This window comes from Bacteroides sp. L10-4 (assembly GCF_013373675.1).
Lineage (GTDB): Bacteria > Bacteroidota > Bacteroidia > Bacteroidales > Bacteroidaceae > Bacteroides > Bacteroides muris.
Genome location: NZ_JABXJH010000002.1, coordinates 1 through 57,671, shown reverse-complemented (window position 1 = coordinate 57,671; position 57,671 = coordinate 1). Strand labels below are relative to the sequence as shown.

55 protein-coding genes, 2 tRNA genes and 2 pseudogenes (1 of these 59 running past the window's edge) are annotated in these 57,671 nt (G+C 46.0%); 42 read left to right on the top strand and 17 right to left on the bottom strand.

Going from position 1 to position 57,671, the window contains the following annotated elements:
- The 4 genes from feoB to HU824_RS01130 form a co-directional block, all read left to right on the top strand.
- Positions 1-2,231 carry the 3' portion of a ferrous iron transport protein B gene (feoB, locus tag HU824_RS01140; RefSeq protein ID WP_176467798.1) on the top strand. Its footprint begins 241 nt before the window's first position, so only the last 2,231 of its 2,472 coding nucleotides appear in the window; its start codon lies off the left edge, out of view; the stop codon is at positions 2,229-2,231.
- Complete coding sequence (locus HU824_RS19605; RefSeq protein ID WP_255260430.1) at positions 2,228-2,446, top strand: hypothetical protein; 219 nt, start codon at positions 2,228-2,230, stop codon at positions 2,444-2,446. Before feoB ends, HU824_RS19605 begins: the two co-directional genes overlap by 4 nt.
- Before the next feature lie 67 nt (positions 2,447-2,513).
- Positions 2,514-2,585 (top strand) — tRNA-Cys (locus HU824_RS01135).
- 96 nt (positions 2,586-2,681) lie between these two features.
- A complete protein-coding gene (locus tag HU824_RS01130; protein ID WP_176467797.1) occupies positions 2,682-3,218 on the top strand; it encodes a TlpA disulfide reductase family protein in 537 nt (178 codons plus the stop codon).
- A 77-nt stretch (positions 3,219-3,295) separates the two neighbouring features.
- Here HU824_RS01130 and HU824_RS01125 read toward each other — a convergent pair whose 3' ends face one another.
- The 6 genes and pseudogenes from HU824_RS01125 to HU824_RS01100 form a co-directional block, all read right to left on the bottom strand.
- Positions 3,296-4,033, bottom strand: a complete 738-nt coding sequence (locus tag HU824_RS01125) for a bifunctional 2-polyprenyl-6-hydroxyphenol methylase/3-demethylubiquinol 3-O-methyltransferase UbiG (RefSeq protein WP_176467796.1) — start codon at positions 4,031-4,033, stop codon at positions 3,296-3,298.
- Entirely contained in the window at positions 4,030-4,215 is a 186-nt protein-coding gene (locus HU824_RS01120) for a hypothetical protein (RefSeq protein ID WP_008664928.1), read from the bottom strand. Before HU824_RS01120 ends, HU824_RS01125 begins: the two co-directional genes overlap by 4 nt.
- A 29-nt stretch (positions 4,216-4,244) precedes the next feature.
- Positions 4,245-4,622 (bottom strand): VOC family protein, encoded by a 378-nt coding sequence (locus tag HU824_RS01115; protein WP_117689203.1) that lies wholly within the window; start codon positions 4,620-4,622, stop codon positions 4,245-4,247.
- A gap of 49 nt (positions 4,623-4,671) precedes the next feature.
- Positions 4,672-5,817: a DUF4468 domain-containing protein gene (locus HU824_RS01110; protein WP_176467795.1), complete on the bottom strand. Its 1,146-nt coding sequence runs from the start codon at positions 5,815-5,817 to the stop codon at positions 4,672-4,674.
- Positions 5,818-5,856: 39 nt separating this feature from the next.
- Positions 5,857-6,591 carry an MBL fold metallo-hydrolase gene (locus HU824_RS01105; RefSeq protein WP_136009477.1) on the bottom strand — a complete coding sequence of 245 codons (735 nt, stop codon included), beginning with the start codon at positions 6,589-6,591 and terminating at the stop codon, positions 5,857-5,859.
- Between the two features lie 82 nt (positions 6,592-6,673).
- Positions 6,674-6,856: pseudogene (locus tag HU824_RS01100) on the bottom strand (pirin family protein); the annotation flags it as partial.
- A 152-nt stretch (positions 6,857-7,008) separates the two neighbouring features.
- Between HU824_RS01100 and HU824_RS01095 the strand changes: the two are divergent.
- The gene (locus tag HU824_RS01095; RefSeq protein WP_176467794.1) at positions 7,009-8,466 is read left to right on the top strand and encodes an OmpP1/FadL family transporter; all 1,458 of its coding nucleotides are present in this window, start codon (positions 7,009-7,011) and stop codon (positions 8,464-8,466) included.
- A 76-nt stretch (positions 8,467-8,542) separates the two neighbouring features.
- Here HU824_RS01095 and HU824_RS01090 read toward each other — a convergent pair.
- Positions 8,543-8,728, bottom strand: a pseudogene (locus tag HU824_RS01090) (hypothetical protein); the annotation flags it as partial.
- A 245-nt stretch (positions 8,729-8,973) separates the two neighbouring features.
- Here HU824_RS01090 and HU824_RS01085 point away from each other — a divergent pair.
- The 6 genes from HU824_RS01085 to HU824_RS01060 all read left to right on the top strand — a co-directional run bounded on the left by HU824_RS01085 (position 8,974) and on the right by HU824_RS01060 (position 16,503).
- Positions 8,974-9,654, top strand: a complete 681-nt coding sequence (locus HU824_RS01085) for a queuosine precursor transporter (protein WP_005831504.1) — start codon at positions 8,974-8,976, stop codon at positions 9,652-9,654.
- Between the two features lie 114 nt (positions 9,655-9,768).
- Positions 9,769-10,425 (top strand): 7-cyano-7-deazaguanine synthase QueC, encoded by a 657-nt coding sequence (queC, locus tag HU824_RS01080; RefSeq protein ID WP_005831503.1) that lies wholly within the window; start codon positions 9,769-9,771, stop codon positions 10,423-10,425.
- A gap of 31 nt (positions 10,426-10,456) precedes the next feature.
- On the top strand, positions 10,457-10,912 hold the full coding sequence (gene queF / locus HU824_RS01075; RefSeq protein ID WP_008664917.1) for a preQ(1) synthase: 456 nt from the start codon (positions 10,457-10,459) through the stop codon (positions 10,910-10,912).
- A gap of 649 nt (positions 10,913-11,561) precedes the next feature.
- The gene (locus HU824_RS01070; protein ID WP_246866891.1) at positions 11,562-13,868 is read left to right on the top strand and encodes a TonB-dependent receptor; all 2,307 of its coding nucleotides are present in this window, start codon (positions 11,562-11,564) and stop codon (positions 13,866-13,868) included.
- A gap of 43 nt (positions 13,869-13,911) precedes the next feature.
- A complete protein-coding gene (locus HU824_RS01065) occupies positions 13,912-15,315 on the top strand; it encodes a DUF4374 domain-containing protein (protein WP_176467793.1) in 1,404 nt (467 codons plus the stop codon).
- Positions 15,316-15,321: 6 nt separating this feature from the next.
- On the top strand, positions 15,322-16,503 hold the full coding sequence (locus tag HU824_RS01060; RefSeq protein ID WP_176467792.1) for a PepSY domain-containing protein: 1,182 nt from the start codon (positions 15,322-15,324) through the stop codon (positions 16,501-16,503).
- A 97-nt stretch (positions 16,504-16,600) separates the two neighbouring features.
- Here the strand turns inward: HU824_RS01060 and HU824_RS01055 are convergent, their stop codons facing one another.
- Together HU824_RS01055 and HU824_RS01050 are read right to left on the bottom strand one after the other, a co-directional pair.
- Positions 16,601-17,476 (bottom strand): PfkB family carbohydrate kinase, encoded by an 876-nt coding sequence (locus tag HU824_RS01055; RefSeq protein WP_176467791.1) that lies wholly within the window; start codon positions 17,474-17,476, stop codon positions 16,601-16,603.
- A gap of 212 nt (positions 17,477-17,688) precedes the next feature.
- Entirely contained in the window at positions 17,689-18,414 is a 726-nt protein-coding gene (locus HU824_RS01050; protein ID WP_176467790.1) for an RDD family protein, read from the bottom strand.
- Between the two features lie 100 nt (positions 18,415-18,514).
- On the opposite strand from HU824_RS01050, the gene HU824_RS01045 reads away from it, so the two are divergent.
- From HU824_RS01045 to HU824_RS01020, 6 genes are read left to right on the top strand one after another with little or no spacing between them, the layout of a single operon-like run.
- Positions 18,515-19,477 (top strand): stage II sporulation protein M, encoded by a 963-nt coding sequence (locus HU824_RS01045; protein ID WP_148356414.1) that lies wholly within the window; start codon positions 18,515-18,517, stop codon positions 19,475-19,477.
- Complete coding sequence (locus HU824_RS01040; RefSeq protein WP_176467789.1) at positions 19,458-20,402, top strand: hypothetical protein; 945 nt, start codon at positions 19,458-19,460, stop codon at positions 20,400-20,402. The genes HU824_RS01045 and HU824_RS01040 overlap by 20 nt, the downstream gene beginning before the upstream one ends.
- A 9-nt stretch (positions 20,403-20,411) precedes the next feature.
- On the top strand, positions 20,412-21,026 hold the full coding sequence (locus HU824_RS01035) for a DUF4129 domain-containing protein (RefSeq protein ID WP_176467788.1): 615 nt from the start codon (positions 20,412-20,414) through the stop codon (positions 21,024-21,026).
- Complete coding sequence (locus tag HU824_RS01030; protein WP_176467787.1) at positions 21,023-22,246, top strand: DUF4350 domain-containing protein; 1,224 nt, start codon at positions 21,023-21,025, stop codon at positions 22,244-22,246. The genes HU824_RS01035 and HU824_RS01030 overlap by 4 nt, the downstream gene beginning before the upstream one ends.
- Before the next feature lie 11 nt (positions 22,247-22,257).
- On the top strand, positions 22,258-23,232 hold the full coding sequence (locus HU824_RS01025) for a MoxR family ATPase (protein ID WP_136009489.1): 975 nt from the start codon (positions 22,258-22,260) through the stop codon (positions 23,230-23,232).
- Positions 23,229-24,539: a DUF58 domain-containing protein gene (locus tag HU824_RS01020; RefSeq protein WP_176467786.1), complete on the top strand. Its 1,311-nt coding sequence runs from the start codon at positions 23,229-23,231 to the stop codon at positions 24,537-24,539. Before HU824_RS01025 ends, HU824_RS01020 begins: the two co-directional genes overlap by 4 nt.
- A 357-nt stretch (positions 24,540-24,896) precedes the next feature.
- Here the strand turns inward: HU824_RS01020 and HU824_RS01015 are convergent.
- A tRNA-Asp gene (locus HU824_RS01015) sits at positions 24,897-24,970 on the bottom strand.
- 354 nt (positions 24,971-25,324) lie between these two features.
- On the opposite strand from HU824_RS01015, the gene purU reads away from it, so the two are divergent.
- From purU to HU824_RS00970, 9 genes are all read left to right on the top strand, one after another.
- Entirely contained in the window at positions 25,325-26,182 is an 858-nt protein-coding gene (purU, locus tag HU824_RS01010; protein ID WP_136009491.1) for a formyltetrahydrofolate deformylase, read from the top strand.
- A 67-nt stretch (positions 26,183-26,249) separates the two neighbouring features.
- Positions 26,250-26,840, top strand: a complete 591-nt coding sequence (hisH, locus tag HU824_RS01005) for an imidazole glycerol phosphate synthase subunit HisH (protein WP_136009492.1) — start codon at positions 26,250-26,252, stop codon at positions 26,838-26,840.
- Positions 26,841-26,860: 20 nt separating this feature from the next.
- Positions 26,861-27,583, top strand: coding sequence for a 1-(5-phosphoribosyl)-5-[(5-phosphoribosylamino)methylideneamino]imidazole-4-carboxamide isomerase (hisA, locus tag HU824_RS01000; protein ID WP_136009493.1), 723 nt, complete (start codon positions 26,861-26,863; stop codon positions 27,581-27,583).
- 51 nt (positions 27,584-27,634) lie between these two features.
- Positions 27,635-28,390 carry an imidazole glycerol phosphate synthase subunit HisF gene (gene hisF, locus HU824_RS00995; protein ID WP_176467785.1) on the top strand — a complete coding sequence of 252 codons (756 nt, stop codon included), beginning with the start codon at positions 27,635-27,637 and terminating at the stop codon, positions 28,388-28,390.
- Between the two features lie 16 nt (positions 28,391-28,406).
- A complete protein-coding gene (gene hisIE / locus HU824_RS00990; protein WP_136009495.1) occupies positions 28,407-29,018 on the top strand; it encodes a bifunctional phosphoribosyl-AMP cyclohydrolase/phosphoribosyl-ATP diphosphatase HisIE in 612 nt (203 codons plus the stop codon).
- A gap of 28 nt (positions 29,019-29,046) precedes the next feature.
- Entirely contained in the window at positions 29,047-29,748 is a 702-nt protein-coding gene (locus HU824_RS00985; RefSeq protein WP_176467784.1) for a cell division ATP-binding protein FtsE, read from the top strand.
- 122 nt (positions 29,749-29,870) lie between these two features.
- Complete coding sequence (locus HU824_RS00980; RefSeq protein WP_176467783.1) at positions 29,871-31,196, top strand: aspartate kinase; 1,326 nt, start codon at positions 29,871-29,873, stop codon at positions 31,194-31,196.
- Positions 31,197-31,275: 79 nt separating this feature from the next.
- A complete protein-coding gene (lysA, locus tag HU824_RS00975) occupies positions 31,276-32,436 on the top strand; it encodes a diaminopimelate decarboxylase (RefSeq protein WP_136009498.1) in 1,161 nt (386 codons plus the stop codon).
- A 144-nt stretch (positions 32,437-32,580) separates the two neighbouring features.
- On the top strand, positions 32,581-33,063 hold the full coding sequence (locus HU824_RS00970; protein ID WP_176467782.1) for a ferritin: 483 nt from the start codon (positions 32,581-32,583) through the stop codon (positions 33,061-33,063).
- 97 nt (positions 33,064-33,160) lie between these two features.
- On the opposite strand, the gene kbl is transcribed toward HU824_RS00970, so the two are convergent.
- Positions 33,161-34,348, bottom strand: coding sequence for a glycine C-acetyltransferase (gene kbl, locus HU824_RS00965; protein WP_136009500.1), 1,188 nt, complete (start codon positions 34,346-34,348; stop codon positions 33,161-33,163).
- Between the two features lie 144 nt (positions 34,349-34,492).
- On the opposite strand from kbl, the gene HU824_RS00960 reads away from it, so the two are divergent.
- The 5 genes from HU824_RS00960 (at position 34,493) to HU824_RS00940 (ending at position 39,805) form a co-directional block, all read left to right on the top strand.
- Positions 34,493-35,449, top strand: a complete 957-nt coding sequence (locus HU824_RS00960) for an NAD-dependent epimerase/dehydratase family protein (RefSeq protein WP_136009501.1) — start codon at positions 34,493-34,495, stop codon at positions 35,447-35,449.
- A 20-nt stretch (positions 35,450-35,469) separates the two neighbouring features.
- Positions 35,470-36,318, top strand: a complete 849-nt coding sequence (locus HU824_RS00955) for a DUF4348 domain-containing protein (RefSeq protein ID WP_136009502.1) — start codon at positions 35,470-35,472, stop codon at positions 36,316-36,318.
- Entirely contained in the window at positions 36,299-37,318 is a 1,020-nt protein-coding gene (gene murB, locus HU824_RS00950; protein WP_176467781.1) for a UDP-N-acetylmuramate dehydrogenase, read from the top strand. Before HU824_RS00955 ends, murB begins: the two co-directional genes overlap by 20 nt.
- A 12-nt stretch (positions 37,319-37,330) precedes the next feature.
- Complete coding sequence (locus tag HU824_RS00945) at positions 37,331-38,098, top strand: MBL fold metallo-hydrolase (protein ID WP_136009503.1); 768 nt, start codon at positions 37,331-37,333, stop codon at positions 38,096-38,098.
- A 72-nt stretch (positions 38,099-38,170) separates the two neighbouring features.
- Positions 38,171-39,805: a DUF3352 domain-containing protein gene (locus tag HU824_RS00940; RefSeq protein ID WP_136009317.1), complete on the top strand. Its 1,635-nt coding sequence runs from the start codon at positions 38,171-38,173 to the stop codon at positions 39,803-39,805.
- 156 nt (positions 39,806-39,961) lie between these two features.
- Here HU824_RS00940 and HU824_RS00935 read toward each other — a convergent pair whose 3' ends face one another.
- The gene (locus HU824_RS00935; protein ID WP_136009318.1) at positions 39,962-40,330 is read right to left on the bottom strand and encodes a DUF3127 domain-containing protein; all 369 of its coding nucleotides are present in this window, start codon (positions 40,328-40,330) and stop codon (positions 39,962-39,964) included.
- 165 nt (positions 40,331-40,495) lie between these two features.
- Here HU824_RS00935 and dnaN point away from each other — a divergent pair, with 165 nt between their 5' ends.
- The 7 genes from dnaN to HU824_RS00900 all read left to right on the top strand — a co-directional run bounded on the left by dnaN (position 40,496) and on the right by HU824_RS00900 (position 48,533).
- A complete protein-coding gene (gene dnaN, locus HU824_RS00930; RefSeq protein WP_176467780.1) occupies positions 40,496-41,620 on the top strand; it encodes a DNA polymerase III subunit beta in 1,125 nt (374 codons plus the stop codon).
- A 139-nt stretch (positions 41,621-41,759) separates the two neighbouring features.
- Entirely contained in the window at positions 41,760-42,530 is a 771-nt protein-coding gene (locus HU824_RS00925) for a 3'-5' exonuclease (RefSeq protein WP_176467779.1), read from the top strand.
- Positions 42,531-43,760 (top strand): bifunctional phosphopantothenoylcysteine decarboxylase/phosphopantothenate--cysteine ligase CoaBC, encoded by a 1,230-nt coding sequence (gene coaBC, locus HU824_RS00920; protein WP_136009321.1) that lies wholly within the window; start codon positions 42,531-42,533, stop codon positions 43,758-43,760.
- Between the two features lie 33 nt (positions 43,761-43,793).
- The gene (gene recN, locus HU824_RS00915; protein WP_176467778.1) at positions 43,794-45,464 is read left to right on the top strand and encodes a DNA repair protein RecN; all 1,671 of its coding nucleotides are present in this window, start codon (positions 43,794-43,796) and stop codon (positions 45,462-45,464) included.
- Between the two features lie 26 nt (positions 45,465-45,490).
- A complete protein-coding gene (gene rlmB / locus HU824_RS00910; protein WP_136009323.1) occupies positions 45,491-46,231 on the top strand; it encodes a 23S rRNA (guanosine(2251)-2'-O)-methyltransferase RlmB in 741 nt (246 codons plus the stop codon).
- Between the two features lie 3 nt (positions 46,232-46,234).
- Positions 46,235-47,938, top strand: coding sequence for a trypsin-like peptidase domain-containing protein (locus HU824_RS00905; RefSeq protein ID WP_176467777.1), 1,704 nt, complete (start codon positions 46,235-46,237; stop codon positions 47,936-47,938).
- A 220-nt stretch (positions 47,939-48,158) separates the two neighbouring features.
- Complete coding sequence (locus HU824_RS00900) at positions 48,159-48,533, top strand: RidA family protein (protein WP_005831379.1); 375 nt, start codon at positions 48,159-48,161, stop codon at positions 48,531-48,533.
- Here the strand turns inward: HU824_RS00900 and HU824_RS00895 are convergent.
- Positions 48,501-49,754 (bottom strand): folylpolyglutamate synthase/dihydrofolate synthase family protein, encoded by a 1,254-nt coding sequence (locus tag HU824_RS00895; protein ID WP_176467776.1) that lies wholly within the window; start codon positions 49,752-49,754, stop codon positions 48,501-48,503. The two genes, HU824_RS00900 and HU824_RS00895, sit on opposite strands and share 33 nt — an antisense overlap.
- 168 nt (positions 49,755-49,922) lie before the next feature.
- On the opposite strand from HU824_RS00895, the gene HU824_RS00890 reads away from it, so the two are divergent.
- Both HU824_RS00890 and HU824_RS00885 read left to right on the top strand, forming a co-directional pair.
- Positions 49,923-51,248 (top strand): PhoH family protein, encoded by a 1,326-nt coding sequence (locus HU824_RS00890; protein WP_176467775.1) that lies wholly within the window; start codon positions 49,923-49,925, stop codon positions 51,246-51,248.
- 183 nt (positions 51,249-51,431) lie between these two features.
- Positions 51,432-53,336 carry a nucleoside-diphosphate sugar epimerase/dehydratase gene (locus tag HU824_RS00885; RefSeq protein WP_176467774.1) on the top strand — a complete coding sequence of 635 codons (1,905 nt, stop codon included), beginning with the start codon at positions 51,432-51,434 and terminating at the stop codon, positions 53,334-53,336.
- A gap of 92 nt (positions 53,337-53,428) precedes the next feature.
- On the opposite strand, the gene HU824_RS00880 is transcribed toward HU824_RS00885, so the two are convergent.
- The 4 genes from HU824_RS00880 to HU824_RS00865 form a co-directional block, all read right to left on the bottom strand.
- On the bottom strand, positions 53,429-54,406 hold the full coding sequence (locus tag HU824_RS00880) for a dihydroorotate dehydrogenase-like protein (protein WP_176467773.1): 978 nt from the start codon (positions 54,404-54,406) through the stop codon (positions 53,429-53,431).
- A gap of 18 nt (positions 54,407-54,424) precedes the next feature.
- A complete protein-coding gene (locus tag HU824_RS00875) occupies positions 54,425-55,090 on the bottom strand; it encodes a YggS family pyridoxal phosphate-dependent enzyme (protein ID WP_176467772.1) in 666 nt (221 codons plus the stop codon).
- Positions 55,091-55,153: 63 nt separating this feature from the next.
- The gene (locus tag HU824_RS00870; protein ID WP_136009330.1) at positions 55,154-55,618 is read right to left on the bottom strand and encodes a DUF4494 domain-containing protein; all 465 of its coding nucleotides are present in this window, start codon (positions 55,616-55,618) and stop codon (positions 55,154-55,156) included.
- A gap of 485 nt (positions 55,619-56,103) precedes the next feature.
- Positions 56,104-56,271, bottom strand: coding sequence for a hypothetical protein (locus HU824_RS00865; protein WP_168354272.1), 168 nt, complete (start codon positions 56,269-56,271; stop codon positions 56,104-56,106).
- Between the two features lie 14 nt (positions 56,272-56,285).
- Here HU824_RS00865 and HU824_RS00860 point away from each other — a divergent pair, with 14 nt between their 5' ends.
- Both HU824_RS00860 and HU824_RS00855 read left to right on the top strand, forming a co-directional pair.
- Positions 56,286-56,468, top strand: a complete 183-nt coding sequence (locus HU824_RS00860) for a hypothetical protein (protein WP_148356354.1) — start codon at positions 56,286-56,288, stop codon at positions 56,466-56,468.
- Between the two features lie 537 nt (positions 56,469-57,005).
- A complete protein-coding gene (locus tag HU824_RS00855; RefSeq protein WP_136009331.1) occupies positions 57,006-57,542 on the top strand; it encodes a UpxY family transcription antiterminator in 537 nt (178 codons plus the stop codon).
- Positions 57,543-57,671: the final 129 nt, after the last annotated feature.

Genomic DNA, 57,671 nt, shown 5'->3' with positions numbered 1-57,671 from the left:
CTGTGCAGCCCGATTATCACGAAGGGTTGGGCGAAAACATGCATTTAGGCGAAGATGAGCTGAAGCAACTGGCCCTCGGCAAACGCCGCACCATAAATGTAGCTTTAGTAGGAAATCCCAACTGCGGTAAAACTTCTCTTTTCAACATCGCTTCTGGCTCGCACGAACATGTGGGCAATTACAGTGGCGTTACGGTAGATGCCAAGGAGGGGTATTTTGATTTTCAGGGCTACCATTTCCGTATTGTCGACCTTCCCGGAACCTATTCCCTTTCGGCCTACTCTCCCGAAGAAATCTATGTCCGTCGGCACATCATCAATGAAACGCCGGATATTGTCATCAATGTGGTGGATTCTTCCAATCTGGAACGTAATCTCTATCTCACCACCCAGCTGATTGACATGAATGTGCGCATGGTGATTGCTTTGAACATGTACGATGAGCTGGAAGCCAGTGGAAATTTGCTGGATTATGTAAGGCTCAGCCAGCTGTTCGGAGTTCCGATGTTGCCTACGGTCAGTCGTAGCGGGAAGGGCATTGAACAGCTGTTCCATGTAATTATTAATATTTACGAAGGCTGCGATTTCCTCGATCATAAAGGAAGGATACGTAGCGAGATATTGAATGACCTTCGCAGCTGGCATCAGGAGTATGTTCCCGATCATGACTTCGGTAGCCATAAAGAAGAGGTGGAGCAGCCGCGCGGCTTTTTCCACCATATCCACATCAATCATGGTCCAGAGTTGGAGCGTAGCATTGAAGAGGTGAAGCGTGTCATCAGTGTTAATGAAAACATTCGCCACAAATATTCCACGCGCTTCCTTGCCATCAAGCTGTTGGAGAACGACGAAGACTTGGAAAAGATTGTGGAGGAGCTGCCCAACGGAAATGAAATTCTTGCTGTTCGCGACCGGGAAGAGTCACGAATTGCCGAGGTGGTGAACGAAGAGAGCGAGCAAGCTATCACTGATGCCAAGTATGGTTTCATAGCCGGTGCCTTGCGCGAGACCTATGTGGACAATCATCAGGATACGTCGAGGACTACTCAAATCATAGATTCAATCGTTACACACCGCGTGTGGGGCTATCCTATATTCTTCCTTTTCCTTTATCTGATGTTCGAAGGTACCTTTGTGCTGGGCGACTATCCTATGCAGGGGATTGAATGGCTGGTAGGCGAATTGGGCGATTTGATACGCAACAACATGTCCGAAGGACCGCTGAAGGATCTTCTGGTGGACGGCATTGTAGGTGGTGTGGGAGGTGTTATTGTATTCCTGCCGAATATTCTGCTGCTCTATTTCTTTATTTCCTTGATGGAAGACTCGGGCTATATGGCGCGTGCCGCTTTCATCATGGATAAGATTATGCATAAGATGGGTTTGCATGGAAAGTCCTTCATCCCGTTGATTATGGGCTTTGGTTGTAATGTTCCCGCTATCATGGCTTCGCGTACCATCGAGAATCGCAAGAGCCGTTTGGTGACGATGCTCATTAATCCGCTGATGTCATGCAGCGCCCGTCTGCCCATCTATTTATTGCTGACAGGCGCTTTCTTCCCGAACAATGCGAGCTTTGTGCTGTTAGTAATCTATGCCATTGGCATTCTGTTGGCAGTGGTCATGGCACGTCTTTTCTGTCGTTTCCTAGTGAAAGGGGATGATACGCCGTTTGTCATGGAATTGCCGCCTTATCGTATGCCAACCTCCAAGGTCATCTTCCGCCATACGTGGGAGAAGGGGGTGCAGTATCTCCGCAAGATGGGAGGCATCATTATGGTGGCATCCATTGTTATCTGGGCATTGGGATATTATCCCAACCACGATGAATATGAAAGTGTGACGGAACAGCAGGAGAATTCCTATATCGGCCGGATTGGTAAAGCCATGGAACCGATTATCGAACCGTTGGGATTCGACTGGAAGCTGGGTATCGGCATCCTCTCTGGTGTGGGTGCCAAGGAACTGGTGGTAAGCACGCTCGGGGTGCTTTATGCAGACGATGCCGAGGCGGATGCCGTAAGTCTAGGCGAACGCATTCCGATAACGCCTCTGGTGGCTTTCGGATACATGGTGTTTGTGCTGATTTATTTTCCGTGCATCGCCACATTGGCGGCCATTAAAGGAGAGTCGGGCGGTTGGAAGTGGCCTGTGTTTGCGGGGCTTTATACTACTGCGTTGGCCTGGCTGATGTCTTTCGCAATTTATCAGATAGGAGGTCTGTTTTTATGATGAATAGTTGGCAGGAGTGGGTAGTAGCCCTATTGTTGCTGCTCTGCGCTGTGCGGATTGGCATGAGTATTTATTCTTTTTTTCATCAGGTAAAAGAAAACGGCAATCCGTGTGATGGTTGTGCAAGTGGCTGTGAATTAAAGAATTTGTATGATAAGAAGCGTGCGGAGTGCAGTGGGGTGACGAAAAAAAAGAAAAAAAGTTGCTGTAGATAGTTGGTGGTTTCAAAAAAAGTGCTACCTTTGCATCCGCAAACAAGAAATAAAGAACTCTTGTAAAGTTGGTACCTTGGATGAGTGGCTTAGTCAGCGGTCTGCAAAACCGTGTACGGCAGTTCGAATCTGCCAGGTACCTCGATAATAAAATCCCGAAACTACTTTTTATAAAGTGTTTCGGGTTTTTTTCGTTATAGGGAATTTTTCCCGGTTCTATTATTGAAGATTGAATAAGATGAAAAAAGTAGGATTTTTGATTTTCTGTCTGTTTGCTATGTGCAGTATGGCAGGCAAGGCGCAGGATGTGGTGGCGGACAGTACCGGCTACATCGTTAAGGTAGGGGAGATGGCTCCTGATTTTACAGTGAAGTTGACGGATGGGAAAAGCATTACCCTTTCGGAACTTCGTGGGAAGGTGGTCATGTTGCAGTTTACCGCGAGCTGGTGTGGGGTATGCCGTAAGGAGATGCCTTTCATAGAGAAGGATATTTGGCTGAAGCATAAGTCGAATCCGGATTTTATGCTGATTGGCATCGACCGTGACGAGCCGTTGGAGAAAGTGATTGCTTTTGGTAAGTCAACCGGAGTGACCTATCCTTTGGGTCTGGACCCGGGAGCGGATATATTTGCGAAGTATGCGCTCCGCAAGGCAGGTATCACACGCAATGTCCTGATTGATAAGGAAGGGTGTATTGTGAAGCTGACACGTCTGTATAACCCTGAAGAATTTGCTTCCTTAGTGAAGGAGATTGACGGGATGCTTTCTGAATAGCGGAAACAGGCAGGATATAAAAAAGTGAAGTGCCCCCCTAAAAGTTAGACAAGAATTTTTAGGGGGGCACTTCACTTTTATGCTTGTCGGGATAATTTGGCAAGATAGTCATAATGTGTACCCTCTTTCACTAGTTCTGCTTTGAAGCCGTTTTCAGCAGCGTAGAGACTCAAGGTCTGGAAGTCTATGTAGAGCCAGTCGAAAGAGTTGCCTTTGACATTCTTGTATTGCATCTGGAAGTCTACCTCTCCGTAGTAATCACTGGCAAGGTCGATAACAATACTGCCATCTTCCTCTTCGAATAGATAACTCAGGTTGCTGGAATCCATTAAAACGCAGCCTCCAGGCCGGAGCAGCAGCTTCATCTTCCGGAAAAAAACAGGCAGGTTTTCCAACTTTCCGATAATGCCGGAACCGTTCATCAGCATCAGGATAGTATCGTATTCATCGACAAACAGTTCATTAAACAGATTGGTTTGTGACACGCTACGCACACCCCGCTGCTTCATTACTTCCACGGAAAACGGGGAAATGTCAATGGCATGGACCTCTTTTCCGGCTTCTTGCAGGGCAAGGCTGTGGCAACCGCTGCCGGCACCCACATCCAGAATCCTTCCGGTTGCCATTTCCAGAGCTGTACGCTCCAGCAAGGGCATTTGCTTTTCTGTGCGGAACAGTTCTTCGACGGGAATTTCGTCCTCATCAAATTGTGAAGAGAACACGCGTAGGCGGTCGGCTTTATGCCGTTTGAAGTAATCGGCTATGGCTGCTCCCATCGGATCTTTTTCGGCAGGCAATAAGGCTGTATTTATCATTTCTTATGTCTGTTAGCGCGTTTGCGGCGGATTTCTGCTTTCATTTTGGCTGAGGCGGAACCGTGTTGTCCGGTAATGTAGGTTTTCTTCTTGGCTTTGGTTTTTATCTTGTTTTCTTCTTTAGGTTTGTCCTTTTTGCCTTTGAAGACAATACCACCCATCATCGCTTCTTCTATACTCATATATTTCCTTGTTTTAGTGATGTAAAATATCATTTTTCCGGCAGTACTTCAATCCAATAGTCATCCGGGTCATTGATAAAGTACAGTCCCATTGCTGTGTTTTCGAAGCATACCCATCCGTTTTCCTTATGATATTGGCGTATGGCGTCGTAATTGCCGGATACGCGGAAGCAGAGGTGACTCTCGTTCTCCCCTAATTCGTAGGCTTGTGGATGCTCCTTCAAGCAGGTCAGTTCCAGCAGGAAGCCGGTACTGCTGTCGGTCAGATAGACCAGAGTGAAAGAGCCGTCGGACGACTCTTTCCTATGATGTTCTTTCAGCCCCAGTGCCTTTTCGTAGAATGCGATGCTACGTTCCAGGTTGGTGACATTGATATTAAAATGGTCGAATTTACTTTTTATTTCCATTTGTTTATTTCTGATTTGATTATTTACAATTTACAGTCTGCGTGTGCGGTCATTTGACCATTGCTTTCAGAATTTCGCCTACATACGTGCGTGGCATACCTTCCATCGTTGCCGGTGAAGGCAGCTTCTTACATTCCAGAATGACCGTAGGCTCTGTCTGTCCCGTAGGATAGAAACGGATGGTATAGCTTTCTGCTTTTTCCATTTGTTCATACGGTTGGTCGGGCGACAGTATGCTGAATACAACTGGTTTGTCGTTGACTTTGCCCAAAGAACCTCCGGAGTTTGCTGTCATCATGGTCATGTTGAAAGGCTCTTGGCCGATGACGATAACTAATTTGCCTGCTCCGGTCTGGATGGCATCGGCTGATAATTGTTCGGGGGCTATGGTCTTGTATTCTTGCTGCTGGCTCTTTTGGGCAGGAACCAGTGCGGCAGGTTTCTTGACTTGGGGCACTTCGATGACTTGGGCATCTTTCACGACGCCTTCGGATGCCTTTTCAGCAACCTGGGTGGGTTCCACGGTAACTTGTTTCTTCGGGGTGATTACCGTCGGACCAGAATTGACGACAGCCTTCACCTCTTTCTTTTCTTCCTTCTTTTCTTCTACCGGAGCTTTGGCAGTGGTGGCGCTCAATGCTTCTGCTGCTCCCAGGCAAAGGTCATCAACGAAGTCTACGGTTTTTCTGCGCCACTTGGCAAGTCCGCGTACCAGTTTGGTTCTTGTCTTGTTCAAGGCATATTTGTCTACAATCCATTCCTCGGCGGTATATTTTTCTTTTCCTTCGCGGTAGTTAAACCGTATCTTCTCTACTTCGAGCACGCTCTTTTCGGGTTGGCAGGTCACAGTTAGCTGGTAAAGGATTTTGGTACGGTCTAATGACAGAGCCGTAGAACTGAATACAATCCATTCATCTCCGATACCTACAATCTGTCCTTTCTCTTTGTCTGAGAATACTATGCGGCTGGTATTTTCATTCTTTTTCAGACGGGCATCCATCCAGCCGAGCAGACGTTCGTAGATTTCATCCTGAGACATGCCGGGGATGCTGAATTCTTTGGCGAATACCACTTTGCCGTCCACCTCGGGAATGGCACCGGCCAGATATTTACTGTCGTCTCTATCCTGTGCCTGCAGCATGGCCGGCAGACAAAGGCAAAACAGTGTAAAAAGAAGTTGTGTCAAATTTTTCATAATAGTATGTGTTTTAATTATTAATTTACGAGTTACGGGCTAAAAGTTGGGGAGTTCGAAACTTTCACCACGGTGTGCAATGCTCAGAAAGCGGCATCCCTTGCTCTCGGCAAACTGCTGGAAGGCGTTGCCTCCTTGATAATCTTCGCCGAAGTGCATCGGTACAAATATAGTGATTTTTATTCGTTCCACGAATTGTTTTGCACCACGCATATAATCTTTTCCGATACGGCTGTCCACCGGAAACATGGCTACATCTATGGCAGGTACAGTTTGCAGCAGATTTTTCACTTCGGCCAGAAAGTCACCTTCGGCTTTGCGTATTTCCTGCGGAGTAGATTCCTCGCTCCAGTGCCAGTTGTTCAGGTCACCGGCATGAAACAGCCGCCTTCCCTGCAGATTTATCAGGAAGGAAATGCCCACATCGGTAGAACCGAAGGCTTGGATACGGATATGTTCGTCTTCGTAGGTGTCGCCCTTATTGATGTAGGTGGCATCTTCTGCTGAGGCGCGGCGGTGCTTTAGGATGTCTTTGGAGAATATGTAGCGGATGTCGGGTCGTAGCTTTTTCCATGAAAGAACTTCGCGATTGAAGTGGTCGGGATGGAAATGTGAGCATAGTACGTAGAGTACGCCCGGTTTTTCCAAAAGGTAGTCGTGCACGATACCTTTATTGAAAACCTCTTCCGAGGAATCTTTATAGTAATCGATAATGACCGTCACTCCGTCCGCTTCAATCGCGAAGCCGCTATGGTAGATGTAATCAAGTTTCATTTACGGATTGAATTATAGCGCAATATTACAAAAAACGCTACACAAACTTCCGGTTTAAGCTGTTATTTTATGCAAAAGCACGCTACATCAGTACTTCTATGAAGAGAATGTGAGTGTCTTTCAATCTTTCCAGTTCAAAACTGCTGGTCTCGTATACCCCCATTCCGTCACGACATGAGAGTATTGCGCCGTCCGCTTTGCCTTTATCTTCCATTACGAAAATGTATACACCGGGATGCAATCAGTGCATGTGGTAGTCAATCTTCTATATAAAGACAATTGTTTCCATTTGTTTCATTAGAAACTATTTGATGTTTCAATGAAAGTGTTATATTAGGATAATTTTATGCACAAAATGCTTTTTTATGTGCAATATTGTTGTACCTTTGCGCCCGAAAACAATTAAAAAAGATTTAGATGAGAAAATTTTCGTTGATTAGCATTGCGATGCTAATCGTTTCAACTACAACTTTTGCAGGAGATTATTTGACTAATACAAATCAGAATGCTGCTTTCTTGCGTATGATTGCACGTGGTGCTTCCATTGATGTTGACGGCGTTTACAGTAATCCTGCCGGTTTGGCATTTCTTCCCAAAGATGGCTTTCAGGTGGCCCTTACCATTCAAAGTGCTTATCAGACGCGTGACATTGCTGCAACCAGTCCCTTATGGACTATGGATGGGCAGAATACTACCCGCTATTATGAAGGAAAGGCTTCCGCTCCTGTCATCCCTTCCATACATGCTGTATATAAGAAAGGCGACTGGGCATTCTCTGGTAGCTTTGCTGTGGTAGGCGGCGGTGGAAAAGCCTCTTTCAACCGGGGATTGCCGATGTTTGATGCTGCAGCTATCGGACTCGTGACAAAAGAAACGGAAGCACTGGCTACAAACTTCGGTTATGCTGTGACTCCGGACAAATATACCATTAATTCTGCTATGGAAGGCCGTCAGTTTATCTATGGTTTCCAGTTGGGATTAAGCTATAAGATAAATGAACACTTTGCTGTGTTTGCTGGTGCGCGCATGAATTATTTTACTGGTGGTTACAAGGGTTTCCTCAATGTGGGGCTGAATAATGGTGTGGCCGAGCAGATAGGCGGTGCCATTGTACAGAAATTGATGCAGGCAGGACTTACCCAAGAGCAGGCAATGGCAAAGGCTGCGGAAATATCAGCTCCTATGATGCAAAAGCTGGATGACTCGAAGATTGAGTTGGATTGTGACCAAACCGGTTGGGGACTGACCCCTATTATCGGAGTGGATGCCAAGTTCGGCAAGCTGAATCTGGCTGCGAAATATGAGTTCAAGGCAAACATGAACATTGAGAATGATACGCACGAATTAACCTATCCGTCGGGAGCCGAAGCTTATATGGCTCCTTTTGTGAACGGCGTGAATACACCGAGCGATATTCCCTCTATGTTGTCGATGGCTGCAGGCTATGAGATTCTTCCTTCTCTGCGTGCTTCGGTAGAGTATCATTTCTTTGACGACAAGAATGCCGGTATGGCAGATGGCAAACAGAAGGCATTGACGCACGGTACGCACGAGTATTTGATTGGTGCGGAGTGGGATATTAACAAATTGCTTACAATCAGTGGAGGTTATCAGAAGACTGATTACGGATTGAGTGATGACTTCCAGTCGGATACCAGCTTCTCTTGTGATTCTTATTCAGTAGGTTTCGGTGGTCGCATCAACCTTAGCAAAGCGTTGAGCCTGGATGTGGCGTACTTCTGGACTACTTACAGCGATTATACAAAGAATAATCCTCGTGGTCTTGCAAGTGGCAATACTGCAAATGTGGTAGACAAGGATGTGTATAGCCGTACCAACAAGGTATTTGGTGTCAGTGTAAACTATAAGTTCTGATTTCACAATCCTACCTTTATATATTAAGAAGCCGTCTCAAATGTCGATTTGAGGCGGCTTCTCTTTTTATATTGGACTAGAAAGAATACTGTACAAGCAGGTTCATACGGTTGGCATGGTTGGTGGAATTGTCGAAGTTGGCGCGCCAGCCACGCAGATATTCAGCGCCTATCTGCATGTTCGGGGGCTTATTTCAGAATACATTGGCTACGAAATACTGTCTGTAATGATAGGTACTTGGCAGGTTGTTGGGATAACCGTCTCACACCTTACAACACCATTCTTGCCCTTTTCTAAGAGGGACAATTTCGGCGTGTCCGCTGAATAGTTACGCTGTTTGCCATTACTTGGAATAGAAAAAGGACTTTCGTTTTACTTGAATTTTGGTTAAAATATATGTTGTTTGTTCGTTTGCAAAACTTGTTGTATCTTTGCAGCCGGATTAAATAAGTATGATGCCGTGAATAGCGGTCGTGTATTCTAGAACACCACGTAAAAAACAGGAGTATGAAACAAAAAGTATCTGTACCTTTTATGTTGCTGGGCATTCTGTTCAATGTATGCCTGATTGCAGCCAATCTTCTTGAGACTAAAGTTATCCAGGTTTTTGGTATTACCGTAACAGCCGGATTGCTGGTCTTCCCGATTTCTTATATTATCAACGATTGCATAGCCGAGGTTTGGGGCTTTCGTAAAGCCCGCCTGATTATCTGGAGCGGTTTTGCCATGAACTTTTTTGTGGTAATGCTGGGACTGATAGCCGTGGCGTTGCCTGCCGCCCCTTTCTGGGATGGTGCCGCGCATTTCAATTTCGTTTTTGGAATGGCGCCCCGTATTGTCATAGCCAGTCTGACGGCATTCTTGGTGGGCTCTTTTCTGAATGCCTACGTAATGAGCCGCATGAAACTGGCAAGCAACGGGCGTAATTTCTCCGCACGTGCCATTTGGTCGACGGTGGTTGGTGAGACGGCAGACTCGTTGATTTTCTTTCCGGTTGCGTTCGGAGGAATCATTGCATGGCGGGAGTTGCTGGTGATGATGTGTATCCAGATTCTGCTGAAGTCCATGTACGAGGTATTGATACTGCCTGTGACTATCCGTGTGGTAAAAGCTATTAAGCGGATAGACGGTAGTGATGTCTATGATGAAGGCATCTCCTATAAAGTATGGAAAATAGGCGATATTTAAAGCCCCTTACCCGTAGCGAGGGGAAAATCAGTTATTATGTCAAACAAATAATTAGCAATGCCCTCTCTGTTTCCCTCCCTACGGGGGAGGGCAAGGGGAGAGGCTTTTAACAAGATGAATAGGGACACAGCTTTGGTGGTATTCAGTGGCGGGCAAGACTCGACCACTTGCCTCTTTTGGGCAAAACGTGAATTTAAGAAAGTGTATGCGCTGAGTTTTCTGTATGGACAGAAACATCAGAAGGAAGTGGACTTGGCGAGGGCCATTGCCCGTAAGGCAGGTGTGGAGTTCGAAGTAATGGATGTTTCCTTTATCGGCCGGCTGGGACATAACTCATTGACAGATGCCGGCATGGAGATGGACCAGGAGAAGCCGGCAGACAGCTTTCCGAATACTTTTGTGCCGGGACGCAATCTGTTTTTCCTGAGTATAGCCGCCGTCTACGCCCGCGAGCGGGGGATTAATCATATTGTGACGGGGGTGTCGCAGACCGATTTCAGCGGTTATCCCGATTGCCGGGATGCTTTCATCAAGTCGCTTAACGTGACGCTGAACCTGGCTATGGACGAGCAATTCGTACTGCACACACCACTGATGTGGATTGACAAAGCGGAGACCTGGGCGCTGGCAGACGAGCTTGGAGTGCTTGAACTTATACGTCACGAAACGCTGACTTGCTATAATGGTATCCCGGGAGATGGTTGTGGACACTGCCCGGCATGCACGTTGCGCAGAGAAGGATTGGAAAAGTTTTTGGCTTCTACTAAATGAGGCACACTTGTATCACTAAAAATATATGGCTATGACAGAATTGAAAGACCAACTCTCCCTTTTAGGGAGAAAGACAGAATACCGTCAGGACTATGCCCCTGAAGTATTGGAGGCATTTGATAACAAGCATCCCGGCAATGATTACTGGGTACGTTTCAATTGCCCTGAATTTACCAGCCTCTGTCCCATCACGGGGCAACCGGACTTTGCGGAAATCCGTATTTGCTATATCCCTGATGTCAAGATGGTAGAGAGCAAGAGTTTGAAACTCTACTTGTTCAGCTTCCGCAATCATGGTGCCTTCCACGAGGATTGCGTGAATATCATAATGAAAGACCTCATTCATCTGATGAATCCTAAGTATATCGAGGTGACAGGTATCTTTACCCCGCGTGGCGGCATCTCTATCTACCCGTATGCCAATTACGGACGTCCCGGCACGAAGTTCGAGCAGATGGCGGAGCATCGTTTGATGAACCGTGAATAGGATGCTGTATCTGATGGCTCCTATAAATAGAAGGGGGCTGTTAGGATAGGTAATTTTTGCATCACTATATTCTATATCCTTGTCTACTGACCTTTAGTTTCTTGTTTGCTAATTTTTATTCGTCCGACAGTTGTTGCATTATCGTCCAACAGTTGTCGGACGATAATTAAACAGCCGTCGGACGATAATGTAACGCTTGTCGGACGAATAGTTTTTAGTAAATGAGAAGTTAGTCTGTCTTTATTCATCGGCTAATATAAGGCTTCTCTATCATCAGTTTTGCTACATCTTTATTTTCTCTTTTACGATTATCCGCATAAATGCCGCTGACGAATAAGAAACTGTTTTGATTTTATTATTTAAGAGATTTCCTCAGCACCTTCCGAGCTTGTTTTCGGTTTTTTTTATCTGTTTTATTATTGATAATACCTATCAATGGTGATTGCGCGGTATGATATATACGATGAAAACTCTCCATGCAATTACCTACAATAAGCGATTGCACAGCTGGCTGTTAATAATGACCTTTGCAGCGATTTATTAACAACATATAATCATTGTAAAATTGAAAGCATATACACTTAAATTCTCTCTGTTGTTTCTTCTTCTGTCGGTTTCTCTGTCTGCACGTTCGCAGAGGGGAGGAGGGATGATTTCGGGTAGAATCATTTCTACGGAAAAAGAAACGGTGGATTTTGCGACTGTTTATCTGAAAGGGACAAGTTATGGAGGAATCACGAATCAGGAAGGCCTCTATCATATCAAGGCGCCTGCCGGCGACTATACGCTGGTGGTGTCTGCCGTAGGTTATACAAAGGTGGAAAAGAAGGTGAAGCTGGTCAATGATGAGCGGATGAAGCTGAATATAACCATCGCTCCCGAAACACAACAGCTGGATGAGGTGACTATCGTTTCTACCGGAGTGAGTCGTATGAAGAGGTCGGCATTCAATGCTGTGGCAGTCGATACGAAGGAACTCCAGAATACCACGAAGAACCTGAGCGATGCCTTGACCAAGGCTCCGGGTATGAAACTCCGTGAGTCGGGTGGGGTAGGTTCGGACATGCAGCTTATGCTGGACGGTTTTAGCGGAAAGCACGTCAAGGTATTCATTGACGGTGTGCCGCAGGAAGGCGTGGGAAGCTCCTTCAGTCTGAACAATATTCCGGTGAGCTTTGCCGACCGTATAGAGGTATACAAGGGTGTGGTTCCCGTAGGCTTCGGAACGGATGCCATTGGCGGTGTCATCAACATCGTTACCAACAAGAAACGTCGGAACTGGTTTCTGGATGCTTCTTATTCTTACGGATCGTTCAATACCCACCGCTCATACATAGACTTCGGACAGACTTTCAAGAACGGTTTCAGCTATGAAATCAATGCCTTTCAGAACTACTCGGACAACGATTATCATGTAGATGCACCGGTAAAGAACTTTGAGACGGGCAGTTTCAACGAAAGTGAAAAGGTGCGTGTGAGGCGTTTCAATGATACTTACCATAACGAAGCCATTGTGGCTAAAGCGGGTATTGTAGACAAAAGTTGGGCAGACCGGCTGATGTTTGGTTTCACCTATTCGCACATGTACAAGGACATACAGACCGGCGTACGCCAGAAGACAGTCTTCGGAGAAAAGCACCGCTTCGGCCATTCACTAATGCCTTCGATGGAATACAGCAAACGCAACTTGATAATCAAGGGGCTGGATATGGTGCTGACAGCCAACTACAATCGCAATGCCACTACGAATGTGGATACTGCCCGCTATGAATACAACTGGCTTGGTGAGAAACATCCGCTGAACAGTCCCGGCGAACAGTCCCGCCAGTATTCCCGTGCCGATAATGACAATTGGAACGGTACATTGACCTTGAATTACCGCATTGCCAGAGTCCACATGCTGACTTTCAATCATGTGCTGAACGCTTTCCGGCGTGATAATACTTCACTGTTGGCGGTGGAAGAACAGACGGATGCCATTGCCAAGCAGACCCGCAAGAATATCTCTGGTTTGTCATACCGCCTGATGCCTTCCGAAAAGTGGAACTTCTCGGCATTCGGCAAATACTACCGCCAGTATGTGGCAGGACCTATGGCCGAGGATGATACCGGTAGTAATTATGTACGCACCAGCCGTACGGTAGACTCTTGGGGATATGGTGCTGCCGGGACCTACTTCATTCTGTCCGGCTTGCAGGCAAAGTTCTCTTACGAAAAAGCTTACCGCCTGCCCACTATCGAAGAGATGTTTGGTGACGAAGATCTGGAGAGTGGAGACATCGGCATCCGTCCCGAGAAAAGTGACAACATCAACTTGAACCTGAGTTATTCTCGGAGTTTTGGAAAACATTCCGTCTACGTGGAAGGCGGTGTGGTATACCGCAATACGAAGGATTATATCCAGCGTAATATTCAGGACTTGAGCGGAGGAAAAGAAGGGGCCACTTATACCAACTACGGCAAAGTGCTGACGAAGGGATACAATGTATCGGCGCGTTATGGCTTCGGACGCTGGTTGAGTGTGGGCGGCAACTTCACGCGAATGAATGTGCGTGACAATGAGAAGTGGCAGATTGGAAGTACGGGAAACTCCGTACAGAATCTTGGCTATGAAGCACGTATTCCCAATGTACCCTATCAGTTTGCCGATTTTGACGTGAACTTCTACTGGCGCGACTTTGGAAAAAAAGAGAATGTGCTCTCCATGACCTACGACAACCAGTACATGCATAGCTTTTCCTACTATTCGCAGGCCGTCGGTAGCAAGAACAATGATTTTATGGTGCCCGACCAGTTCTCCCACAATCTGACATTGAGCTATAGTCTGAAGAACGGCCGTTACAATCTCTCGTTTGAGTGCCGTAACTTTACAAACGAGGATTTGTATGACAACTTCAGCCTTCAGAAAGCCGGGCGTGCGTTCTATGGCAAGATACGTGTACATTTTGGTGATTAATAAATATAATGGTTTTAATAGGTGTAATTAATAAGAAGAACAAATGAAGAAGAATTATCTTTTGTCCGGCCTCTTTGCAATGGCAATGACCGGAATGGCTTTAATTTCTTGTACAGACACAGACGAACCGGGTTCCGGCTCCGGTTCCGGTTCAAAGGGTAACTATGTGATAGCTGCTACGGCTACAGTTTCAGGTAGCTCCGTTCCTGTCCTGCTGACAGCCGAGTCGCTGGAAAGCGGTGAGATTACTGCTGCTGGTAATGGCCTTGTGAATGAGGGTGCTACTTACTGGGTGTTCTACGGAAACAAATATCTGTATGCCTTGAACTACAATCAGGGAAATGCAGGCACTACCCAGTCGTTCATTATGAATGCAAACGGTGAACTGGAAAAACGTAGCCAGGAGTATAACGTCAATCGTTTCACTACCTACGGCTATTGTGACCAATTTATAATGACAGCTTCTACCGGTGACGGCCCAACGGAGCTGAATGATGCAAATGGGTATACTCCCCAATCTTTTTTGATTTCCTATCTGGATGTCGAGAAACAGACTTATACAAAGAATTCGGTAACAAAAGATACTCCGTTTCTTGCCGAAAATTTCCTTGAAAATGGTGAATACGTGACACTGGCCGGTATAGAACAAGTGGGCAGCAAGGTTTATGCGGCAGCCATTCCCATGGGGCTTAGCCAGTATGGTTGCATGCAGAAGAACGAAGACGGTAGCTACAAGTGGGTGCTTCCCGGTAATGAGGATTTAATAAAGGCAGAATCTGGCGGACAGGGTAGCAGTGCCTATGAAAAGGACGAGTTGCAATGGACTCAGTATCCTAATGAATGCCATATTGCTATCTTTGCTGATTGGACACTGAAGTCTCATAAAGTCATCACTACCGACAAGATAAGCTATGCTGCCGGACGCAACCGTTCACAGTACTACCAGATGAACTGGCTTGCTGACGACGGCTATGTATATGTGTTTTCTCCGAGCTATGCCAAGACCATGGCCGATGCCCGCCAGCGGACTACGTTGCCTGCCGGAGTGGTGCGTATCAATACAAAAACAGAAGAATTTGATGCCGGCTACTACTACAACCTTGAAGAAAAGGCGAATGGACACTCCTTCATGCGCAGTTGGTACATCTCCGGCAGTTATTTCTTGCTGCTGATGTATGATAGAGACATTACGGAGGCGGGTAAGGTCGCCAATCAACTTGCCATTTTCAACGCCTCCACCGGAGCTTTGACTTATGTGAACGGCCTTCCAAGTGATGTTTCCGGATTTGGTAGTACCCCATACATGGAAAATGGCAAAGCATATATGGCAGTCACTACCTCTTCCGGCTATCCTAGCATCTATAAGGTAGACCCAGCCAATGCAACAGCTGCCAGAGGTCTGGTTGTTAATGTAACTCAATTGAACGGTGTAGGTAAACTGGAATAAGCTCCTATGAAGAAAGTTTTTCGTAAGATACATTTATGGCTTTCAGTCCCCTTCGGGCTACTGATTACCCTTATCTGTTTTTCCGGAGCGATGTTGGTATTCGAGACGGAGGTGATGGAGCTTTGTCATCGCGACCTCTACTATGTGGAGAAAGTCGGGACGGCACCGCTTCCCATGGACAAGGTGGCCGAAAAAGTAGCTGCTACTCTGCCGGATAGTGTTTCTGTGACGGGTGTCACTGCTTCATCTGCTCCGGAGCGTGCCTGGCAAGTGAATCTTTCCAAACCCCGTCGTGCCTCTGTCTATGTAGACCAATATACGGGTAAGATAAAGGGAAAGTATGAGCGTGCACCGTTTTTCATGACCATGTTCCGCCTGCATCGCTGGTTGTTGGACAGCATGAAGCCCAATGGAGGCATCTTCTGGGGGAAAATGATTGTGGGCACTGCCACGCTGATGTTTGTCTTTGTCCTGATATCGGGCATTGTCATTTGGTGGCCTCGTACAAAAAAGGCTTTGAAGAACAGTTTGAAGATTGTTGCCGGTAAGGGGTGGCGTCGGTTCTGGTACGACTTGCATGTGGCAGGTGGTATGTACACGCTGGCTTTTCTGTTGGTAATGGCGCTTACGGGACTAACATGGTCTTTCTCCTGGTATCGCATCGGTTTCTACAAAGTTTTCGGAGTGGAAACCACACAAGGAGATGGAGGACATGGTGCTCTGGCACAAACTGCAGCCCAGGGAGGAGAACGGGCTCAAGGTCGGTCTGGTGGCAGACGGGGAGGTGAGAATCGTGAAAGAAATTCTTTTTCTCCTTTTGCAAGCTGGCAGAAGGTTTATAAAGAACTGAAGGAGCTCAATCCTGATTATAAACAGATAACCGTATCCAAAGGCTCTGCTATGGTTTCTTTCAATCGGTTGGGCAACCAGCGTGCTGTCGACCGTTATACGTTCAATCCCCGTAGCGGTGAAATCACCGGGACTACCTTGTACAAAGATACCGACACTTCAGGAAAAATCCGGGGCTGGATATTCTCTATTCATGTAGGTAGTTGGGGAGGGCTGGGCACTCGCATATTGAGCTTCCTTGCTGCTTTGGTGGGTGCAAGTTTGCCGCTGACGGGCTATTATCTTTGGATTCGCAGATTGATTCGGAAGGGCGGTAGGAAAGCGAGTATGCGCCCATAACCAGATACTGCACAGGCAGATAAGCCGGTAGATGCCGTGAAGAGATTCGGATTATAAATGAGATGGTAGGGTGATAGCAAGATATCACCCTATCATTTTATCCTCTTATCACGTTATTTATAGCTTCTTCCGTTCCGCAGAATGGTCCGTGTGATTGTAGTTTTATGGTACACATGGCGGCAGCAAAGCATCCGGCTTCCCAATGTGATGCACCTTTGTTGCGCATATACAGATATCCTACCATATAGGTGTCTCCGCATCCTGTTGCATCTGTAATCTGAAGGGCCGGATAGGCAGGTATTTCGTGGAATTCTCCTTGGGCATATATCAGCGAACCTTTATCTCCCAGGGTCAGCAGCACTTCCTTGACACCCCAGTCTGCAATCAGTAATGCAGCTTCGTGTGGTTCACAGCATCCGGTCAGCACTTCCATTTCAGCTTCGTTGGCTTTCAGAATATGGATATACTTCAATGCTTCTTTCTTTTCCGGCCAGTCTACGGCCAGCACTTTTTCATTGTCCACTTTACGGAGAAATCCTTGTACATCTACCGAGAGTAATCCCTTTCTGGACAGAAACTTGATAACCTCCAAAGAAAAGTCATCGGCAAGCAGACTGCCCAAGTGGATAATCCGTGCATTGATATCTTTCAAACCTTCCACAGTGAAAGGGTCTGCTTTTGCCGTGACGCGTTGTGTACGTTCGTTCTGGTTTTCTCCATAAATATTCTCGAAACATACGGAATGTGTGCTGTACAAGGCTTTGACGGAAATTCCTTCTTTCCGAATATCTTCCACAACGCCCATATCGGTATCAGCCAAAGCTGTTATCAATAGAAAATCGCTGGCATTCAAATGTTTGATGGCGTGTGCGAAGTAGAAAGAGGTGCCTCCCGGCATGTATATGGTATTTTTAGGGGTTACGACTTTATCTTGGGTAATATAACCGATGCAACATAGACTGTGTGTATTCATTTCTTTGTTGGCTTTTTATTTCTTTATTGTATTGATTCCGTAAATTGGGCGCGAAGATAGTGATTTAATAACAATTCGACTATATTTGCAGCTGTAAATGTAGCCTTATTGAATACGAATTCATTAAGAACGAAAAGAGCATGTATGATACATTGCAGGCCTTTAATGTATGTTCACCGTCCATTATAACGAAGTTTGGCTGGAAGTCTGTATTAAATTTCTTCCAAGGCATAATATTGATAGTCCCGGAGAACGGTTTGAAGAAAGTTTTCCGGACTACTGTCATGAGGGGTGATGGAGAGAAGTTCTTGCACTTTTCTAGCAAGGGAAGCAATGCGGCGTGTACGGTCTTTTTTACCCGATTGCAGGGTCCGGGTAATGACGTTGATTTGCTCCAATGATAAGTCGGAAACTTGTGGATAGGTAGGCCGGTAGTCTTTGGTCAGGTAGTCGAACTCATCGAGGCTGACGTGTATCTTGCGGTAATTCTTTTCTTTGATTACCATGGTGCCAGCGGCAAGGTCTCCCATTCGCTGGCTGTTTTTTGTCAAAAGGGCGACCAGAAGTCCCAAGCCACCGGTCATCGGTCCGTCGATAGGGAAGAGAAACCATCGGAGCAGGTATGAGCCTATGCTGGGCGTGGAGCCATCCGCTTTTACGACACGGATGTTCATTATCCGCTTACCGAAACTTTGTCCCTGATTGAACATTTCGCAAAGAAATGCGTAGAACAAGACCGGCAGGTAGACGATAGCGAGGAAGAAAAGCATCGCGAAATCAGAAGGCAGGTGAATTCGTGAGAACAAGTCAAAAGTAGAAAATACATAGATTCCAAGCAGAATATAGTCTATAACCAGTGCAATGAGTCGCTCACCGATACTGGCAGGCGTTTGACTGATGCGGACAAACTGTCCGGTGATAATTGTAGATTCTGCCATTCCTAATAAAACATTTTCAGTATTTCATTGCAAATATATCATTATTCTCTTATTTTTGTTACCAATTTCAGACAAAACTTCTCTGAGATAGTCATGGAGTATGAAAGAAGTGACGTTTATCCGGTGGAACATCGAAAAATGGAAACAAGCAGAAAAAATAGTGGAGCAGGCAGACAGTCTGTCTCCCGATGAGCTTGCCGACGCATATATGGAGCTTACGGCAGACTTGGCTTTTGCCCAAACGCATTTCCCCGCTTCCCGCATTACTATCTATCTGAACAATCTCGCTTCAGCGTTGCACAACCGCATTTATAGAAATAAGCGCGAGAAATGGTCAAGAATTGTCACCTACTGGACTCGTGAAGTACCTTTGGCTATGCGCGATGCACGCCGTGAGCTGTTGGTTTCCTTCATTATATTTGCGGTTAGCGCATTGATAGGAGTGGTATCCGCTACCGGAGATCCCGATTTTGTGCGTTTGGTTTTAGGAAATTCTTATGTGGATATGACTTTGAACAACATCGCCAATGGCGAACCCATGGCTGTATATAACGGCTCCTCCGAGCTCCCTATGTTTCTGGGTATCACGCTGAACAATATCATGGTCTCCTTCAACTGCTTTGCCATGGGGCTGCTGACCAGTTTTGGTACCGGATACATGCTCCTTAACAATGGCATCATGTTAGGGGCTTTCCAAACCTTTTTTTATCAGCATGGCTTGCTTTGGGAGTCCTCTCTTGCCATTTGGCTGCACGGGACACTTGAAATTTGGGCAATTATTGTAGCCGGTGCCGCCGGTCTTGCCCTGGGCAACGGATGGCTTTTTCCCGGAACCTATTCAAGGCTGGAATCTTTCAAGCGAGGAGCCAAGAAAGGATTGAAAATAGTGGTGGGTACGATCCCCGTATTCGTCATGGCAGGATTTATAGAAGGCTTTATCACCCGCCATACCGGACTTCCGGATATCCTGAGGCTCGGTTTTATCCTGCTCTCTTTGTCGTTTATTCTTTTTTACTATATTTATTTACCAGACAGAAAGAAACATGGAAGCGCAGAAACCTAAAATCGCACTGTATGCACAACGCTCTTTTGGAGAGAAATTGACCGCTGCCTTTGATTTTATCAAAGAGAACAGTAAGCTGTTAATGAAGTTTACCACCTATCTGATTTTGCCGCTTTGTCTGCTTCAAGGGCTGAGCCTGAACGGACTGATGAGCGGTGCAATGGCTTGGGGTGATATGACCGGAGGCTCGTTCGACTCTTCTGTTGCCGGGTCGTCCGTCATGATGTTGGTGACTTATTATAGTCTGTATGCCGTTCTCTATCTGTTGGGGACTGTAATGCTGACCTCTCTGGTCTACGCTTTGGTCCGTACTTACAATGAACGGGAAGAACGCTTGGAGGGAGTGACGTTAGGGATGCTGAAGCCCTTGTTGTTCCGTAACGTCAGAAGGTTGTTCCTGATAGCGATTGTGGGTGTGCTTTTAGTGTTGCTTGTGGGGGGTGTTGCCGGTTTTCTGGTTACCATCATCCCGGTTATGATACTTGTGTCCCTGTTTGTTTTGCTTGTTATTGTGGTGTCTGTGCCGCTTGCTATTTGGGCTCCTGTTTATCTGTTTGAAGATATTCATATCATGGATGCTTTGAAGAAAGCCTATCGTCTGGGATTTGCTACTTGGGGAGGTATTGTGTTGATTTCCATTGTTATGGGATTCATTGCCCTCATCTTGCAGGGAGTGACTATGATTCCGTGGTATATCGGGACTATTGTGAAATATATTTTTGTGATGACCGATACGGGTGGTGGCGCCACTGTCTCGGTAGGTTATAACTTTATGCTTTATCTGTTGGCGGTAGTCCAGGCATTCGGAGTCTATCTGTCCATGATTTTCTCATTGCTGGGGCTGGCCTATCAATACGGTCATGCTTCGGAAAAGATAGATTATGTGATGGTGGAGAATGATATTGACAATTTTGACAAACTCTGATAGCGGACTATGAATATGGCTCCGGCTGATACACTGGTTTATGATACTGCACAGATTGCCGTTTGGCAGTCCGACCCGGCGTTTGCTTACAGCCGTGAGTTGATGGCTCCTGAAATCAATGTGCTTGAGTGGATTGGAAAGTGGTTCGGCAGGCTGCTGGACAAGATATTTGGCAATACGTTCGTAGAAGAATATTCGGAGGTTGTGTTGATATGCATTGCGGTCCTTATCTTGATGCTGGTCATCTGGTTTGTATATAAGAAGCGTCCGGAACTGTTCATGCGTTCGCGCAAGAATGGCGCGCCCTATACGGTGGGGGAGGATACCATTTATGGAGTGGATTTTGCGAAAGAAATCACTGGAGTGCTTGCCCGGAAGGATTATCGGGAGGCTGTGCGTCTGCTTTATCTGCAGACATTGAAACGGCTTAGTGATGGGAAACGTGTAGACTGGCAGTTGTATAAAACGCCTACGCAATACATCTATGAAGTCCGCCTGCCTGCTTTCCGCCAAATGACCCATCACTTCTTGCAGGTGCGTTACGGAAATTTTGAGGCGACCGAAGCATTGTTCCGTATCATGCAGAATTTACAGAAAGAGGTAGAGAAAGGAGAGACGGCATGAAAGGAAACCATTGGTTTATAGCCGGTATCATTGCTTTTCTGGTACTGATGTTTGCGATAGAGTGCCGTCTGCCGAAGAAGTTTGTTTGGAACCCTACATTCAGCCATTATGATAAACAGCCGTTCGGTTGCGCCGTGTTCGACAGCCTGCTGTCTTCATCATTGCCGAAGGGATATTCATTGTCGAGAAAGACCTTTTATGAGTTGGAACAGGAAGATACGGCACTCCGTCGTGGAATACTGGTTATCACCGACAACCTGCATCTGACGAATGTGGATGTGGAGGCAATGCTGAAGATGGCGGAACGGGGAGACCGGATTACGCTGGTAGGAAGTTCTTTCAGCCGTATCTTGAAAGATACGTTGGGATTTGAGTGTGGATATTCCTCTTTTAATCCATTAGCGTTGAAGAAGGATGCCATTGCATTACGTTCAAAAGACAGTTTGTATTGGGTGGGGGACTCAGCAATCTATCCTCGTCAGGTATTTTGTTTCTACCCCCAGCTTTGCCAGTCCCATTTCTTTGCAGATTCCATTTCTTGTGAAATATGGGCGAAAAAAACTATTGTTGGGGGAGTGTCCCATCCGGTTGCCATGTCGGTTTCTTGGGGAAAGGGGGAGGTTATGCTGGTTTCCACTCCCCTGCTTTTTACGAACTATGGGGTACTGGATGGGAAAAATGTGGCTTATCTTTTTCGTATATTATCCCCAATGGGTGGATTTCCCATTGTCCGAACCGAAAGCTACATGAAAGAAACAGCCCAGGTACAGATGTCTCCTTTTCGCTATTTTCTTTCGCAGCCGCCGCTTCGCTGGGCATTGTACCTGAGTATGGCTTCCATCTTGCTCTTTATGATATTTACAGCCCGCAGAAAGCAGCGTGCCATTCCCGTTATCCGCGAACCGGAGAATAAATCTTTGGAGTTTGTAGAGTTGATAGGCACCCTTTATTATCAGAAGAAAGACCATGCAGACTTGGTCCGCAAGAAGTTTTTCTATTTTACGGAGGAACTGAGGAGAGAAATACAGGTGGATGTGAGGGAAGTGGCAGAGGATGAGCGCTCTTTCGGCAGGATTGCCCGGAAGGCGGGTATGGAGGCGGGGGAAATTGCCGCATTCATCTGTGAGGTAAGGCCGGTGGTGTACGGAGGGCGCAGCATTTCCGAGAAGGAGATGAAACGGCTTGTCGATAAAATGAATGAAATAATCAATCATATATAAAGAAGATATTTATGGAGGTGAACACAGAAAAACGAGTGGACTTGACTCTCTTTTCCGAGAAGATACAAGTGTTGAAGGATTGGATTGCTATGGTCATAGTGGGGCAGGAACAGACGGTGGATCTGGTGCTGACGGCTGTCCTGGCAAACGGTCATGTGTTGCTGGAAGGAGTGCCGGGAGTGGCAAAGACACTGCTTGCCCGTCTGGTGGCACGCTTGATTGAGGCGGACTTCAGCCGTATTCAGTTCACTCCGGACTTGATGCCGAGTGACGTGCTGGGTACTACGGTCTTCAACATGAAAACCAATGACTTTGACTTCCATCAAGGACCGGTGTTTGCCGACATCGTGCTGGTGGATGAGATAAACCGTGCTCCAGCCAAGACGCAGGCAGCCTTGTTTGAGGTCATGGAAGAACGGCAGGTCAGCATTGACGGTACCACGCATCAGATGGGAGAACTCTATACGATTCTGGCAACCCAGAATCCGGTGGAGCAGGAGGGGACTTATAAGTTGCCCGAAGCGCAATTGGATCGTTTTCTGATGAAGATAACTATGGGATACCCTTCATTGGAGGAGGAGGTGGATATTCTGGAGCGCCACCACACGAATGCTTCGCTGGTGAAGCTGGACAGTCTGGCGCCCGTTCTTACAAAGGAAGAACTGCTGTCATTGCGCAGACTGATGGAGCGTGTGTTTGTAGACCGTACACTGCTTCAGTACATCGCGTTGATTGTGCAGCAGACGCGTACCAGCAAGGCTGTGTATTTAGGAGCCTCTCCGCGTGCGTCCGTGGCAATGATGCAGGCTTCGAAGGCGTATGCACTATTGCAAGGACGCGATTTCGTGACACCGGAGGATATCAAGTTTATTGCTCCATATGTGCTTCAGCACCGCCTGATATTGACGGCAGAAGCCGAGATGGAAGGTTATTCGTCGGTAAAGGTGACGCAACGTCTGATTGATAAAGTGGAAGTTCCGAAATGAGACTGGGCCGCCGCTTCTATATGGTTCTTGTGCTGATTATCCTGCTGATGGGTATCGGGTATGTCTTTGCTCCGTTCTTTGCAATCGGGCAGTGGGCATTGTTTGTTTTGGCCTTGTTGATGCTGGTGGATGGGGCTATGCTCTATCACGTTCATGGCATTCGGGCATTCCGCCAATGTGCTATCCGTTTCTCAAACGGAGATGAGAACGGTGTGAATATACGTGTGGAGAGCAGTTATCCGTATCCGGTGACTGTGGAAGTGGTGGATGAGATTCCTTTTGTATTTCAATTGCGAAATGTTGATTTCCGGATGAGGCTTCAGGCGAGTGAGGGCAGGACGATTATGTATCATCTGCGTCCCACGCAGCGGGGGATTTACTCTTTCGGACGGATTCAGGTGTTTGTGGAAAGCAGGATGGGACTGCTTTCCCGCAGATATACTTGCGGTGTTCCTCAGGATGTTAAGGTATATCCGTCCTATCTGATGCTCCATCGGTATGAGCTGCTGGCCATCAGTGACAATCTGACCGAGCTGGGTATAAAGCGCATCCGTAGGGTGGGGCATCATACGGAGTTCGAACAGATAAAGGAGTATGTGAAAGGGGATGATTACCGCACGATAAACTGGAAAGCGAGTGCCCGGCGGCACGAACTTATGGTCAATGTCTATCAAGACGAACGTTCCCAGCAAATCTATAATGTGATAGATAAGGGGCGGGTTATGCAGCAGGCATTTCGCGGAATGACTTTGCTTGACTATGCAATCAATGCTTCCCTTATCCTATCGTACGTTGTCATGCGGAAGGAGGATAAAGTCGGACTGGTGACGTTCAACGAGCATTTTGATACGTTTGCTCCCGCTTCCCGGCAGCCTGGTCAAATGCAGATGTTGCTTGAGAATCTTTACAGTCAGCAGACGACTTTTGGAGAAACCGACTTTTCTTCATTGTGTGTACACTTGAACAAGCGTGTTTGCAAACGGAGCCTTTTGGTGTTGTACACCAATTTCTCTGGTATCAGAAGCCTGAACCGCCAACTGGCTTATCTGCAGCAGTTGAACCGACAGCACCGTTTGCTTGTTGTCTTCTTTGAAGATGCTGATTTGAAAGAGTACATTGCCATGCCTGCAAAAGATACAGAAGGTTATTACCGTCATGTCATTGCCGAGAAATTTGTATTTGAGAAGCGGCTGATTGTTTCCACTTTGAAGCAGCATGGCATTTATTCTTTGCTGACTACACCGGAGAATCTTTCTGTGGATGTGATAAACAAGTATCTGGAAATGAAGTCACGCAGCCAGATATAAAGACAGTAACTAAGGTTATATAATCCGTAATAAAGATAGTGAAGATATCCGGGTTTCCGGTAATTCTTGAGAACTTCTGTTAGTGACTTATACAAAGGACTTTGGGAGAATTACCCAATTTTGAGGTAATGATTTGGTAACCGTGCCATATGCTGTGTGCTGCCTTGATTTGCTATTAGAGAAATTACGTGGCATGTGCGTGTGAAACGCGGTCAAAACATGGAGCCAAGTGTAGGTATCATGGATAGTCAAAGAGTCAAATGGGGGGGAATAAAAGGCCGGGGGAGTAAAAGGGGGAGTAGTAGAAAAAAGAAAACCTCCGAGATTCAATATCTCGGAGGTTTTCTTTTTTCTTCGCGGTGCGTACGGGACTCGAACCCGTGACCCCATGCGTGACAGGCATGTATTCTAACCAACTGAACTAACGCACCATTATTTCATTTCTTAGTTGCTATCTCTCTCGATTGCGGTTGCAAAGGTAGGCATTTTTTTTATATCTGCAATAGCTGTGATGATTTTTTTTAAAAGATTTATATTGTGAATTGTTTTAAGTGTTAATAATTAGGGAGTTATGTAAATAAGAAAAACTGAGTTTAACATCTGTTTAGAAATGTGCTTGTACCCCGTTTTATCTTTGATAAGAAAACCATTCTTGGAGAAAACGAAACTTTTTGAGGCTTCTTTTAAACTTCTTGCTCGAAAAGTTCGTTGTTTTGCAATAAATAGTTATTTTTGCGGACTCAAAATGAGAATGTTGTAATTTGAAAAGTGAAAAACATTTTAGGATGATGAAAATAGCCAAACTGTTGCTGCACTGTCCTGACAAACCAGGTATATTGGCAGAAGTAACAGACTTTATAACGGTGAACAAAGGTAATATTATCTATTTGGATCAGTATGTAGACCATGTAGAGAATATCTTTTTCATGCGTATCGAATGGGAATTGATGGATTTTCTGGTGCCTCAGGAAAAGATTGAGGATTATTTCGCCACTTTGTATGCACAGAAGTATGAGATGAATTTCCGACTCTATTTCTCCGATACAAAACCGCGTATGGCTATCTTTGTTTCGAAAATGTCCCATTGTTTATTCGACTTGCTGGCACGCTATACCGCTGGTGAATGGAATGTGGATATACCTCTTATAATAAGCAATCATCCCGATTTGCAGCATGTTGCTGAACGTTTCGGTATTCCTTTCCATCTTTTTCCTATTACCAAAGAGACAAAGGAGGAGCAAGAGAAGAAGGAAATGGAGTTGCTGGCAAAGTATAAAATCACTTTTATAGTGCTGGCACGCTACATGCAGGTCATTTCAGAACGAATGATAAATGCTTATCCCAACCGGATAATCAACATTCATCACTCTTTCCTTCCGGCATTTGTGGGAGCGAAACCTTATCATGCTGCATTTGAACGTGGAGTGAAGATTATTGGAGCCACCAGCCACTATGTTACCACGGAGTTGGATGCCGGCCCTATCATAGAGCAGGATGTGGTGCGCATTACGCATAAGGACACTGTACAGGATTTGGTGAACAAAGGCAAGGATTTGGAAAAGATAGTGCTTTCCCGTGCCGTTCAGAAGCATATTGAACGCAAGGTGTTGGCATATAAGAATAAAACAGTAATATTTAATTGATGAATAATTGATAAAAGAAAATTCTTTGTTACTTTATCAGTTCTTTATTATCAATTCAATTGCAGGAATGAAGGTTGCAGTTATCAAATATAATGCGGGTAATATCCGTTCGGTGGATTATGCTTTGAAACGCTTGGGAGTAGAGGCAGTGATTACAGCGGATGAGGCTGTGCTACGTACGGCCGATAAGGTTATATTCCCCGGTGTGGGAGAGGCGGAAACTACTATGGTTTTTTTGCGCGCTGGTGGTATGGATAAACTGATAAAGGAGTTGCGTCAGCCGGTGTTAGGTATTTGTCTGGGTATGCAGCTGATGTGCCGCCACTCTGAAGAGGGAGATGTGGACTGCTTGGGTGTCTTTGATGCTGACGTAAAGCGTTTCATTTCGCAGAGGCACGAGGATAAAGTGCCTCATATGGGATGGAATACCATTGCTCAGACCAATAGCGGACTTTTTAAAGGGTTTACTAAAGAAGAGTTTGTTTATTTCGTACATAGTTTCTATGTGCCTGTTAATGATTGTACGGCAGCCGTGACGGATTACATTCATCCGTTCAGTGCTGCTTTGCATAAGGACAATTATTACGCCACACAGTTCCATCCCGAAAAGAGTGGAAGTGTGGGAGAGCGTATCTTGAGAAATTTTTTGGAACTGTAAATCGTCAAATTGTAAATAAAATGATAGAACTGATTCCCGCTATTGATATTATTGACGGAAAGTGTGTGCGTCTTTCCCAAGGTGATTATGACAGTAAAAAGGTGTACAACGAAAATCCTGTAGAAGTAGCTCTGGAATTGGAGGCTCATGGCATCCGCAGACTTCATGTAGTCGATTTGGACGGTGCGGCTTCCCATCACGTGGTAAACTACCGTATGTTGGAGCAGATTGCTGTGCGCACATCTCTTATTATAGATTTTGGAGGTGGGGTGAAGAGTGACGAAGATTTGGTAATAGCTTTTGAAAGCGGTGCACAGATGGTGACCGGTGGCAGCATTGCTGTGAAGAACCCCGAATTGTTCTGCAAGTGGCTGCGGATGTATGGTTCTGAAAAGATTATTCTTGGTGCTGATGTGAAAGAGTCTAAGATTGCTGTCAACGGTTGGAAAGACGAGAGTGGCTGCGAACTGTTTCCGTTCCTAAAATACTATGTGGAGGAAGGTGTCCGCAAAGTTATCTGTACCGATATTAGTTGCGATGGAATGTTGCAAGGACCATCGTTGGCGCTGTATAAGGATATATTGGAACAATATCCCGAACTCTACTTGATAGCTAGCGGAGGGGTGAGCTGTGCCGATGACATCCGTCAGTTGGAAGCCGTGGGTATACCTGCTGTTGTTTTCGGTAAGGCTCTGTACGAAGGTCGCATTACTTTCAAGGAACTGGAAAGCTTTGTTGATTGATACTGGATAATTGATAATTGGCAATAATAATAACTCATAACTTGAACTGCCGTGTTAGCAAAAAGAATCATTTCTTGCCTCGACATTAAGGATGGGCAGACTGTGAAAGGTACTAATTTTGTGAATCTCCGTCAAGCGGGCGATCCGGTAGAACTGGCGCGTGCTTATAGTGAGCAGGGTGCCGACGAATTGGTGTTTCTTGATATCACTGCCAGCTTTGAAGGTCGCAAGACTTTCACCGAATTGGTGAAGCGCATTGCCGCGAATATCAGTATTCCTTTTACTGTAGGCGGAGGCATCCATGAATTGGGCGACGTAGATAGGCTGCTGAATGCAGGTGCCGATAAAATCTCTATCAACTCCTCTGCAATCCGTCGTCCCGGATTGATAGACGAGATTGCAAAGAATTTCGGTTCGCAGGTGTGTGTGTTGGCTGTCGATGCTAAACAGACAGATAAAGGATGGCGGTGCTACTTGAACGGTGGTCGTGTGGAAACGGATAAGGAATTGTTCGCATGGACAAAAGAGGCTCAGGAACGTGGTGTAGGCGAGATTTTGTTCACTAGCATGAATCATGACGGTGTCAAGACCGGTTATGCCAATGAAGCGCTTTCCGACCTTGCCGACGGATTGTCTATCCCTATCATAGCATCGGGAGGAGCAGGTGCTAAAGAGCATTTCCGTGATGTTTTTTTGAATGGGAAAGCGGATGCTGCCTTGGCAGCTAGTGTTTTTCACTTCGGAGAAATTAAAATTCCCGAATTAAAATCGTATCTTTGTGCCCAAGGAATTGCGATGAGAAGATAATAACTCATAACTTAAAATAATGTTGAATTTTGATAAGATGAACGGACTTGTTCCGGCAATTATACAAGATGCAGATACCGCTAAGGTACTGATGCTTGGCTTCATGAACAAGGAAGCCTATGAGAAGACGGTAGAAACCGGGAAGGTGACTTTTTTCAGCCGTACCAAGAACCGCCTTTGGACAAAAGGCGAGGAGAGTGGAAATTTTTTGAATGTGGTTTCCATGAAGGAAGACTGTGACCGGGATACTTTGCTGATTCAGGTACATCCCATGGGGCCGGTTTGCCATATTGGTACGGATACCTGCTGGGGTGAGAAGAACGAACAGCCCGTAATGTTCTTGAAGTTGCTTCAAGATTTCATTAGCAAGCGTTATGACGAGATGCCTGAAGGTTCCTATACTACCAGCCTTTTTCAGTCCGGTGTAAACAAAATGGCACAGAAGGTGGGTGAGGAAGCTGTGGAAACAGTCATTGAGGCTTGCAACGGTACAGGTGAACGTCTGATTTATGAAGGAGCCGATTTGTTGTATCACCTCATCGTATTGCTTACGTTCAAAGGATATCGTATTGAAGATCTTGTGCGTGAATTGGAGGAACGACACAGTGCGACGTGGAAGAAGCACTGATAATTAATAATTAAAAATTAAACAGGGGGTGAGTGAAGCGCTGATAAAATATAAGGACGTAGAGATCCACCAGCAGGAGTTGTGCGTACTGAACGATGTGAATTTGGAACTTCACAAAGGGGAGTTTGTGTACTTGGTTGGTAAAGTGGGCTCCGGTAAGACGAGCCTGCTCAAGACTTTCTATGGCGAACTGGATATTGCATCGGGCGAGGCTGGAGTTTTAGGGTATGACATGCTCCATATTAAGCGTAAGCACATCCCGCAGTTGCGCCGTAAGCTGGGAATCATATTTCAGGATTTTCAGTTGCTGACAGATCGTACAGTGTACGATAACCTTGAATTTGTTCTTCGTGCCACCGGTTGGAAGAGTAAAGGAGAGATTAGGGATAAAATTGAAGAGGTATTGAACTTGGTGGGGATGAGCAACAAGGGATATAAGTTGCCCAATGAACTTTCGGGCGGTGAGCAGCAGCGCATTGTGATTGCGCGCGCAGTGCTCAACTCTCCGAAGATAATCCTTGCGGATGAACCTACCGGAAACCTTGATTCGGAAACCGGACATTCCATTGCAGAACTTCTGCACGGCATCAGTGAGGCCGGTGCATTGGTGGTGATGACCACGCACAATCTGCAATTGTTGCGTGAGTTTCCCGGCAGGGTGTACCGATGCGCAGACCATCTGATGACTGATGTTACAGCAGAATACGTCCCTGCAATAACTAATGATTAGTAGTTAAGTAGTTTTTCTGACTACTGGTTTTTATAAAGAACATAAATTAATGATAAAGCTCCGCAGCTATTGACTTGTAGCTCGTTGCTTGTAACTATAAACTAATTAATACAGGAACGAAAATGAAAGTTTTAAAGTTTGGAGGTACTTCAGTAGGTTCGGCTCAGCGAATGAAGGAAGTGGCTAAATTGATTACCGATGGTGAACGTAAGATTGTGGTTCTCTCTGCCATGTCGGGTACCACAAACACATTGGTTGAGATTTCGGATTATCTGTACAAGAAGAATCCGGAAGGTGCCAATGAGATTATCAACAAACTGGAGAGTAAATATTGCCAGCACATTGATGAACTCTTTGCTACTCCGGAGTATAAACAGAAAGGCTTGGAACTCATCAAATCTCATTTTGACTATATCCGTTCTTATACCAAAGACCTTTTTACTCTGTTTGAGGAGAAAGTGGTGTTGGCTGAGGGCGAGTTGATTTCCACCGCCATGATGAACTACTATCTGCAGGAATGTGGTGTGAAGTCTGTGTTGCTTCCGGCTTTAGAATATATGCGTACGGATAAGAATGCCGAACCCGATCCGGTCTATATCAAGGACAAACTCCAGATTCAGCTGGAACTGTACTCGGATGCTGAGATTTACATCACTCAGGGTTATATCTGTCGCAACGCCTACGGCGAGATAGATAATCTGCAGCGTGGTGGAAGCGACTATACGGCTTCACTGATTGGTGCTGCCATTGACGCTTCCGAAATCGAGATTTGGACGGATATAGACGGCATGCATAACAACGACCCACGTATTGTGGACAAGACTGCACCAGTACGTCATTTGCACTTCGAAGAGGCCGCAGAGTTGGCGTACTTTGGTGCTAAGATTTTGCACCCTACTTGCATTCAGCCTGCCAAGTATGCTAATATTCCTGTCCGCCTGCTCAATACAATGGACCCTACTGCTCCGGGTACGCTGATTTCCAACGATACAGAGAAGGGTAAGATTAAGGCGGTGGCTGCCAAGGATAATATTACAGCCATCAAGATAAAATCCAGCCGGATGTTGCTTGCTCACGGATTTCTGCGTAAGGTTTTTGAGATATTCGAAAGCTACCAGACTTCCATTGATATGATTTGTACCTCAGAAGTGGGTGTGTCTGTATCTATTGACAATGTGAAGCATCTCAATGAAATTCTGGATGACTTGAAGAAGTATGGCACAGTGACAGTGGACAAGGATATGTGCATCGTCTGTGTAGTAGGTGACCTCGAATGGGAGAATGTCGGTTTCGAAGCTAAAGCGTTGGATGCCATGCGCGACATACCAGTACGTATGATTTCTTTTGGTGGCAGTAACTATAATATTTCTTTCCTTATCCGAGAGTGCGACAAGAAAGTAGCGTTGCAGTCACTCAGCAATGCGTTGTTCAACGGAGAAGAACAATAATAAGAGAACCGCATAAACCAAAGCGCTTTTACTTTGTTGATAAATGCGCTTTTTTAACTGAACAAGGATTATAAAAGTTATGAAAGGAACATTCCCCATCAATAAATTCCGCGAATTGCGTACTCCCTTCTATTACTACGATACAAAGGTTTTGCGTGATACGCTTTCTCATATTCGTACGGAAGTGGCGAAGTATGGTAATTATTCAGTGCATTATGCAGTGAAGGCTAATGCCAATCCCAAGGTGCTTGCTATTATCCGCGAGAACTGTTTGGGTGCCGACTGCGTAAGCGGCGGTGAAATCCGTGCGGCCATTAAGGCTGGTTTTCCTACCGATAAGATTGTTTTTGCCGGGGTCGGTAAGGCTGATTGGGAAATTAATCTGGGATTGGATTATGACATTTTTTGCTTTAATGTGGAATCTGTTCCCGAATTGGAGATTATTAATGAGCTGGCTGCTGCCAAAGGCAAGATAGCTAACGTAGCTTTTCGTATCAATCCCAATGTAGGTGCCCATACTCATGCTAATATTACCACTGGGTTAGCCGAGAATAAGTTCGGTATCAGCATGCAGGATATGAATCACGTGATAGATATGGCGCATGATATGAAAAACTTGAGATTCATTGGGTTACACTTTCATATTGGTTCCCAAATATTGGATATGGGGGATTTCGTAGCTTTGTGTAACCGCATCAATGAGTTGCAGGATAAGCTGGAAGCTCGTCATATCCGTATTGAGCATGTGAATGTAGGGGGAGGATTGGGCATTGATTACGGTCACCCTAACCGTCAGTCGATACCTGATTTTAAAAGTTATTTCGAGACTTATAACAGTCATCTAAAACTTCGTCCTCACCAGACGCTCCATTTCGAACTGGGACGTGCGGTAGTGGGACAGTGCGGTTCATTGATTTCGCAGGTGCTTTATGTAAAGCAGGGTACCAATAAGCAGTTTGCTATCTTGGATGCAGGCATGACGGATTTGATTCGTCCGGCACTTTACCAAGCGTTTCATAAGATAGAGAATATTACTTCAGATGCACCAGTCCAGACTTATGATGTGGTAGGTCCTATCTGCGAGTCTTCCGATGTATTCGGCAAGGCCATTGATTTGAATGGTGTGAAACGTGGTGACTTTATTGCCCTCCGTTCGGCAGGTGCTTATGGTGAGATTATGGCTTCAGGTTATAATTGCCGCGAGCTACCTCAAGGGTATACTTCGGACGAATTGGTATAGATAGGTTAAAGGCGTGTGTCATAGTTGATGAGATATTTATCCTATACTATGTGTACTGTTTTTATATAAAAAATGTTATTGCGTGAACAACTTTTAAGGTTTCTTGTTATTTTTGTAATGATTTCAATTTAAATAAATACGATTATGATTACAGAAAAATTACAGAATGCAATTAATGAGCAGATTACAGCCGAAATGTGGTCTTCCAACCTTTATTTGGCAATGTCTTTCTATATGGAAAAAGAAGGTTACAATGGTATGGCTTGCTGGTTGAAGAAACAAGCTTCTGAAGAAAAAGCTCATGCTTGCGAAATGGCTTCTTATATTATCAAGCGTGGCGGTAAGGCTAAATTGGATAAGATTGATGTTGTTCCCAATGATTTTGGTACTCCGTTGGAAGTGTTCGAGCAGGTTTATGAACACGAATGCCGTGTTTCAAAGATGATTGATACATTGGTGGATGTCGCTGCTGCAGAAAAAGATAAGGCTACACAAGACTTCCTTTGGGGATTCGTACGTGAGCAGGTAGAAGAAGAAGCTACTGCTGCTGGCATTGTGGATATGATGAAGAAAGCTGGTATTAACGGAATCTTCTTTGTTGATGTGAAGTTGGGAGAACGCAAATAAGAAATGACAAAAAAATCCCGCGACTGATTAGTCGCGGGATTTTTTGTTTAGTTATGAGTTATTTGCTTGCAACATACAAAAAACATCAATAAATAACTCATTTCAGTATTCCGAGCTCTTTCCCTACCTTAATAAATGCAGCAATACATTTGTCCAGATGTTCCTTTTCATGTCCGGCAGAGATTTGTACGCGGATGCGTGCCTGGTCTTTGGGAACTACGGGATAGTAGAAGCCGGTGACGTAGATGCCTTCTTCCTGCATGCGGGCAGCATAAATTTGGGAAAGTTTGGCATCATATAGCATGACGGCACAGATGGCACTTTGTGTCGGTTTGATGTCAAAACCGGCAGCAGTCATCTTGTCGCGGAAATAATTCACGTTTTCTACTAGTTTATTATGAAGTGTATTGTTCTCTTTCAGCATTTTGAATACTTCGAGGCTGGCACCGATAATACCCGGAGCCAATGAGTTGGAGAAGAGATACGGACGGCTACGTTGGCGCAATAAATCGATAATTTCCTTGCGTCCGGTAGTGAATCCGCCCAAAGCACCGCCAAAAGCTTTGCCCAAAGTACCAGTATAAATGTCTACACGTCCATAGGTGCCGTATTGCTCACTCACACCATGTCCTGTGGGGCCTACCACACCGGCAGAGTGTGATTCATCCACCATGACTAGTGCGTCATATTTCTCGGCAAGGTCACAAATCTGGTCCATCGGAGCAACGTTGCCGTCCATGGAGAATACTCCGTCTGTAACAACGATGCGGAAACGCTGTGCCTGGGCTTCTTGCAGGCATCTTTCCAGGTCGGCCATATCGGCATTGGCATAGCGATAGCGTTTGGCTTTGCAGAGACGCACGCCGTCAATGATGGAAGCATGGTTCAGGGAGTCCGAGATGATGGCGTCTTCTTCGGTGAAGAGGGGCTCGAACACACCACCATTGGCGTCGAAACAAGCGGCATAAAGAATGGTGTCTTCAGTTTTGAAGTAGTCGGAGATGGCTGCTTCCAGTTCCTTATGGATGTCCTGCGTTCCGCAGATGAAGCGTACGGATGACATGCCGTATCCACGGCGTTCCATAATTTTCTGAGCGGCGGCAATCAGCCGCGGGTGGTTGGACAGTCCCAAGTAATTGTTGGCACAGAAGTTTAATACTTCTTTGCCTTTTACGGTGATAGCAGCTTGTTGTGCATTCTCAATCAGTCGTTCCTCCTTGTAGAGTCCGGCTTCTTTTATTTCAGCAAGAGTTTTGCTGAGATGGTCTTTCATTTTACCGTACATAGCATTTTATTTTTTAGGTAATACATTTTTTCTACAAAGAACATCATTTTCTTGGAATAAACAATAACAATATGGCAGAAATATGAAAAAAAAGTTTGTATATTTGCAGCATTTATAATAACAAAACCTTATAAATAACTCGTTATGAAGAATATTTTGGTAATTGGAGCTACTGGGCAAATTGGATCGGAACTCACGCTGGAGTTGCGTAAACGTTATGGAGACGATCATGTTGTAGCCGGATACATTCCGAGTGCTATGCCCAAGGGAGAATTGAAAGCATCTGGTCCTTCGGCCATTGCCGACGTGACAGACCGTCAGTCAATCGAGGTGGTGGTGCGTCAGTTTAAGATTGATACAATCTACAATTTGGCAGCTTTGCTATCGGTAGTTGCCGAAAGCCGTCCGGCTATGGCTTGGAAAATCGGTATCGACGGATTGTGGAATGTGCTGGAAGTGGCGCGCGAGTACAATTGTGCAGTGTTTACCCCGAGTTCCATCGGTTCATTTGGTGAAGCTACACCTCACGTGAAGACACCGCAAGACACTATTCAGCGTCCGCGTACTATGTATGGCGTGACAAAAGTGACGACTGAATTGTTGAGTGACTATTACTATACAAAATATGGTGTAGATACACGCTCGGTACGTTTTCCGGGAATCATTTCGAACGTGACTCCTCCGGGTGGCGGCACTACGGATTATGCAGTAGATATTTTCTACTCTGCTGTGAAGGGAGATAAATTCGTATGTCCGGTGAAGGCTGGTACCTATATGGATATGATGTATATGCCCGATGCGCTGAATGCAGCCATCTCGCTGATGGAAGCTGCACCAGCAAGGCTGAAGCACCGTAACGCCTTCAACATCGCTTCCATGAGTTTTGACCCGGAGCAGATTTATCAGGAAATTAAGAAGCATGTGCCCGGTTTTGAAATGGTATACGAGATTGATCCGTTGAAGCAGGCTATTGCTGACAGTTGGCCCGATTCTTTGGATGATTCTTGTGCACGCGAGGAATGGGACTGGATGCCGCAGTATGATTTGGAATCTATGACTGTAGATATGCTTGAGAAGTTGAAGGCTAAATTAAACAAGTGATCGTAAGTGGTCTGCAACGAATGAAAAAACTTTTATTGGGATTCTTGTTATTCGCCTTTTTGGTTTCGTGCGGAAACAAAAAGGCGAAAATGAATCCCTTTATTACCATTACGGAAATGGTAGATTCGGTCGGTCAAAAGGCCGATACGCTGCAGGAAGCAGAAGTGGAGGAAGAACTGAAGCCAATGGAAGCAGACGAGCTGTTTGATGACTTTGTCTTCAATTATGCTTCGGATGATGTTCTTCAAAAGCAGAGGACAGTATTTCCTTTACCCTATTATAATCGTGATACTCCGTCGAAAATAGAGGAAAACTTTTGGAAGCACGATTATCTTTTTGCTAAGCAGAACTATTACACCTTGCTTTTTGATAAGGAAGAGGATATGGACATGGTGGGCGATACTACTCTGACATCGGTACAAGTGGAGTGGATTTTCTTGAAAACGCGTGTGATGAAGCGTTATTATTTTGAGAAGAAGCGGGGAATGTGGATGCTCGAGGCCATCAATTTGCGCGAGATGGAGAAAGATGAAAATGAAGACTTCGTGGAATTCTATACCCATTTTGTGACGGACAGTGTATATCAGAGCAAGCATATCAGCCATCCGCTACAATTCATCACCATAGATCCTGATGATGAGTTCTCTATCTTAGAAACTACCTTGGATGTAGAACAGTGGTACGCTTTCCGTCCGATAATGCCTACCGACAGATTGTCTAATATCAATTATGGACAGAAGAATGAGGATTTGTCAGATACCAAAATATTGAAGGTGAATGGTATAGGAAACGGATACTCCAATATCTTTTATTTTCGCAAACGGACTAAGGGATGGGAGCTGTACAAGTATGAAGACACAAGCATTTAAAATAAGGAGAGAGGGCTTGAAGAAGATACCCAATACATTTGGAATTGATGTTACTGCTGCAAGATTGTTGGAATACAGTTCGGAGGATGAACTGCGGGAATTGATTGCGGCAGGACATGTTATTGCGCCTTGGCTACATATTGGTGGAGGGAGCAATCTGCTTTTTATTAAGGATTATGAAGGTACAGTGCTGCATTCATGCATTGGTGGTTTGGAAGTGACTTCGGAGGATGAGGAATGCGTGTCGGTGCGTGTGGGTGCCGGTGTGATATGGGACGATTTTGTGGCTTACTGTGTGGAGCGACATTGGTATGGTGTTGAGAACCTTTCGCTGATACCAGGTGAGGTAGGGGCAAGCGCAGTACAGAATATTGGTGCCTATGGCGTGGAAGTAAAAGACTTGATAACTTCCGTGGAAACCATAAACATAGCAGGGGAGAAGCGTATCTACGGGGTGGACGAATGCAGCTACTCCTACAGAAAGAGCTTGTTTAAGCAACCGGAGATGAAGACTGTGTTTGTGACTTATGTGAACTTCTGTCTAAGTAAACGTGAACATTATACATTGGATTATGGTACTATCCGGGAGGAACTGGAGAAATATCCGGTGCTGAATTTGGAAACTTTGCGCCGTGTGATTATAGACATCCGTCAAATCAAGTTGCCTGATCCGAAGGTGCTGGGCAATGCGGGTAGTTTTTTTATGAATCCTATTGTGCCGCGTCAGCAGTTCGAGTCTTTGCAGCAGGAATATCCGGATATGCCTCACTATGATGTGGATGCCGGCTGGGTAAAGGTACCGGCTGCCTGGATGATAGACCGGTGTAATTGGAAAGGCAAAGCGCTTGGGCCTGCTGCAGTGCACGACCGGCAGGCATTGGTACTGGTGAATTTGGGTGGTGCTACGGGAGCGGATATTGTTGCTCTTTCGGATGCCGTGCGGGCTTCTGTCCGCGAGAAATTCGGCATTGACATTTACCCGGAAGTTTGTTTGATTTAATGATAGTTGATAATGGGGAGACTCAGAATCTTAGGAAGTGGAACTTCGACAGGTGTGCCTGAGATAGGTTGTACTTGTCCAGTCTGCACTTCTACTGACCCGCGGGACAACCGCTTGCGTGCATCATCCTTGCTGCATACAGATGATGCGGTAATATTGATAGACTGTGGCCCTGACTTCAGGGAACAGATGTTGAGTGCTTCTTCTTTTGAGAAGATAGACGGTGTACTTGTGACACACGAACATTATGATCATGTGGGCGGTCTGGATGATTTGCGCCCGTTCGGCCGTTTTGCTGATATCCCTATTTATTCCAATGCCTACACTATTGCCCATCTACGGGCAAGGATGCCTTACTGTTTTGTAGATAAAGTATATCCGGGAATTCCGCGTATCTATTTGCAGGAAGTGGAAGCGGGGCAAGCGTTCCACATCAATCGGACGGAGGTGTTGCCCCTACGGGTGATGCACGGCAGGCTTCCCATTCTGGGTTACCGTATTGGTGGTCGTGTGGGATATATCACGGATATGCACACGATGCCTGAGGAATCTTATGAACAATTGAAGGACTTGGACGTTTTGGTAATTAATGCTTTACGACCAGAACCGCATCCTACACACCAGAATATTTCGGAGGCGTTGAAGGCAGCTGGACGTATTGGCGCTAAAGAAACCTATTTTATCCATATGAGCCATCATGCAGGGCTTCATGCCGACATCGAAAAGCAGCTACCACCTCATGTACACTTTGCCTACGATGGACTTGAAATAGATTTCTAAACTTTTTGAAACATTTGTTTTGCTTTATTAGTGGAAAATGTTATTTTTGCCAAAAGTTGACGAATAAATGCCATGAAACTCCGACTCCTCATACAGATAGCTGTCGTTGTGTCCATAGTACTGCTATGTGCCGGTTTTGGCGTGTATTCTTTCCTGCGGTTGAATTCAGTGGAGAAACAGCAGGATTTCAATCTTTATACTTTGGTGCCGCAAGATGCCATAGCCATACTCGAAACCGACCGTATGGCAGATTTCGTGAAAGATATCAATGAACTGAATTGCAGCAAAGACAATCATTTTCTATATGTATCGGAGCTTTTCGTTTACTTGAAGAAGTATTTGTATACTTTGGTGGAGGATACTCCGCATGGACTGAGTAAACAGATGAACAAGATGCTGATTAGCTTTCACGAGCCGGATACACCAATGAACCAAGTGTTGTATTGCAGTTTGGGTTCAGGTGATTATGAGTTGGTAGAGTCTTTTGTGGGGAAATACTGCTCCAGTTCGTTTCCTTCCAAGTATTTCGATTATAAGGGAGAGGAGATACGTATCTATCCTATGGCAGACGGTCGTTTCCTGGCTGCCTACTTCACTCCCGATTTCCTGGTTGTAAGTTTTCAGAAGCGTTTGATAGAGCATGTGATTGATGTGCGGCGGAGCAAAAAGTCCCTGATGCACCTCTCCTCTTTCCGTGTTATGCATGCGGGGAAGCACAACAATGTGGCTGCCACAGTCTATGTACGTATGAAAGGAGTGGATATGGGGAAACCTACGGACGGTATCCGTTCGCAGACGCGATTGGGCAGTTGGGCAGAGTTTGACATGAAGTTCAACGAAGATGCCATCTATTGCTCTGGTATCAGCCATGGGGCGGATTCCACACAGACGTTTATCAATGCCTTGCGGGTGCAACAGCCGGTGGAGGACGGATTTTCCGGGGCTCTGCTTCCTTCTTCCACTTTCTTTTACAATCGATGGGCAATGTCTGACAGAAATACCTGGTTTGGTTTCACTGCTAGTCAGGAGTATGCTAAGGCCACCTATTCAAATTATATCAAGCAGCACGACGAAGAGTGGATTGCTTACTTGAATGAGCATGCGGGCGAAAGTGTGATGTCTTGCTTGTTTCAGCCGAAAGACATGTTGTGTAAGCTGCCTTGCGCCGTGATGTGTATTCCTCTCAAGGATGAGTTGGCGGCAGAACGTGGCTTGCAGTCTCTGCTTTACAGTACTCCCAAGGAAGAGGATGCTCCGTTTATGCCGAAGGTGGTTTCAAATAATTCGTTGTATCCCAAAGCAAGGAGATTCCTTAAATATGTGCTGCCCCGTAATACGCTGCTCACCCAGTTGACGGGTATCACAGAGTCTGCCCTTTATACCTTTGCCTGCTTCTATCGGGGTAACCTGTTGCTGGCTCCCGATGCACTGAGCCTTTCGGCCTATATTGAGGCGGTGGAGAGTGGAGATGTGCTAGACGGAACGCCGATGTACGAAGAGGGTATCGGCAGCCTTTCACCCATATATAATTTTGTGATGATGGCGGATATGGAGATGATGCTGAGTCAGCCGGAAACGTATGTACGTCTGATACCGAACTTTTTCTTCCGCCAATCCAACTTCTTTCGTAACTTCATGCTTGCAATACAGTTCACTTGTACAGAAGGAGTGGTTTATCCGAATATAGTATTGCTTTATAAAGGGTGATTAGTCAGATATACTATAGAGTGTTGAGAGATAATAAGCACAAGGGAAGTCAAAATACGCATTCACCACAGAATTCACAGATTAGCACATTTCTTTATTAATTCTAAAGCAATCTGCGTTAATTTGTGCAATCTGTGGTGAATTATGACATTATTCTTAGAATGGCAGGTCATCCTTTGCATCTCCTGCGAGGAATTCCGGTGCAGCAGTGGGAGCCGGCGGCGGAACGGGAGCGCCCGGTGTGGGTGCGGCAGTGCTTACACGTTCTACTTTCCATGCACGAATACTATTGAACCAACGGTCTTGCCATTGGCGTGCGTCTACATCAAAAGATACTGTCAACTCTTCGCCCATCTGAATATTAAACTGTTCGATTTTGTCCGCTCCAAAAACGTCAAAACACATTTTACGCGGATATTGGCCATGATCTTCAATCACATATTCTTGTGATTTCCATTCGTTACCTGACCTAGAAACTCCGCCTCTGGGCTGGAGTATAGCGATGATTTTTCCTGTAAATTCCATTGTTCTCTTTTTAAATGATGCGGCGAAGTTACGATTTTTTAGGAATATGAGACGAATATTCGGCTGTTTTTTCTTTGTATTTCTTTGTTGTAGGGAATTCTTTTTTTAACTTTGTCCGTCTGTTTGAGACACTAGCAAAATAAAAAACTTAAATATACAGAAGATATGAAATTTATCGTTTCGAGTACTGCGCTTTCCAGTCATTTACAGGCTATCAGCCGCGTGATTAATTCGAAGAATGCGCTGCCTATTTTGGATTGTTTCCTCTTTGAACTGCAAGACGGAACTTTGTCTGTTACTGTTTCTGATAGTGAAACGACGATGGTCACTACTGTGGAAGTGAATGAAAGTGATATGGACGGTCGTTTTGCCGTCACAGCCAAAACCCTTTTGGACGCTTTGAAGGAAATTCCCGAACAACCGTTGACTTTTGAAATCAATACGGATTCCCTTGAAATCACGGTACAGTATCAGAACGGTAAATACAGTCTGATGGGTCAGAATGCAGACGAGTTTCCGCAGTCTGCCATGTTGGGTGACAATGCCGTACGTGTGGAAATGGATGCACAAGTATTGCTGGGTGGTATCAACCGTGCTGTGTTTGCCACGGCTGATGACGAACTTCGTCCCGTGATGAACGGTATCTATTTCGATATCACAACGGAGGATATCACGATGGTGGCATCAGACGGTCATAAACTGGTGCGTTGCAAGACACTGGCTGCCAAGGGCAACGAGCGTGCCGCCTTTATCCTGCCCAAGAAGCCGGCTTCGCTGATGAAGAACCTGCTACCGAAGGAACAAGGCATGGTGACTATTGAGTTCGACGAACGTAACGCTGTGTTCACACTCGAAAGCTACCGCATGGTGTGCCGCCTTATTGAAGGGAGATATCCAAACTACAATTCTGTGATTCCGCAGAACAATCCTTATAAAGTGACGGTAGATCGCCTGCAACTGCTCGGTGCTTTGCGTCGTGTGTCCATCTTCTCTTCGCAGGCAAGCAGCCTTATCAAGTTGCGCATGAAGGAGAATCAGATTGTCATCTCTGCACAGGACATCGACTTCTCTACATCGGCTGAAGAAACGCTGGTTTGCCAGTATGCGGGCAATCTGATGAGCATCGGTTTCAAGTCCACTTTCCTGATTGACATTCTGAATAATATTTCTGCCGATGAAATTGCTATCGAACTGGCAGATCCTTCACGTGCAGGTGTCATCATCCCGGTAGAACAGGAAGAGAACGAAGACTTGCTGATGTTGCTGATGCCGATGATGCTGAATGACTGATGAATATTACAATCGGATTATGAGTTACGAGCTACAAGTGGCTGCGCAATTATGCCGCACGGTACTTGTAGCTCGTGGCTTGTAATTCAAACTTATAATTTATAGCTCACATAGCCAGAGCTTATAAAACGAAAAAACAATGAAATTGAATCTGAAAAATCCGATAGTCTTTTTTGATTTGGAGACTACGGGTACCAATATCAATTCAGACCGAATTGTCGAAATCTGTTACCTAAAGGTATATCCCAACGGGAATGAGGAGTCCAAAACCATGCGTATCAATCCCGAAATGCCCATTCCTGCCGAAGCATCTGCCGTTCATGGCATCTACGATGCCGATATAGCTGACTGCCCCACATTCAAGGAAGTGGCGCGCAATATAGCCAATGACATTGAAGGATGCGACTTGGCTGGCTTCAACTCCAACCGTTTTGATATCCCTGTCCTGGCGGAAGAGTTCCTTCGTGCCGGTGTGGACATTGACATGAGCCGCCGCAAGTTTGTGGACGTGCAGGTCATTTTCCACAAGATGGAGCAACGCACGTTGTCTGCCGCCTATAAATTCTATTGTGGCAAGAATCTGGAAGATGCTCATACGGCAGAGGCCGACACACGTGCCACTTACGAGGTGCTGATGTCGCAGTTGGACCGTTATCCGGAGTTGCAGAATGACGTGGCTTTCCTTGCCGACTATTCCAGCTTCAACAAGAATGTGGACTTTGCGGGCCGTATGGTCTACGATGAAAAAGGGGTGGAAGTATTCAATTTCGGCAAGTATAAGGGTATGTCGGTATCCGATGTTCTGAAACGTGATCCCGGCTATTACAGCTGGATTTTGAACAGTGATTTTACTTTGAATACCAAAGCTACGCTGACTAGAATACGTCTGCATGAAATAACTCAGAAATAAATGGCAAATATACTGAAAGGGAAGAAAATAGTATTAGGCATTACGGGCAGCATTGCCGCCTATAAAGCATGCTATATTATTCGCGGACTGATTAAGCGTGGTGCAGAGGTGCAGGTGGTCATTACATCTGCCGGTAAGGAATTCATTACCCCCATCACGCTCTCTGCCCTCACCGGTAAACCGGTCATCAGTGAGTTCTTTGCACAGCGCGATGGCACCTGGAACAGCCATGTGGACTTGGGGTTGTGGGCAGATGCCATGCTGATTGCTCCGGCAACGGCTTCTACCATTGGTAAGATGGCAAATGGTGTGGCAGACAATATGCTGATTACTACTTATCTCTCTGCCAAAGCTCCGGTATTTGTGGCACCTGCCATGGACTTAGATATGTACGCCCATCCTTCCACCCAAAAGAATCTGGATATACTCCGCTCTTATGGAAACCATATTATAGAACCCGCTACGGGAGAACTCGCCAGCCATCTGGTGGGGAAAGGCCGTATGGAGGAGCCGGAGAATATCATCTGCCATCTGGAGATGTACTTTGCTGCCAAAGAGGGAGACCTGATGGGTAAGACAGTGATGATAACCGCAGGGCCTACTTATGAGAAGATAGACCCGGTGCGCTTCATCGGCAACTATTCTTCCGGTAAGATGGGATTTGCCTTGGCAGACGAATGCGCTGCAAGGGGAGCCAAGGTGATACTGATTACCGGTCCGGTACAGCAGACCACTTACTTTCCGATGTACCAATACCATGTGGTAGAGTCGGCGCGGGAGATGTTCGATGCTGCATCCGCAGCCTTCGTCCATGCCGATGTCGCCATCTTGACAGCTGCTGTGGCAGACTATACTCCCGAACAAGTTGCTGATGAAAAAATCAAACGCGAAAAGACCGGGGAGATGAGTTTGAACTTGAAGCCTACCCGTGACATAGCCGCTTTCTTAGGTAATCTGAAGAACGATACGGCGTCCCGTCGACGTCTTCTCGTAGGCTTTGCCCTTGAGACTCATAACGAGCAGATGAATGCGGAAGACAAGCTCAACCGCAAGAATCTGGACTTCATCGTGCTGAACTCCTTGAACGACAAGGGGGCTGGTTTTCGTTGCGATACCAATAAAATCAGTATTATAGATTGCCATGGAAAGACGGACTACCCATTGAAGTCCAAGGCTGAAGTGGCTGCCGACATCGTGGACCGTCTGGTGAAGGAATTGACTTTGAAATAGTAAATAGTAAATTTTCCAATCGTAAATATCCTTATGTTGCGTTCGCTTTACATACAGAATTATGCACTTATTGAAAAGCTCGATATCAGCTTCAGTAGCGGTTTCTCGGTGATAACGGGTGAGACCGGTGCTGGAAAATCCATTATTCTAGGTGCCATCGGTCTGCTACTGGGGCAGCGTGCCGACGTGAAGGCCATTCGTGTGGGAGCATCTAAGTGCATCATCGAGGCCCGTTTTGATATTTCCGCTTACAGTATGCAGCTCTTTTTTGAGGAGAATGAGCTGGAGTACGAGGAAGAATGCATCTTGCGTCGCGAGGTGTCCGCTTCGGGCAAGAGCAGGGCATTCATCAATGATACACCTGCTTCATTGGCTCAGATGAAGGAATTGGGAGAGTTACTGATTGACGTGCATTCCCAGCATCAGAACCTTTTGCTGAACAAGGAGGGATTTCAGTTGAATGTACTAGACATCCTGTCGCATAATGAAGAGGCCTTGTCTGCTTATCAGAATATCTTCGGAGAGTGGAAGGAGGCACAGCAGGATTTGGAAGCCCTTGTTGCTCGTGCCAACCAAGACAAGTCAGACGAAGACTATATTCGTTTCCAACTGGAACAGTTGGAAGAGGCACACTTGTCTGTCGGTGAGCAAGAGGAGCTGGAGCAAGAGGCAGATACGCTGAGCCATGCGGAAGAGATAAAGGCCGGACTCTATCGGGTAGGGCAGACGCTCTACTCGGATGAAGGCGGCTTGTTGTCCGGGTTGAAGGAATGCTTGAATACAATGCTTGGCTTGCAGAGGGTTTATCCGGTTGCCGGAGAACTTGCCGAACGCATGGAAAGCACTTATATCGAGCTGAAGGATATTTCGCAGGAAGTGTCGGATAAGGAGGATGAAATAGAATTCAACCCCGAACGTCTGGAGGAAGTAAACGAACGTCTGAATCTGATTTATACGCTTCAACAGAAGCATCGCGTTGCTACTGTCGGCGAACTTCTGACGCTGACGGATGAGTATACCGCGAAACTCTCCGCCATTACTTCGTCCGACGAGCGCATTGAGGAGCTGAAAGCGCGTTGTGACGCTTTATATAATAAGGTGAAAAAGCAGGCTGTCGTCCTCACCAAGGCGCGTATTGCCGCTGCTTGCGAAGTGGAGAAGCAGATGGCTGCGCGGCTGATACCGTTGGGCATGCCCAATGTCCGTTTTCAAGTAGAGATAGGTGTCCGCAAGGAGCCGGGCATACATGGGGCGGATACTGTGAACTTCTTGTTCTCTGCGAATAAGAACGGGGCATTGCAAAGCATCTCCTCTGTAGCTTCGGGTGGTGAAATAGCCCGCGTCATGCTCTCCATTAAAGCAATGATAGCTGGTGCTGTCAAGCTCCCCACCATTGTATTCGACGAAATAGATACCGGAGTTTCCGGCGAGATAGCCGACCGCATGGCAGATATCATGCAGGAGATGGGTGAGCAGGACCGCCAGGTAATCAGCATCACCCATCTGCCTCAGATTGCTGCCCGCGGACGCGCCCATTACAAGGTGTACAAGCAGGACAACGAGACGGAAACAAACAGCCATATCCGTCGTTTGACCGACGACGAACGGGTGGAAGAAATAGCCCACATGTTGAGTGGCGCTAAGTTGACCGAAGCAGCATTGAATAATGCTAGGGCGTTGATGGAAGTAGCAAATAGTAAATAGTAAATTGTTAAATAGTAAATAACTACATGGTTGATAACAGTGAAATGATTTTCGGCATCCGTGCCGTGATTGAAGCCATTCAGGCAGGAAAAGAGATAGACAAGATATTGGTAAAGAAGGACATTCAGAGTGATTTGTCAAAAGAGTTGTTTGCTGTCTTGAAAGGGACTTTGATACCGGTACAGCGCGTTCCGTTGGAACGCATCAACCGCGTGACGCGTAAGAATCACCAGGGAGTAATTGCTTTCATCTCTTCAGTTACTTACCAGAAGACGGAAGATCTGGTACCCTTCCTTTTCGAGCAAGGCAAGAATCCTCTGTTTGTGATGCTTGATGGCATCACGGATGTCCGTAATTTCGGTGCCATTGCCCGTACTTGCGAGTGCGCGGCGGTAGATGCCGTGATTATCCCTGCACGGAACAGTGTGTCTGTCAACGCAGATGCCATGAAAACCTCGGCAGGAGCTTTGCACACCCTGCCCGTTTGCCGCGAACACAGCCTGAAAGAGACCTTGCAATTCCTCAAGAACAGTGGCTTTCATATTGTGGCGGCCACAGAGAAGGGCGATTATGACTATACCAAAGCCGACTATACCGGTCCGATGTGCATCATTATGGGTGCCGAAGACAAAGGGGTGTCCTATGACAACCTGGCGTTGTGTGACGAGTGGGTGAAGATTCCTATGTTGGGAACTATCGAGTCCCTCAATGTTTCCGTTGCGGCCGGTATTTTGATTTATGAAGCGGTGAAACAAAGAACCAACTAAGATATGAAAAAGAAACTGCTGTTAATGCTCACTCTCTGTTTATTGGCTCAGTGGAGTGTGGCGCAAGCCCCGAAGTGGGTAGACAAAGCCAAACGTGCCGTTTTCTCGGTGGTGACCTACGACCGGAACGATAAAATACTGAATACCGGAAACGGTTTTTTTGTCACTGAAGATGGTGTTGCACTTTCTGACTATACCTTGTTCAAAGGCGCCCAACGTGCCGTTGTGGTGGGCTCGGACGGGGCTCAGATGCCGGTGGAGGCCATTATGGGAGCCGATGACATGTACGATGTTGTCAAGTTCCGTGTCGGTATTTCTGGAAAGAAAGTCACGGCACTCACTTTGGCTGCTGTGGCTCCGGCTGTCGGTGCGGATGTATATCTGCTACCTTATTCCACCCAGAAGGACCGTTCCTTCACTGCCGGGAAAGTAAAGGAAGCTGATAAGATTTCCGGTAATTATTCCTATTATACGCTTGATATGCGTCTGAAGGACAAGATGGTGAGTTGTCCGCTGATGACTATGGACGGGCAAGTTTTCGGTCTGGCGCAGAAGTCCTCTGGACAAGATACGGCTACCATCTGCTATGCCATCGATGCCAATTTTGCCATGTCGCAGAATATATCCGCATTGTCTTATGGAGATATGTCATTGAAGGGTATCGGTATCAAGAAGGCGTTGCCCGATACCGAAGAACAGGCTTTGGTGTTCCTTTACATGGCTTCTTCCCAATTGTCTCCGGAGAAGTATATGGAGATTCTGAACGATTTCATTGCACAATATCCTGCCAGTGCCGACGGTTATCTGCGCCGTGCTTCCCAGCAGCTGTTCATGTCCCGTGAAGATGATTCCATGGATAAGGTTGCCACAGACGTAGACAAGGCTTTGGAAGTTGCCGCAAAGAAGGATGATGTATATTACAACCGGGCTAAGATAATCTATAATTATGTATTGGGTAAGCCCGAAAAGACCTATAAGGACTGGTCGCTCGACAAGGCTCTGGACGAAGTACGGAAAGCAATAGCCATTGACGAACTTCCGGTTTATGTCCAGTTGGAGGGTGACATCCAGTTTGCTAAGCAGGACTATCCGTCGGCGTTTGCCAGCTATGATAAAGTGAACAAGACTGTTCTGGTATCTCCGGCTACCTTTTTCAGCGCTGCCAAGACCAAAGAACTGATGCAGGCGCCTGCCGAAGAGGTACTGGCTCTGATGGACAGCTGTGTGACCCGTTTTACTCAGCCCTATACGGAGGAAGCCGCCCCTTACTTACTGGAGCGTGCACAAGCCCGTATGAATGCAGGCCAGGCGCGCAATGCCATGCTGGATTATGACGCCTATTACAATGCCGTGAACGGTAAGGTGAACGACATGTTCTACTATTACCGTGAGCAGGCTGCCTTGAAGGCCAAGCAATATCAGCGTGCGCTTGATGATATGGCGAAGGCTATCGAGTTGAATCCGGAGGATTTGACTTACCGTGCCGAACTGGCAGTGGTGAATCTTCGCGTGGGACGCTACGAAGAGGCGTTGAATGTGTTGAAGGTTGCCTTGGAGAAAGACCCCCAATATGCTGAGGGCTATCGTCTGATGGGCATTGCCCAGCTGCAGATGAAGAAGGACAAGGAAGCTTGTGCCAGCTTTGCCAAGGCAAAGGAATTGGGTGACCCCAATGTGGATGCCTTGATTGAGAAGCATTGCAAGTAAAGGGAGGAGATAGAATAAAGGCTCTGCTAAAGCAGAGCCTCTGTTTTGGGGAACTCCCCAAGTTAAATGAGTTAAGTCTAGGTATAATAGGTTATGAGTGAAATTGCGTTATTCTATCTATAAAATGCGTGGATTTCCGGAATACTGCATATGCTTCGGTTTTTTTGTTTCAAAAAAGGAAAGTAGATTCGATTATTAATAAATATAAACTTTGACAATTATGAAGAAAGTGATTTGCAGCCAAAAGGCACCGGGTGCCATAGGCCCTTATAGTCAGGCTATTGAGGCCGGTGGAATGGTATTTGTATCAGGTCAGTTGCCCATTGACGCAGCTACCGGAGTGATGGCTGAAGGTGCGGAGGCGCAGGCCCGCCAATCTTTGGAGAATATAAAGCATATCCTGGAAGAGGCAGGGTTAGGTATGGCGAATATTGTGAAGACTACCGTTTTCCTGGCAGACATGTCCTTGTTTGCTGATATGAATAAGGTATATGCCACCTATTTTGACGGTGCTTTTCCGGCACGTTCGGCTGTTGCTGTGAAGGCATTGCCCAAAGACGCCTTAGTAGAGATTGAGTGCATTGCGGTTCGCTAACAAGTCGGCCACAATAAAACTGCTGCCTCCCACGAAGATGAAGTCTTCCGGGAGGCTTTTTTCTTGTGCGGCCCGCACGGCGGTGGGTACGTCAGGATAGCAATGCCCTTCCAGACCTGCTGCTTCGGCAAGCTCCTGCAGTTTGTTTTCGGGCAGTGCCCGCTTCACGCTGGCTTTGGTGAAGTAGTAGGTCGCTTCTCGGGGCAGCAAGGCCAGTACCCCCCGTATATCCTTGTCATTCACCATGCCTATGACGATGTGTAGCTGGCGGTAAGCCTGCTGTTTCAGTTGTTCTGTAATGTAGGTGATGCCTCCTACATTGTGCCCGGTGTCACAAATCAGGGTGGGCGATTCGTGCAGTTTTTGCCAGCGTCCCATCAAGCCCGTCAGTTCCGTTACATGGGCAAAGCCGCTACGCACCGCTTGTCCGTCCAGCCGGTAGCCGGCTTCTTTCAGCAGCGGGAGGGAGGTAAGTACAGTCCGGGCATTTTTCTGTTGGTAGAGCCCTTTCAGTTCGTATTCTATTCCGGGATAGTCCTCACGGTCATTTTCCTCGGCAAAGTAGATGGGAGCGCCCGTTGTCTGTGCTTTTTCCAGAAACACCGGTTTCGTTTCGGGAGTGGTCTCGCCGATTACAACGGGGATATTGCTTTTAATGATTCCTGCCTTCTCTCCTGCGATTTTTGCCAGGGTACTCCCCAGGAATTGAGTATGGTCAAAACTGATGTTGGTGATGATGCATACATCCGGACGGATGATATTGGTACAGTCCAGGCGTCCGCCTAGTCCCACCTCGATTACGGCTACATCAACCTTCTCATCGGCAAAGTAGCGGAAGGCCATGGCAGTGGTCAGTTCAAAGAAGGAGGGATGGAGGGGCTCGAAGAAGCCACGTTCCTGCTCTACAAAACGGATGACGTACTCCTCGGGTATAGGCTGTCCGTTAATCCGGATGCGTTCCCGGAAATCCACCAGATGGGGTGAGGTATATAGTCCGACCCTATATCCCGCCTCTTGCAGTATGGCAGCAAGTGTATGCGAGCAAGACCCCTTTCCATTGGTTCCGGCCACATGAATGCTCCTGAAGCTGCGGTGGGGATGTCCGAAGTGTGCGTCCAGAGTCAGTGTGTTTTCCAACCCTTCCTTGTATGCTGAGCCGCCCACTTGCTGAAACATGGGTGTACTGTTATATAAGTAAGTTAAAGTGTCCTGATAATCCATCTTTTATAATATTTAACGGAGAAGCAATCCTTTCTCCCTATTAATTTGTTATCTTTAAAAGCAACAAAGATAATGCAAACCGAAAGCAATCAAGCTTGCTTGAAATCGCTTGCAGGGTAGCTTATCTTAAATCTGTGCAAAGGTATTAACAATTTAAATCTAACGTGTATGGGAGCTAAAAAAAATTTTGTGATTGATACGAATGTGATTCTTCACGATTATAACTGTCTGAAAAATTTTCAAGAGAACGACATTTATCTTCCCATCGTAGTCCTTGAAGAATTGGACAAATTCAAGAAAGGCAATGAACAGATTAATTTCAATGCCCGTGAGTTTGTCCGTGAGCTTGATTTGATTACCGATGACAATCTGTTCACCAAAGGAGCGCCATTGGGAGAGGGTTTGGGCCGCCTGTTTGTGGTGGCAGGCATGGTGGACTCTCCTCGGGTACGTGATTCCTTTCCCGAACGTATTCCCGACCATCAGATTCTGTCGGTGGCGGACTGGCTTTCCACTCAAAAGCCCCAAATGAAAACCATCCTTGTTACGAAAGACGTGAATCTGCGCATGAAAGCGCGTTCCATTGGTCTGCTGTGTGAGGACTACATTAATGATAAGGTAATCAATGTGGATATATTCGAAAAGTCGAATGAAGTGTTCGAGGGCATTGAACCTGCGCTGATAGACCGCATTTATTCCTCCAAAGAGGGACTGGACATTAACGAGTTCGATTTTGAGGACATCATTCGTCCCAATGAATGCTTTGTGTTGAAGAGTGACCGCAGCAGTGTGCTTGCACGTTATAATCCCTTTACCCATTCGATTTGCCGGGTCAACAAGACAAAGAACTATGGGATTGAACCGCGCAATGCCGAGCAGAGTTTTGCTTTTGAGGTGCTGAACGACCCCAACATCAAGCTGGTTGCCTTGACCGGTAAGGCGGGAACCGGCAAGACCCTGCTGGCACTGGCCGCTGCATTGGGTAAACTTACCGACTACAAGCAGATTCTTCTGGCACGTCCCATCGTGGCCCTATCCAATAAAGACCTTGGATTCCTTCCCGGTGATGCCAATGAGAAAGTGGCTCCTTACATGCAGCCTTTGTTCGATAATTTGAATGTAATCAAGCATCAGTTCGCTACCAATTCCTCCGAAGTGAAACGCTTGGAGGATATGCAAAAAAGTGAACAATTGGTTATCGAGGCATTAGCCTTTATCCGCGGGCGCAGCTTGAGCGAGACGTACTGTATTATTGATGAAGCCCAGAATCTGACCCCACATGAGATTAAGACTATCATCACTCGTGCTGGCGAAGGCACAAAAATGGTGTTTACCGGTGATATTCAGCAGATAGACCAACCCTATCTGGACAGTCAGTCCAACGGGCTTGTCTATATGATAGACCGTATGAGAGAACAGAATTTGTTTGCTCATGTTAATCTGGTGAAAGGAGAACGTAGCCAGTTGAGCGAATTGGCAAGTAACTTAATGTAACGAATCCGTATTTTTCGAGATAAAACTATTTTTATCCCGCTTTCCGACTGCTAAAACGGGGGGAGGCGGGATGATTTCTTTATGGACGATAAATATTGTTATAACATTTTTTTATCGATTTATTGTCTGTTTTGATTAAAATAGTGTATCTTTGCTGAATCTAAAACAAAACTGTCAAATGAAATGAAGCAAACATTTTTTCATCGGTATCTTTCCGCAAAAGTGCTTCCGATATGGACTATTCTATTAATTGATGTGTTTATTATCGTCATATCCTGCATATTGGCCTATGCTCTCCGATATGATTTCCGAAGTATCTTTTTGGAACCTTCTACCATTGACAAGACTGTTCTGTGGACGGTAGTTGTCAATCTTATTTTCTTTCGCGTTTTCCGCACGTATTCTAATGTATTGCGCTTTTCTTCCTTTGTGGATATTTTGCGCATTTTTGTGGCATTGACGGTTTCTTATGCGCTGTTGATGATAATGAGTGTCTTGACGGCAAGCTATTTGGAATTCCGCTTGGCTCCAATCAGTGTGCTGTTCATGTCCTATATCATCAATTTTGCCATGATGGCATGTTCTCGTGTAGTTGTCAAAACTGTTTTCGAGGCGCTGAACTTCGACGGTACTCACAGTGCCAACGTGTTTATTTACGGTGCCAAGGAAGCCGGGGTCAACATTGCCAAGGCATTGCGCGTCAATCTGCGCAACCATTATCGCCTGCGCGGATTCATTGCGGACGAACCTGAGCTTATCAATAAGGTGATGATGGGTGTCAAGGTGTTCCCCAACGATGATACGCTGATTGATGTGCTGAACGACCGTGATGTGCAGACCATCATCATTTCTCCTGCCAAGATGGAGGAACTGAAGAAGTCCGACATGGCTGACCGCCTGCTGGTGCACAACATCAAACTGATGACCGCACCCCCTTTGAGCGAGTGGAACGGCCAGGCGCTGAGCCCCACGCAGCTGAAGGAAATCCAGATTGAGGACTTGCTTCAGCGCAATCCCATTGAGATAGATATCCATAAGGTTGCCTCTCATCTGGAGGGCAAGCGTGTGATGATTACGGGCGCCGCCGGTTCCATCGGCAGCGAAATCATGCGTCAGGTGGCTTCGTTCAATCCCTATAAGCTTATTTTAGTAGACCAGGCCGAGACTCCTCTGCACGACATCCGTCTGGAACTTCAGGATCGTTGGCGCGACATCGATACCGAGACCATCATAGCCGACATCTCCAATGCTACGCGTATGGAGGACATCTTCAGGGAGTTCAAGCCCCAGTATATTTTCCATGCGGCCGCCTACAAGCATGTTCCGATGATGGAGGACAACGTTTCCGAGTCCATCCAGGTGAACGTATTCGGTACGCGCACCATGGCCGATCTTGCTGTGAAATACGGTGCCGAGAAGTTTGTGATGATTTCTACGGACAAGGCTGTCAACCCTACCAACGTGATGGGTTGTTCCAAGCGTATCTGCGAGATTTATGTGCAGTCTCTTGCGAAGAAGTTGCAGAAGGAGGGAGGCCGTGCCACTCAGTTCATCACTACGCGTTTCGGTAATGTTCTGGGTTCCAACGGTTCTGTCATTCCCCGTTTCCGCGACCAGATTCAGCGTGGTGGTCCGGTGACGGTGACCCATCCTGAGATAATCCGTTACTTCATGACCATTCCCGAGGCTTGCCGTCTTGTTCTTGAGGCCGGCAGTATGGGCAACGGCGGTGAAATCTATATCTTTGACATGGGTAAGCCGGTGAAGATTGTAGACCTTGCCAAGCGTATGATTAGCCTTTCCGGTCGCACAGATGTGAAGATTGAGTTTACTGGTCTCCGCCACGGTGAAAAGCTTTATGAGGAACTCCTCAATGTGAAGGAGCTCACAAAACCCACCCATCATGAAAAGATAATGATTGCCACGGTACGTGAGTATGACTATGACGAGGTGAAGGAGCGTATCCAGAAGTTGATTGATGTAAGTTATACTTATGACCAGATGAAAATTGTTGCTGCTATGAAGGATATTGTTCCGGAGTTCGTGAGCAAGAATTCCTGCTTTGAGGTACTGGATAAGAAGGAATAGAAGATAAGGTATAGTATAAAATGAAAGGGTGATAACATCGTTGTAGTGTTATCACCCTTTCATTTTTATTGTCTTCTTGTCACCCTTTTGCCTCATTCATGCGAAGAGAAGTACTTTAGGAACTGCGTACGTTCGAAGGTATTGACTCCCTTCGGGTCGTTTACGTTCAGAATACCTTTGAATTGGCCGATGGTTTCCATGCCTTTGCAGTCCATCCACGCATTGAGAAAACGGATATACTCCTCGATGAGGGTTGCCGAATTCTGATAAAGCACACTGCATATCTCTACAGCCGAAGCACCTGCCAATATTGCTTTGACCACACCTTCGGGTGAGTGGATGCCACCGGAAGCTGCATAATCGAGCTTGTTTACGGCTGCCGAAGCGATGCCTATCCAGCGCAGGGCTTTGGACAAATCAGATTCATTGCTGAATACATTGCCTGATACTTGTATCATTTTCTCAATATTGATGTCCGGCTGATAGAAACGGTTGAACAGCACTACTGCAGCGGCGCCGTTGGCGTACAGCTGGTCTATCAGGGCTATTGGGTTGGTCAGGTTGTCGCCCAGTTTCATGATGACAGGTATCTTGACCGTCTTCTTGATGTGGCTCAGGATGTCGATGTGGCGCTGCTCGAAGGTTCCGTACGTATACTGTACATCCGTCTGCAGGGCAAGGATATTGATTTCCAGTGCATCTGCACCGGCCTCCTCTATTTTTGCGGCAAATTCCACCCAGTCAGCATTCTGATAGCAGTTGATGCTGGCTATGATGGGGATATTGCAAACCTTTTTGCTTTCCTTGATCAGGTTCAGATATTCACCCAGCTTATGTTCGCGGATATATCCTACAAGATAGTCACTGCCTTCGGGGTACATGTTCGGGTCTCCCATCCAGTCAGCCTCCATCATGATTTGCTCTTCAAAGAGTGATTTTAGCACAATGGCACCTGCGCCGGCTTCAGATAGTTTTTGGTTCTTGGCGGCACTGTCTGTTAGTCCGGAGCTGCTGACAATAATGGGGTTTTTGAGTTTCAACCCTGCAAAAGTAGTTTCTAATGTTGCCATGATAATGATCTTTTATGGTTAATAGTTTCTTTCTCCAAAAATTTTGCTTCCTACGCGTATCAAGGTGCTTCCGGCTGCAATGGCTTCGTGGTAGTCGTGAGACATTCCCATGGACAGTTCCCGGAATGACTCTGCATCGGCAAGCCATTTGGCTTTCACTTCATTGAAGAAGCTGCTTAAAGAACAAAACTCTGTTCTGATTTGTTCGTCATTGTCCGTATTCGTGGCCATGCCCATCAATCCGCATATCCGGATATGCTTGAGCTTCCTCCACTCACCAGCCGCCAGCATTTCCCGACATTCGTCAAAGCTGAATCCAAACTTGGTTTCTTCCCGGGCAATGTGCAACTGCAGCAGGCAGTTGACGGTTTTTCCGGCTTTGGCAGCCTGCTTGTCCACTTCGGCCAACAGCTTGTAGGAGTCTATGCCGTGAATCAGCGCTACGTAAGGAACAATATATTTTATCTTGTTTGTTTGCAGATGCCCGATGAAATGCCATTCTATGTCTTTGGGCAGACTTTCGTATTTGGCGGTCATTTCCTGCACCTTGCTTTCTCCGAACACACGCTGGCCGGCACGATACGCTTCTTCTATCGCCTCATTGGGGTGAAATTTGGAAACAGCCACCAACCGTACCTTTTCAGGCAGTTCGCTCAGTATTTGTTTTAAATTCTCTGCAATCATCGTCTTGGGGGGTTAATGAGGCAATGTGCCAATGTGTATATTAGCACATTGGCACATTGCGAGTTACACTTCCGGTTTGTCGTCGGGCTCTGCACTATACGGATATACATCCATCAAGGCAGTTTCCGCTACAGATGCTATCTGGTAGTCAGCCATTGTGCCCTTCATGCCCTCATCCAGTTTCTTCACTGCATCACGCAGGTCGGCTGCCTGCACCAATACCTGGGTAGAGGTTTTCTTTTCCGCACCGCTTTTCTCGTCCAGTGTGATGAATACCAGTTTGCATTTAAACCAGCGGTCGGCAGCTTCTTCCTCGCTGGGGAACAATTCGCTATAGTTGGCGCGTTTGATGTCCGATACGGTAAATTCTCCCGAAATGAACGGTGTCATCTCTTCGATGATACGTGCTTCCGCTTCCGTAAAGCTGAGGGCATCCACCAGATATGGTTCCGTTACCTTCTTATTCATTCCATTTTCCATTGTTTTCTCGTAACGGATCTTACATTCAAACCATGTATGCATTGCCATAATTTTCTGTTTTTAATTATTGATTTATTGTTAGTTAAGTTGCTTTATGCGTGCTTGCACCCGCAAAAAGCAACGCAAAGATATAAAAAGTCAAGCGCAGAAACAAGCATTAGCTTGATTATGCTGAGACATAGTTTTTTTCGCTGGGAGAGTCGGGGATGATACGTATGGGTATAAAATCTGTGTTTGTAACACTTGTTATATTTTAAGTCTTTGTGTTGCACCTTTTTTAAGATTTGTGACTGTTGCCGAAGTATAAATTGGCATCTGTGGAAAGGAGAGTCGGATTTGAGAAGTAAATATCGTGTTTGCAGGAAGTTAATATCCTGCCGACACGATATTTGTTTTTTGTATCACACGTTGTTAATATCCTGCATGACATGATATTAATTTATGTTTCGTAAGTACAGATTCTCAGAGGTAGAGGCATAAAATTACTCAGAGCCGATGCCGGTACACAAAATTATTCCTTTTTCTCTCGGATATCAAAGACTTGTCTCTGTGCGGCTGTCACCGATGGTGTCTCTCAGATTCTTCTTGACTTCGCCATCGTCGGAGAGATGGTAAAGCGGGCTGTACACCGGGGTATAAAGTTCAGCTATGTATTGGCAGACAGTTGGTTTACGAATAAGGAGATTGTCCGGTTTATCCATAGCCGCCACGTCAGATGTCGTTGGCTCGGCATGATAAGGTAGGCAAGAACGGCAAGACAAAACACGATGCCGAACACGGCGACCTTACGTCCCATGTGCTTATAAAATTCGGCAAGAAGCTCAGGTTGCAGAAGTATAGCAGAAAGCTCAAATGCAACTGCATCATGTTTGACCCACGTTCGAAGGTGTACCGGTAAGAATTTTTCGTGTGCGAAGGACTCAGCATGGCAAATGGAACAGATTGCTTATAACTGACACCAAAATGGATTTCTTCAAGGCGTGGAAAATATATTCCAGACGATGGGCTGAAATCAGCAAATTGAACTTGTGAAGCTTGAGTAAGATTATATATTGGGAATGGCGAGGTGTTTTTTAAACGTTCGTTTAATGAACGCAAAGATAAGCTGTATTTTTTGAACTAACAAAATGTTTAATAAAAATATTTTCAAAACAGCTTTTATCTTATTTCAATATATTGAATTACAATAGCATACACCTAATATTTTAAATATTAAAGTTCTGTTCCTTTTCAATTTTTAAGTCTTTGCTTCTTTTCTTGAAAACAGGCGTTCATTAAACGAACGTTTATTGGACACTTCTATGAGTCTAATATCTTCTTTAATAGCCTATTATCATTGCAAAAGTGTACAATACGGTTTGGGTGGGAAAATGTCTCGTTCAAACCGCGAAGCGCACCCGCAACTGAGCTAATTCATTCGAAAGAAAAATCCTAAGTGGCTGAACAACAGAAGTATTGGTTTGCGGCTCGCACCCGTGATAAGCAAGAATTCACAGTCCGGAAATCTTTAGACCGACTTAAATCGGAAGAGCATTTGGACCTTGACTATTACCTTCCTACGCGCTTTGTGGTTTCTCAATTGAAGTATCGTCGTAAACGTAGTGAAGTTCCGGTAATTCGTAATCTGGTATTTGTTCATTCCACCAAACAGACGGCCTGCGATATTTCCAACATTTATAATGTCCCTCTTTTTTATATGAAGGACCTTTCCACGCATTCCATGCTGGTGGTGCCGGATAAGCAGATGGAGGACTTTATGTTCGTGATGGATTTGAATCCTGACGGTGTCAGCCTTGATAGCGAAATGCTTACTGTCGGGCATAAAGTAAAGGTTATCAAAGGAGAACTTAGCGGCATTGAAGGTGAGGTTGCCGTCGAAGCCAATAAAACATACGTTGTAATCCGCATCAAAGACCTTTTGACGGCAAGTGTCAAGGTTCCCAAATCCTATCTGAAAATCATAAAAGATTAATAATTTAAGTTTCGCAAGTCAGCATGAAAGTTTATAAGAGGGTATAAAAGAAGGCATAGAGTTTTCTGTATATCGCAGAAAATGAGTATCTTTAAAGTGGTCAAACAAAATAATACTCAACTCTATGCC

What these genes read in the sequence shown, in the direction of transcription:
- purU (WP_136009491.1), top strand. Translation starts at nt 25,325, where the DNA reads ATGATGAAAATAGCCAAACTGTTGCTGCACTGTCCTGACAAACCAGGT.
- HU824_RS01045 (WP_148356414.1), top strand. Translation starts at nt 18,515, where the DNA reads ATGAAAGAAGTGACGTTTATCCGGTGGAACATCGAAAAATGGAAACAA.
- murB (WP_176467781.1), top strand. Translation starts at nt 36,299, where the DNA reads ATGAAGACACAAGCATTTAAAATAAGGAGAGAGGGCTTGAAGAAGATA.
- HU824_RS01050 (WP_176467790.1), bottom strand. Translation starts at nt 18,414, where the DNA reads ATGGCAGAATCTACAATTATCACCGGACAGTTTGTCCGCATCAGTCAA.
- HU824_RS19605 (WP_255260430.1), top strand. Translation starts at nt 2,228, where the DNA reads ATGATGAATAGTTGGCAGGAGTGGGTAGTAGCCCTATTGTTGCTGCTC.
- HU824_RS00945 (WP_136009503.1), top strand. Translation starts at nt 37,331, where the DNA reads ATGGGGAGACTCAGAATCTTAGGAAGTGGAACTTCGACAGGTGTGCCT.
- HU824_RS01065 (WP_176467793.1), top strand. Translation starts at nt 13,912, where the DNA reads ATGAAGAAGAATTATCTTTTGTCCGGCCTCTTTGCAATGGCAATGACC.
- dnaN (WP_176467780.1), top strand. Translation starts at nt 40,496, where the DNA reads ATGAAATTTATCGTTTCGAGTACTGCGCTTTCCAGTCATTTACAGGCT.
- HU824_RS01040 (WP_176467789.1), top strand. Translation starts at nt 19,458, where the DNA reads ATGGAAGCGCAGAAACCTAAAATCGCACTGTATGCACAACGCTCTTTT.
- HU824_RS00960 (WP_136009501.1), top strand. Translation starts at nt 34,493, where the DNA reads ATGAAGAATATTTTGGTAATTGGAGCTACTGGGCAAATTGGATCGGAA.
- HU824_RS00940 (WP_136009317.1), top strand. Translation starts at nt 38,171, where the DNA reads ATGAAACTCCGACTCCTCATACAGATAGCTGTCGTTGTGTCCATAGTA.
- HU824_RS00955 (WP_136009502.1), top strand. Translation starts at nt 35,470, where the DNA reads ATGAAAAAACTTTTATTGGGATTCTTGTTATTCGCCTTTTTGGTTTCG.
- kbl (WP_136009500.1), bottom strand. Translation starts at nt 34,348, where the DNA reads ATGTACGGTAAAATGAAAGACCATCTCAGCAAAACTCTTGCTGAAATA.
- coaBC (WP_136009321.1), top strand. Translation starts at nt 42,531, where the DNA reads ATGGCAAATATACTGAAAGGGAAGAAAATAGTATTAGGCATTACGGGC.
- HU824_RS00895 (WP_176467776.1), bottom strand. Translation starts at nt 49,754, where the DNA reads ATGGATTATCAGGACACTTTAACTTACTTATATAACAGTACACCCATG.
- hisA (WP_136009493.1), top strand. Translation starts at nt 26,861, where the DNA reads ATGATAGAACTGATTCCCGCTATTGATATTATTGACGGAAAGTGTGTG.
- lysA (WP_136009498.1), top strand. Translation starts at nt 31,276, where the DNA reads ATGAAAGGAACATTCCCCATCAATAAATTCCGCGAATTGCGTACTCCC.
- HU824_RS01115 (WP_117689203.1), bottom strand. Translation starts at nt 4,622, where the DNA reads ATGGAAATAAAAAGTAAATTCGACCATTTTAATATCAATGTCACCAAC.
- HU824_RS00890 (WP_176467775.1), top strand. Translation starts at nt 49,923, where the DNA reads ATGGGAGCTAAAAAAAATTTTGTGATTGATACGAATGTGATTCTTCAC.
- HU824_RS00970 (WP_176467782.1), top strand. Translation starts at nt 32,581, where the DNA reads ATGATTACAGAAAAATTACAGAATGCAATTAATGAGCAGATTACAGCC.
- HU824_RS01120 (WP_008664928.1), bottom strand. Translation starts at nt 4,215, where the DNA reads ATGAGTATAGAAGAAGCGATGATGGGTGGTATTGTCTTCAAAGGCAAA.
- HU824_RS01130 (WP_176467797.1), top strand. Translation starts at nt 2,682, where the DNA reads ATGAAAAAAGTAGGATTTTTGATTTTCTGTCTGTTTGCTATGTGCAGT.
- HU824_RS01020 (WP_176467786.1), top strand. Translation starts at nt 23,229, where the DNA reads ATGAGACTGGGCCGCCGCTTCTATATGGTTCTTGTGCTGATTATCCTG.
- HU824_RS01060 (WP_176467792.1), top strand. Translation starts at nt 15,322, where the DNA reads ATGAAGAAAGTTTTTCGTAAGATACATTTATGGCTTTCAGTCCCCTTC.
- HU824_RS01030 (WP_176467787.1), top strand. Translation starts at nt 21,023, where the DNA reads ATGAAAGGAAACCATTGGTTTATAGCCGGTATCATTGCTTTTCTGGTA.
- HU824_RS00980 (WP_176467783.1), top strand. Translation starts at nt 29,871, where the DNA reads ATGAAAGTTTTAAAGTTTGGAGGTACTTCAGTAGGTTCGGCTCAGCGA.
- HU824_RS01110 (WP_176467795.1), bottom strand. Translation starts at nt 5,817, where the DNA reads ATGAAAAATTTGACACAACTTCTTTTTACACTGTTTTGCCTTTGTCTG.
- HU824_RS00905 (WP_176467777.1), top strand. Translation starts at nt 46,235, where the DNA reads ATGAAAAAGAAACTGCTGTTAATGCTCACTCTCTGTTTATTGGCTCAG.
- HU824_RS01035 (WP_176467788.1), top strand. Translation starts at nt 20,412, where the DNA reads ATGAATATGGCTCCGGCTGATACACTGGTTTATGATACTGCACAGATT.
- HU824_RS01095 (WP_176467794.1), top strand. Translation starts at nt 7,009, where the DNA reads ATGAGAAAATTTTCGTTGATTAGCATTGCGATGCTAATCGTTTCAACT.
- HU824_RS01025 (WP_136009489.1), top strand. Translation starts at nt 22,258, where the DNA reads ATGGAGGTGAACACAGAAAAACGAGTGGACTTGACTCTCTTTTCCGAG.
- HU824_RS00865 (WP_168354272.1), bottom strand. Translation starts at nt 56,271, where the DNA reads ATGGATAAACCGGACAATCTCCTTATTCGTAAACCAACTGTCTGCCAA.
- HU824_RS00880 (WP_176467773.1), bottom strand. Translation starts at nt 54,406, where the DNA reads ATGGCAACATTAGAAACTACTTTTGCAGGGTTGAAACTCAAAAACCCC.
- rlmB (WP_136009323.1), top strand. Translation starts at nt 45,491, where the DNA reads ATGGTTGATAACAGTGAAATGATTTTCGGCATCCGTGCCGTGATTGAA.
- HU824_RS00900 (WP_005831379.1), top strand. Translation starts at nt 48,159, where the DNA reads ATGAAGAAAGTGATTTGCAGCCAAAAGGCACCGGGTGCCATAGGCCCT.
- recN (WP_176467778.1), top strand. Translation starts at nt 43,794, where the DNA reads ATGTTGCGTTCGCTTTACATACAGAATTATGCACTTATTGAAAAGCTC.
- HU824_RS00870 (WP_136009330.1), bottom strand. Translation starts at nt 55,618, where the DNA reads ATGGCAATGCATACATGGTTTGAATGTAAGATCCGTTACGAGAAAACA.
- queC (WP_005831503.1), top strand. Translation starts at nt 9,769, where the DNA reads ATGAATAGGGACACAGCTTTGGTGGTATTCAGTGGCGGGCAAGACTCG.
- HU824_RS01105 (WP_136009477.1), bottom strand. Translation starts at nt 6,591, where the DNA reads ATGAAACTTGATTACATCTACCATAGCGGCTTCGCGATTGAAGCGGAC.
- queF (WP_008664917.1), top strand. Translation starts at nt 10,457, where the DNA reads ATGACAGAATTGAAAGACCAACTCTCCCTTTTAGGGAGAAAGACAGAA.
- HU824_RS01125 (WP_176467796.1), bottom strand. Translation starts at nt 4,033, where the DNA reads ATGATAAATACAGCCTTATTGCCTGCCGAAAAAGATCCGATGGGAGCA.
- HU824_RS00875 (WP_176467772.1), bottom strand. Translation starts at nt 55,090, where the DNA reads ATGATTGCAGAGAATTTAAAACAAATACTGAGCGAACTGCCTGAAAAG.
- HU824_RS01085 (WP_005831504.1), top strand. Translation starts at nt 8,974, where the DNA reads ATGAAACAAAAAGTATCTGTACCTTTTATGTTGCTGGGCATTCTGTTC.
- HU824_RS00935 (WP_136009318.1), bottom strand. Translation starts at nt 40,330, where the DNA reads ATGGAATTTACAGGAAAAATCATCGCTATACTCCAGCCCAGAGGCGGA.
- hisH (WP_136009492.1), top strand. Translation starts at nt 26,250, where the DNA reads ATGAAGGTTGCAGTTATCAAATATAATGCGGGTAATATCCGTTCGGTG.
- HU824_RS00885 (WP_176467774.1), top strand. Translation starts at nt 51,432, where the DNA reads ATGAAGCAAACATTTTTTCATCGGTATCTTTCCGCAAAAGTGCTTCCG.
- HU824_RS01070 (WP_246866891.1), top strand. Translation starts at nt 11,562, where the DNA reads ATGATTTCGGGTAGAATCATTTCTACGGAAAAAGAAACGGTGGATTTT.
- HU824_RS01055 (WP_176467791.1), bottom strand. Translation starts at nt 17,476, where the DNA reads ATGAATACACACAGTCTATGTTGCATCGGTTATATTACCCAAGATAAA.
- HU824_RS00860 (WP_148356354.1), top strand. Translation starts at nt 56,286, where the DNA reads ATGTCGTTGGCTCGGCATGATAAGGTAGGCAAGAACGGCAAGACAAAA.
- HU824_RS00925 (WP_176467779.1), top strand. Translation starts at nt 41,760, where the DNA reads ATGAAATTGAATCTGAAAAATCCGATAGTCTTTTTTGATTTGGAGACT.